The 57671-nt window shown below is 53.2% G+C and carries 59 protein-coding genes and 1 pseudogene (2 of these 60 only partly in view); 42 read left to right on the forward strand and 18 right to left on the reverse strand.

What is annotated here, in order from left to right; all coding sequences use genetic code 11:
- Positions 1 to 370, reverse strand: the 5' portion of a protein-coding gene (locus FPZ45_RS15465; RefSeq protein ID WP_144703542.1) for a bifunctional transcriptional activator/DNA repair enzyme AdaA. It extends 227 nt beyond the left edge of the window; only the first 370 of its 597 coding nucleotides appear in the window; it begins with the start codon at positions 368 to 370; its stop codon lies off the left edge, out of view.
- A gap of 241 nt (positions 371 to 611) precedes the next feature.
- Here FPZ45_RS15465 and FPZ45_RS15470 point away from each other — a divergent pair, with 241 nt between their 5' ends.
- The 8 genes from FPZ45_RS15470 to yunB all read left to right on the forward strand — a co-directional run bounded on the left by FPZ45_RS15470 (position 612) and on the right by yunB (position 13563).
- A complete protein-coding gene (locus FPZ45_RS15470; protein ID WP_144703545.1) occupies positions 612 to 1043 on the forward strand; it encodes a GreA/GreB family elongation factor in 432 nt (143 codons plus the stop codon).
- 145 nt (positions 1044 to 1188) lie between these two features.
- Positions 1189 to 1680, forward strand: a complete 492-nt coding sequence (locus FPZ45_RS15475) for a hypothetical protein (protein ID WP_144703548.1) — start codon at positions 1189 to 1191, stop codon at positions 1678 to 1680.
- Between the two features lie 6 nt (positions 1681 to 1686).
- Entirely contained in the window at positions 1687 to 2619 is a 933-nt protein-coding gene (locus FPZ45_RS15480) for an LLM class flavin-dependent oxidoreductase (RefSeq protein WP_144703551.1), read from the forward strand.
- Between the two features lie 183 nt (positions 2620 to 2802).
- Positions 2803 to 4167 (forward strand): extracellular solute-binding protein, encoded by a 1365-nt coding sequence (locus tag FPZ45_RS15485; protein ID WP_144703554.1) that lies wholly within the window; start codon positions 2803 to 2805, stop codon positions 4165 to 4167.
- Between the two features lie 162 nt (positions 4168 to 4329).
- The gene (locus FPZ45_RS15490) at positions 4330 to 5013 is read left to right on the forward strand and encodes an S-layer homology domain-containing protein (RefSeq protein ID WP_144703557.1); all 684 of its coding nucleotides are present in this window, start codon (positions 4330 to 4332) and stop codon (positions 5011 to 5013) included.
- A 16-nt stretch (positions 5014 to 5029) separates the two neighbouring features.
- A complete protein-coding gene (locus FPZ45_RS15495) occupies positions 5030 to 5950 on the forward strand; it encodes a copper amine oxidase N-terminal domain-containing protein (protein ID WP_144703560.1) in 921 nt (306 codons plus the stop codon).
- A gap of 576 nt (positions 5951 to 6526) precedes the next feature.
- Positions 6527 to 12334: a PKD domain-containing protein gene (locus tag FPZ45_RS15500; protein ID WP_144703563.1), complete on the forward strand. Its 5808-nt coding sequence runs from the start codon at positions 6527 to 6529 to the stop codon at positions 12332 to 12334.
- Positions 12335 to 12513: 179 nt separating this feature from the next.
- Positions 12514 to 13563: a sporulation protein YunB gene (gene yunB, locus FPZ45_RS15505; RefSeq protein ID WP_144703566.1), complete on the forward strand. Its 1050-nt coding sequence runs from the start codon at positions 12514 to 12516 to the stop codon at positions 13561 to 13563.
- On the opposite strand, the gene FPZ45_RS15510 is transcribed toward yunB, so the two are convergent.
- On the reverse strand, positions 13560 to 14183 hold the full coding sequence (locus FPZ45_RS15510; protein ID WP_144703569.1) for a hypothetical protein: 624 nt from the start codon (positions 14181 to 14183) through the stop codon (positions 13560 to 13562). The two genes, yunB and FPZ45_RS15510, sit on opposite strands and share 4 nt — an antisense overlap.
- A 122-nt stretch (positions 14184 to 14305) precedes the next feature.
- Here FPZ45_RS15510 and kduI point away from each other — a divergent pair, with 122 nt between their 5' ends.
- From kduI to kduD, 3 genes are read left to right on the forward strand one after another with little or no spacing between them, the layout of a single operon-like run.
- Positions 14306 to 15139, forward strand: a complete 834-nt coding sequence (gene kduI / locus FPZ45_RS15515; protein ID WP_144703572.1) for a 5-dehydro-4-deoxy-D-glucuronate isomerase — start codon at positions 14306 to 14308, stop codon at positions 15137 to 15139.
- A 31-nt stretch (positions 15140 to 15170) separates the two neighbouring features.
- Positions 15171 to 15944: a DeoR/GlpR family DNA-binding transcription regulator gene (locus FPZ45_RS15520; RefSeq protein ID WP_144703575.1), complete on the forward strand. Its 774-nt coding sequence runs from the start codon at positions 15171 to 15173 to the stop codon at positions 15942 to 15944.
- Positions 15916 to 16686, forward strand: coding sequence for a 2-dehydro-3-deoxy-D-gluconate 5-dehydrogenase KduD (gene kduD, locus FPZ45_RS15525; RefSeq protein ID WP_144703578.1), 771 nt, complete (start codon positions 15916 to 15918; stop codon positions 16684 to 16686). Before FPZ45_RS15520 ends, kduD begins: the two co-directional genes overlap by 29 nt.
- On the opposite strand, the gene FPZ45_RS15530 is transcribed toward kduD, so the two are convergent.
- The gene (locus tag FPZ45_RS15530; protein WP_144703581.1) at positions 16683 to 17762 is read right to left on the reverse strand and encodes a M23 family metallopeptidase; all 1080 of its coding nucleotides are present in this window, start codon (positions 17760 to 17762) and stop codon (positions 16683 to 16685) included. The two genes, kduD and FPZ45_RS15530, sit on opposite strands and share 4 nt — an antisense overlap.
- 23 nt (positions 17763 to 17785) lie before the next feature.
- Between FPZ45_RS15530 and lipA the strand changes: the two genes are divergently transcribed.
- Complete coding sequence (gene lipA / locus FPZ45_RS15535; protein ID WP_342780064.1) at positions 17786 to 18769, forward strand: lipoyl synthase; 984 nt, start codon at positions 17786 to 17788, stop codon at positions 18767 to 18769.
- Positions 18766 to 19665, forward strand: a complete 900-nt coding sequence (locus FPZ45_RS15540) for a YutD-like domain-containing protein (protein WP_144703586.1) — start codon at positions 18766 to 18768, stop codon at positions 19663 to 19665. The genes lipA and FPZ45_RS15540 overlap by 4 nt, the downstream gene beginning before the upstream one ends.
- 68 nt (positions 19666 to 19733) lie before the next feature.
- Here FPZ45_RS15540 and FPZ45_RS15545 read toward each other — a convergent pair whose 3' ends face one another.
- Positions 19734 to 20528 (reverse strand): NAD kinase, encoded by a 795-nt coding sequence (locus FPZ45_RS15545; RefSeq protein ID WP_144703589.1) that lies wholly within the window; start codon positions 20526 to 20528, stop codon positions 19734 to 19736.
- A gap of 108 nt (positions 20529 to 20636) precedes the next feature.
- The gene (locus FPZ45_RS15550) at positions 20637 to 21896 is read right to left on the reverse strand and encodes a nucleoside recognition domain-containing protein (RefSeq protein WP_425457006.1); all 1260 of its coding nucleotides are present in this window, start codon (positions 21894 to 21896) and stop codon (positions 20637 to 20639) included.
- A gap of 494 nt (positions 21897 to 22390) precedes the next feature.
- Between FPZ45_RS15550 and FPZ45_RS15555 the strand changes: the two genes are divergently transcribed.
- Both FPZ45_RS15555 and FPZ45_RS15560 read left to right on the forward strand, forming a co-directional pair.
- Positions 22391 to 22807 carry a globin domain-containing protein gene (locus FPZ45_RS15555; RefSeq protein WP_144703592.1) on the forward strand — a complete coding sequence of 139 codons (417 nt, stop codon included), beginning with the start codon at positions 22391 to 22393 and terminating at the stop codon, positions 22805 to 22807.
- Positions 22808 to 22819: 12 nt separating this feature from the next.
- Positions 22820 to 23515: a DUF2225 domain-containing protein gene (locus FPZ45_RS15560; RefSeq protein ID WP_144703595.1), complete on the forward strand. Its 696-nt coding sequence runs from the start codon at positions 22820 to 22822 to the stop codon at positions 23513 to 23515.
- Positions 23516 to 23535: 20 nt separating this feature from the next.
- Here FPZ45_RS15560 and FPZ45_RS15565 read toward each other — a convergent pair whose 3' ends face one another.
- Positions 23536 to 23769 carry a hypothetical protein gene (locus FPZ45_RS15565; protein WP_144703598.1) on the reverse strand — a complete coding sequence of 78 codons (234 nt, stop codon included), beginning with the start codon at positions 23767 to 23769 and terminating at the stop codon, positions 23536 to 23538.
- 76 nt (positions 23770 to 23845) lie between these two features.
- On the opposite strand from FPZ45_RS15565, the gene FPZ45_RS15570 reads away from it, so the two are divergent.
- Together FPZ45_RS15570 and FPZ45_RS15575 are read left to right on the forward strand one after the other, a co-directional pair.
- Positions 23846 to 25630 carry a M3 family oligoendopeptidase gene (locus FPZ45_RS15570; protein WP_342780060.1) on the forward strand — a complete coding sequence of 595 codons (1785 nt, stop codon included), beginning with the start codon at positions 23846 to 23848 and terminating at the stop codon, positions 25628 to 25630.
- A gap of 176 nt (positions 25631 to 25806) precedes the next feature.
- Positions 25807 to 26205, forward strand: coding sequence for an O-methyltransferase (locus FPZ45_RS15575; protein ID WP_144703604.1), 399 nt, complete (start codon positions 25807 to 25809; stop codon positions 26203 to 26205).
- A gap of 79 nt (positions 26206 to 26284) precedes the next feature.
- Here FPZ45_RS15575 and FPZ45_RS15580 read toward each other — a convergent pair whose 3' ends face one another.
- Positions 26285 to 27274 carry a TIGR03943 family putative permease subunit gene (locus FPZ45_RS15580; protein ID WP_186438414.1) on the reverse strand — a complete coding sequence of 330 codons (990 nt, stop codon included), beginning with the start codon at positions 27272 to 27274 and terminating at the stop codon, positions 26285 to 26287.
- A gap of 18 nt (positions 27275 to 27292) precedes the next feature.
- On the reverse strand, positions 27293 to 28318 hold the full coding sequence (locus tag FPZ45_RS15585; protein WP_144703610.1) for a permease: 1026 nt from the start codon (positions 28316 to 28318) through the stop codon (positions 27293 to 27295).
- Positions 28319 to 28780: 462 nt separating this feature from the next.
- Here FPZ45_RS15585 and trpS point away from each other — a divergent pair, with 462 nt between their 5' ends.
- Positions 28781 to 29779, forward strand: a complete 999-nt coding sequence (gene trpS, locus FPZ45_RS15590) for a tryptophan--tRNA ligase (protein ID WP_144703613.1) — start codon at positions 28781 to 28783, stop codon at positions 29777 to 29779.
- Here the strand turns inward: trpS and FPZ45_RS25370 are convergent.
- A complete protein-coding gene (locus FPZ45_RS25370) occupies positions 29776 to 29949 on the reverse strand; it encodes a DUF5325 family protein (RefSeq protein ID WP_186438415.1) in 174 nt (57 codons plus the stop codon). The genes trpS and FPZ45_RS25370 overlap by 4 nt on opposite strands.
- Before the next feature lie 90 nt (positions 29950 to 30039).
- Between FPZ45_RS25370 and FPZ45_RS15595 the strand changes: the two genes are divergently transcribed.
- Positions 30040 to 30243 carry an alpha/beta-type small acid-soluble spore protein gene (locus FPZ45_RS15595; protein WP_144703616.1) on the forward strand — a complete coding sequence of 68 codons (204 nt, stop codon included), beginning with the start codon at positions 30040 to 30042 and terminating at the stop codon, positions 30241 to 30243.
- A gap of 133 nt (positions 30244 to 30376) precedes the next feature.
- Here the strand turns inward: FPZ45_RS15595 and FPZ45_RS15600 are convergent, their stop codons facing one another.
- Complete coding sequence (locus FPZ45_RS15600; RefSeq protein ID WP_144703619.1) at positions 30377 to 31360, reverse strand: metal-dependent hydrolase; 984 nt, start codon at positions 31358 to 31360, stop codon at positions 30377 to 30379.
- Between the two features lie 66 nt (positions 31361 to 31426).
- Between FPZ45_RS15600 and FPZ45_RS15605 the strand changes: the two genes are divergently transcribed.
- Complete coding sequence (locus tag FPZ45_RS15605) at positions 31427 to 31705, forward strand: hypothetical protein (RefSeq protein ID WP_144703622.1); 279 nt, start codon at positions 31427 to 31429, stop codon at positions 31703 to 31705.
- On the opposite strand, the gene gerQ is transcribed toward FPZ45_RS15605, so the two are convergent.
- Positions 31702 to 32184: a spore coat protein GerQ gene (gene gerQ / locus FPZ45_RS15610; RefSeq protein WP_425457007.1), complete on the reverse strand. Its 483-nt coding sequence runs from the start codon at positions 32182 to 32184 to the stop codon at positions 31702 to 31704. The genes FPZ45_RS15605 and gerQ overlap by 4 nt on opposite strands.
- On the opposite strand from gerQ, the gene FPZ45_RS25375 reads away from it, so the two are divergent.
- On the forward strand, positions 32096 to 32350 hold the full coding sequence (locus FPZ45_RS25375; RefSeq protein ID WP_222430785.1) for a hypothetical protein: 255 nt from the start codon (positions 32096 to 32098) through the stop codon (positions 32348 to 32350). The genes gerQ and FPZ45_RS25375 overlap by 89 nt on opposite strands.
- Before the next feature lie 41 nt (positions 32351 to 32391).
- Here the strand turns inward: FPZ45_RS25375 and FPZ45_RS25770 are convergent.
- Positions 32392 to 32504 (reverse strand): annotated as a pseudogene (locus FPZ45_RS25770) (cell wall hydrolase); the annotation flags it as partial.
- 256 nt (positions 32505 to 32760) lie between these two features.
- Between FPZ45_RS25770 and cyoE the strand changes: the two are divergent.
- On the forward strand, positions 32761 to 33618 hold the full coding sequence (gene cyoE / locus FPZ45_RS15615; RefSeq protein ID WP_144703625.1) for a heme o synthase: 858 nt from the start codon (positions 32761 to 32763) through the stop codon (positions 33616 to 33618).
- Between the two features lie 7 nt (positions 33619 to 33625).
- Positions 33626 to 34351 carry an SCO family protein gene (locus tag FPZ45_RS15620; RefSeq protein WP_144703628.1) on the forward strand — a complete coding sequence of 242 codons (726 nt, stop codon included), beginning with the start codon at positions 33626 to 33628 and terminating at the stop codon, positions 34349 to 34351.
- A 660-nt stretch (positions 34352 to 35011) separates the two neighbouring features.
- Here FPZ45_RS15620 and FPZ45_RS15625 read toward each other — a convergent pair.
- Together FPZ45_RS15625 and FPZ45_RS15635 are read right to left on the reverse strand one after the other, a co-directional pair.
- Positions 35012 to 35362, reverse strand: coding sequence for a DNA primase (locus FPZ45_RS15625; RefSeq protein WP_144703631.1), 351 nt, complete (start codon positions 35360 to 35362; stop codon positions 35012 to 35014).
- A gap of 430 nt (positions 35363 to 35792) precedes the next feature.
- Positions 35793 to 36971 carry an MFS transporter gene (locus FPZ45_RS15635; RefSeq protein ID WP_144703636.1) on the reverse strand — a complete coding sequence of 393 codons (1179 nt, stop codon included), beginning with the start codon at positions 36969 to 36971 and terminating at the stop codon, positions 35793 to 35795.
- Positions 36972 to 37142: 171 nt separating this feature from the next.
- Between FPZ45_RS15635 and FPZ45_RS15640 the strand changes: the two genes are divergently transcribed.
- The 6 genes from FPZ45_RS15640 (at position 37143) to FPZ45_RS15665 (ending at position 43890) form a co-directional block, all read left to right on the forward strand.
- Positions 37143 to 37577, forward strand: coding sequence for a hypothetical protein (locus tag FPZ45_RS15640; RefSeq protein WP_144703639.1), 435 nt, complete (start codon positions 37143 to 37145; stop codon positions 37575 to 37577).
- A 5-nt stretch (positions 37578 to 37582) separates the two neighbouring features.
- Positions 37583 to 38728, forward strand: coding sequence for a transglutaminase domain-containing protein (locus FPZ45_RS15645; protein WP_144703642.1), 1146 nt, complete (start codon positions 37583 to 37585; stop codon positions 38726 to 38728).
- Positions 38725 to 40812 (forward strand): peptidoglycan D,D-transpeptidase FtsI family protein, encoded by a 2088-nt coding sequence (locus FPZ45_RS15650; protein ID WP_246120466.1) that lies wholly within the window; start codon positions 38725 to 38727, stop codon positions 40810 to 40812. The genes FPZ45_RS15645 and FPZ45_RS15650 overlap by 4 nt, the downstream gene beginning before the upstream one ends.
- 174 nt (positions 40813 to 40986) lie before the next feature.
- Positions 40987 to 41742, forward strand: coding sequence for a Cof-type HAD-IIB family hydrolase (locus FPZ45_RS15655; RefSeq protein WP_342780061.1), 756 nt, complete (start codon positions 40987 to 40989; stop codon positions 41740 to 41742).
- Between the two features lie 4 nt (positions 41743 to 41746).
- On the forward strand, positions 41747 to 42232 hold the full coding sequence (locus FPZ45_RS15660) for a DUF456 domain-containing protein (RefSeq protein ID WP_144703645.1): 486 nt from the start codon (positions 41747 to 41749) through the stop codon (positions 42230 to 42232).
- Between the two features lie 32 nt (positions 42233 to 42264).
- Positions 42265 to 43890: a putative polysaccharide biosynthesis protein gene (locus tag FPZ45_RS15665; RefSeq protein WP_144703648.1), complete on the forward strand. Its 1626-nt coding sequence runs from the start codon at positions 42265 to 42267 to the stop codon at positions 43888 to 43890.
- Here FPZ45_RS15665 and FPZ45_RS15670 read toward each other — a convergent pair.
- A complete protein-coding gene (locus FPZ45_RS15670) occupies positions 43821 to 45083 on the reverse strand; it encodes a DUF2515 family protein (protein WP_144703651.1) in 1263 nt (420 codons plus the stop codon). The genes FPZ45_RS15665 and FPZ45_RS15670 overlap by 70 nt on opposite strands.
- A 101-nt stretch (positions 45084 to 45184) precedes the next feature.
- Between FPZ45_RS15670 and FPZ45_RS15675 the strand changes: the two genes are divergently transcribed.
- The 6 genes from FPZ45_RS15675 to FPZ45_RS15700 all read left to right on the forward strand — a co-directional run bounded on the left by FPZ45_RS15675 (position 45185) and on the right by FPZ45_RS15700 (position 51692).
- Positions 45185 to 46735 carry a stalk domain-containing protein gene (locus FPZ45_RS15675; RefSeq protein ID WP_186438416.1) on the forward strand — a complete coding sequence of 517 codons (1551 nt, stop codon included), beginning with the start codon at positions 45185 to 45187 and terminating at the stop codon, positions 46733 to 46735.
- A gap of 39 nt (positions 46736 to 46774) precedes the next feature.
- Positions 46775 to 47122 (forward strand): thioredoxin family protein, encoded by a 348-nt coding sequence (locus FPZ45_RS15680; protein ID WP_144703657.1) that lies wholly within the window; start codon positions 46775 to 46777, stop codon positions 47120 to 47122.
- A gap of 216 nt (positions 47123 to 47338) precedes the next feature.
- Positions 47339 to 48274 carry a COX15/CtaA family protein gene (locus tag FPZ45_RS15685; RefSeq protein ID WP_144703660.1) on the forward strand — a complete coding sequence of 312 codons (936 nt, stop codon included), beginning with the start codon at positions 47339 to 47341 and terminating at the stop codon, positions 48272 to 48274.
- A gap of 18 nt (positions 48275 to 48292) precedes the next feature.
- A complete protein-coding gene (locus FPZ45_RS15690) occupies positions 48293 to 50074 on the forward strand; it encodes a UbiD family decarboxylase (protein WP_144703663.1) in 1782 nt (593 codons plus the stop codon).
- 101 nt (positions 50075 to 50175) lie between these two features.
- A complete protein-coding gene (locus FPZ45_RS15695) occupies positions 50176 to 50886 on the forward strand; it encodes a Cthe_2314 family HEPN domain-containing protein (RefSeq protein WP_144703666.1) in 711 nt (236 codons plus the stop codon).
- A gap of 35 nt (positions 50887 to 50921) precedes the next feature.
- Positions 50922 to 51692: an SDR family oxidoreductase gene (locus FPZ45_RS15700; RefSeq protein ID WP_144703873.1), complete on the forward strand. Its 771-nt coding sequence runs from the start codon at positions 50922 to 50924 to the stop codon at positions 51690 to 51692.
- Between the two features lie 54 nt (positions 51693 to 51746).
- On the opposite strand, the gene FPZ45_RS15705 is transcribed toward FPZ45_RS15700, so the two are convergent.
- Entirely contained in the window at positions 51747 to 51989 is a 243-nt protein-coding gene (locus FPZ45_RS15705) for a NifU family protein (protein ID WP_425457004.1), read from the reverse strand.
- Between the two features lie 99 nt (positions 51990 to 52088).
- Here FPZ45_RS15705 and FPZ45_RS15710 point away from each other — a divergent pair, with 99 nt between their 5' ends.
- On the forward strand, positions 52089 to 52355 hold the full coding sequence (locus tag FPZ45_RS15710; protein ID WP_144703672.1) for a YuzB family protein: 267 nt from the start codon (positions 52089 to 52091) through the stop codon (positions 52353 to 52355).
- Here the strand turns inward: FPZ45_RS15710 and FPZ45_RS15715 are convergent.
- On the reverse strand, positions 52352 to 53410 hold the full coding sequence (locus FPZ45_RS15715; protein WP_144703675.1) for an NAD(P)/FAD-dependent oxidoreductase: 1059 nt from the start codon (positions 53408 to 53410) through the stop codon (positions 52352 to 52354). The genes FPZ45_RS15710 and FPZ45_RS15715 overlap by 4 nt on opposite strands.
- 76 nt (positions 53411 to 53486) lie before the next feature.
- Positions 53487 to 54590 carry an aminofutalosine synthase MqnE gene (gene mqnE / locus FPZ45_RS15720; protein WP_144703678.1) on the reverse strand — a complete coding sequence of 368 codons (1104 nt, stop codon included), beginning with the start codon at positions 54588 to 54590 and terminating at the stop codon, positions 53487 to 53489.
- Between the two features lie 723 nt (positions 54591 to 55313).
- Here mqnE and FPZ45_RS15725 point away from each other — a divergent pair.
- The 6 genes from FPZ45_RS15725 to FPZ45_RS15750 all read left to right on the forward strand — a co-directional run.
- A complete protein-coding gene (locus tag FPZ45_RS15725; protein WP_144703681.1) occupies positions 55314 to 55742 on the forward strand; it encodes a hypothetical protein in 429 nt (142 codons plus the stop codon).
- Between the two features lie 53 nt (positions 55743 to 55795).
- Positions 55796 to 56155 carry an iron-sulfur cluster insertion protein ErpA gene (gene erpA, locus FPZ45_RS15730; RefSeq protein ID WP_144703684.1) on the forward strand — a complete coding sequence of 120 codons (360 nt, stop codon included), beginning with the start codon at positions 55796 to 55798 and terminating at the stop codon, positions 56153 to 56155.
- Positions 56156 to 56331: 176 nt separating this feature from the next.
- The gene (locus FPZ45_RS15735) at positions 56332 to 56526 is read left to right on the forward strand and encodes a hypothetical protein (RefSeq protein WP_144703687.1); all 195 of its coding nucleotides are present in this window, start codon (positions 56332 to 56334) and stop codon (positions 56524 to 56526) included.
- Positions 56523 to 56759, forward strand: coding sequence for a YolD-like family protein (locus tag FPZ45_RS15740; protein WP_144703690.1), 237 nt, complete (start codon positions 56523 to 56525; stop codon positions 56757 to 56759). Before FPZ45_RS15735 ends, FPZ45_RS15740 begins: the two co-directional genes overlap by 4 nt.
- Before the next feature lie 136 nt (positions 56760 to 56895).
- Entirely contained in the window at positions 56896 to 57087 is a 192-nt protein-coding gene (locus tag FPZ45_RS15745) for an aspartyl-phosphate phosphatase Spo0E family protein (protein ID WP_144703693.1), read from the forward strand.
- Between the two features lie 178 nt (positions 57088 to 57265).
- Positions 57266 to 57671, forward strand: partial view of a YheC/YheD family protein gene (locus tag FPZ45_RS15750; protein ID WP_144703697.1) — the 5' portion only. 266 nt of this gene lie beyond the right edge of the window; the window shows 406 of its 672 coding nt (coding positions 1-406); its start codon is at positions 57266 to 57268; the stop codon falls past the right edge of the window.

Here is a 57671-nt window from a genome sequence, read left to right on the forward strand (position 1 = left end):
TAATTCGCTTAAAAGTCCGATGCAGATGGTAAGGGCTGCCGTGGCATACGTCCGCCAGAACGTCAAGCGAGAGACGGTCCTGGTAATGCGCGTCGATATATTCCGTGACCGTCGCCAGCCATTCTTCGTCGGGCAATCGAACGCCGGTCGGCTTGCATCGCTTGCATGGGCGGAAGCCAGCCGACAGGGCTTGATCGGCCGTCCGGAACATCCGAATGTTTTCCTGTTTCGGAGGTTTGGATTTGCAGGACGGCCTGCAAAATATCCCCGTGGTTTTCACCGCATAGAAAAACCGTCCGTCGTACGAAGCATCGTTGCTAATGACGGCTCGCCATTTTTCATCGGTTATCGTGATTTCCCGTTCTTCCATCCTGATACACCTCCCTGAACAGTATACCTCTTCAAGTGAACGTATGTACGTATTTTTGAATGGAAAAGCAAGATATCGAAAATCGGCAATAAACCGATAGACAAAAAAATGGAATCTGCTATGATACCTGTAAGACCCTTCCGAAGGGTCTATTTTCTCATAGGGAGGAATCGGACTGTGAAATTGTTGTTTAATCTGATAACGGAGTATATATCCGCAGGCAAAGAGGGGGAAACTCTGTATGAGCCGTAGTCTGACGGAGACATTTCGCGAACATTTATTGGAACAGCTGGCCTATTTCGAGAAGATGACGTCGGAGCTGCTCCGAAAGGCGTATCCCGATACGGCCAAAAAAGAAGCGATCCAAACTTTGATCTCCCAATATTGCGACCATGTCCATTCCTTTCTGAGCGGGACCATTACCGGCGATTTCGATTCCATGGCTTGGATCGGATCGTACGTGACCGTCGTCGACGACATGGACGGCTCGGAAGAAAAATATAAGCTCGTGCTGCCGCATGAGATCGACGGGGATCTCGGACACATCTCGTTTCTGTCACCGCTCGGCAGCCGGTTGCTTCTCGCATGCAAGGGTGATCGGATCGAGGTCGATTCCCCTTCGGGAAGCTACGGCGTGCTCTTATCCGATGTATCTTATGAACTGTCGGCTTAATTCATCGACATTGGCGAATCCCGGAGGAGACTCCGGGATTTTGCCGTTGTCTGAGGTTGAAACTTATTCCTTCGTATCACGTCTAACCCAGTAGATTAATCGGCGTTTCTTCGTAAGCGAAGCCGAACTTAAGGAGGTCGTTGGCATGCTTTTGTATTTTCGGGATAACTTCTTCAATGCGGGTAAGACGGTTATTTTGAATGAAGACAACGTACCGGTAGGTGAGGTCGATTTGCGGAGCGCGTTCGGTTCGGCGCTCGACGTCTTCGGCCCCGACGGAAGACAGCTGTACGGCGGCAAGTTCCCTATGTTATCCAACAAATGGATCGTGATGGACGGCAGTGGAGGGGAACGCGGATTGTTGAGATACAGAATGTCTTTCTTGTCCAAACGATACGAGTATGAAAGATACGGGTACGGTGTATATGAGATTACTTCCCCGGCGTTCTCCCGCGAATACGAGGTTCTGGACGAGAAAGGAACCCGGGCGGCTTCCTTCGAGAGAGTCAATAGCTGGTACGAATCGTCCGCTTATCGTTTAACCGCCTATGCTGCCGATATCGACCCGTACGAGTGGGTCGCGGTTGTTCTCGGCATGCATGAGATTGAGAAACGGCATCGTCAGTCGGGAGGATGAACGGGAGTGAACCTTAGCGTTCTGGATTTGGTTCCGGTGCTAGACGGCACTGACGCTGCTGCGGCATTGGAACAAGCGGTGGATCTGGCGCGAACGGCGGAGCGGCTGGGATACCGAAGGTACTGGGTAGCCGAACATCATGATATACCGGGACTGGCCTGTTCTGCTCCGGAGATCCTGCTCTCGCATATCGGGGCGAGGACGACAAGCATTCGAATCGGTTCGGGGGCATTGCTATTGCCCCACTACAAGCCGCTGAAGGTCGCTGAGTCTTTTCACATGCTCGCAAGCTTGTACCCCGATCGCGTAGATCTAGGTTTGGGCAGGGCGCCCGGAGGTTCGGGGGAAGCGAGCCTGGCGTTAAGCGGCAACTTTATCGAGAACGTCGGGAAAATGCCGGAGCTGCTTCAAGGGGTTATGGATCTGCTCCAGGGCAAATACGAATTCGATGGACGCCCTGTCACTGCAAGACCGATTCCTCCGCGTCCTCCCGAGCCGTGGCTGCTCGGTACGAACAAGAAAAGCGCTGCATACGCAGCCGAGTATGGAACCGGATACGTCTTCGGCCGGTTCATGAGCGAAACTTCCGGCGAAGAGACGATTCAAGCGTACCGGGAAGCTTTTGTCCCTTCCCCGCTTTGTCCTGAGCCGAAAGTCATCGTGGCGATCGGCATCGTCTGCGCGGAAACCGAGGAAGAGGCGGAACGGCTTGCTTCCGCTGCAATGAGGTCGTTCGGGAGTACGGGAATGGAAGATCAGCCAACCCATCTGCCGGAGCGCAGGCTGCTGATCGGTACTCCCGATCGCGTCGAAAATCAGTTGGAATCGTTAGCTTGTCTGTACGGGGTGGACGAATTCATCGTCATGACGATGGTGCCAGATTATCGGGCGCGTCTGCGTTCTTATGAGCTGCTGGGTGAAATCATGCAACGAAAATAACGAATTGCCGACAGCCTCCATTTTGGATGGTATCGGCGGTTTTTTCTTGCTAGGCTGACACTTTCTTAAGAAATGCTTGGGTTCGTTTAAGGGATAATTAAGGAAAAACAAGGGGTCTGTTAAGTATTCCCAGGTAGACTCAGGAGGTGAAACGTTCATTATGGAAGAGGGAAGGGAACAGAAGTGAGAGATCGATTTCGGAAAATAAAAATCGGATTTGCGCTTGTTCTGCTGGCGGTTCTCCTGGCCGGTTGCAACCCCGGTGCGAAGGAAGACGTGCAGACGAGGACAACCTTGAAAGTGATGTACTACTCAGAGGACGGTTTTTATTATCAATATGGCATGTTGTTTTCCGCGCTTTATCCCGATATCGATCTAAAGGTCGTTTCGACGAATAACGCCAAACCCAAAGAGGGTCAAAATATTAACGACGCTATTTTGGAATTGATCAAGGAACAGAAGCCGGAAGTGTTAATGTTGAATGCCAATCAATACAAGAAGCTATCAAACGAGGGAAGGCTCGCGGATCTCGAAGCATTGGCGGCGAAAGACAAGTTCGATCTCGAAGGCATTGTACCGGGGATATTGGAATACATACGGAATTTAAGCGACGGCAAGCTGTACGGGTTGTCTCCGTCCTTTTACAGCAATGCCGTTTATTATAACAAGGACTTATTCACGAAATACGGGGTGCCTTTCCCCGAGGATCGCATGAGCTGGGAGCAGTTGCTGCAATTGGCATCGCGGTTTCCAACCGACGGAGAGGAAGATCGGGGAGTATACGGCTTGAAGACGGACTACGATAGCGGACTGGACGGTCTTGTAAGATCGATAGGCGGAGCGATGGGGTTGAGTTATTTTAATGCTTCATCGCTGCAGATGACGGTTGACTCGGACTCGTGGAGAAACGTAATCGAGTTGGCGAATCAGGCGCTAAGAGCGGGGTATATTTACGAGCGCGGAGAGCGGAACGGGGCGGATTTGGCCAGTTATGAAGATTATTTGTTCCAGGATCCGTTCATTAACGGCAAGGTCGCCATGAGCGTAGGCGGAAGTGGTCTCGTTAATCAAATCAAGGGCGCTCAGGATGCCAATAAGGAACGAGCTGTGAGGAATTGGGACGTCGTCACGGTGCCTGTCGATCCGAAAAAGCCGAACGTTACCAATACGACCTCGGTCGACCAGATTCTGGCGATCGACGGACAATCCCCGAATGTCTCGGCCGCTTGGAAGTTCATTCGATACGTCAATAGCGATGAATATGCCCGGGTGAAATCGAAAGCGACAATGGGAGGATATCCGGTAAGGACAAAATATATCGCCGACGATGAAGGGCATAATCTGCAAGCTTTCTATGCTCTAACGCCAGTGGAAGAGACCGTCTATAAGGATTACGATAAAATGCCGAACGAGACTTTCGGAAAGATCATGTGGCTAATCTCGGATGAACTGGCTCACGTTTCCGAGGACAAGCAAACGGTCGAAGAAGCGATAAATCGTATCCAGCAAGAGGGGCAGCAGCTTCTGAGCAGCGGGGGACAACAATAGGTATTGACTTATCAGAAATGTTGTTTATATAATTAATTAACCAAAAACAGGATATTGAATCGCGAGGAAGCACCACGCAGACCAGGGGGATTACTCCTTTGTTTGCTGGTGCTTTTTTTATCGGCATTAGAGGTTATGAAACGATAGGAAGGAGGATCGTTGATGAACAAAATAAGCGGCTTGATTCTGGGACTGGCCGTTTCGCTTGGCGTGAGTGGTCACGTCGAGGCTGCTGCTAACGCTCAAGTCTTCAAAGACGTATCCAATCGTCATTGGGCCAAGTCCCGGATCGAGCAGGCGGTGTCGAAAGGGTATGTCGGCGGTTATCCCGACGGCACGTTTCATACAAAACAGGCGGTCACAAGGGCGGAATTCATGAAAATGGTCGTGGACGCGCTTAAGCTTCCTCATTCTCAGGGCGGGTCGCCTTGGTATCAAGGGTACGTTTCCGCTGCGTTGGAGTTTGGTTTGCTGGATGAATCGGATTCTACAGGTTACGAGAAACCGATCAAGCGAATCGAGATGTTGAGCATTTTATCCCAGGTGCTGGCTTTAGAGGAACCTTACCACGAGTATTTTGATATCTTCCGTTCATTGAAGAAGCAGGATTTGCCTTTTGAAGACAGCGAGCTTTTTCAGAAACGAGACTTGCCCTATATTGCGCTGGCATATGGAGCGGGTATTGCTGGAGGTTTTCCGGACGGCACGATGGGGGTGAATAAAACCGTCACGCGCGCGGAGACGGTCGTCATGATGGAGAAGTGGCTGGAGGCTCGCGTTATCGATCCTCTCTTACGGCCGCGGTTAGAGGAGTTGAAGAAAGTTGTTATGCAACGAAACACATAACAAGGGGAGATTGTTCATGAAGAAATTATCGATCTTATTGTTGATTCTGATGGCAGTCGGTTTGTCGATGTTGCCGATTGAGGCGTTTTCCGCCAAAGCGGAGGTTCGTTTGCCTACGATGAAATCTCAGTCTATCGAAGTGTTGGTCGACGCGCGTAAAGTAAAGTTTCCCGATCAGAAGCCGATGCTGGAAAACAACCAAGTGCTTGTGCCGATCCGATTCGTCTCGGACAAGCTTGGGGGAAAGCTTGATCTTGCCGGGGATGAGATTACGATCGTCAAAGGGGACCGCACGGTCAAGCTCGTCATCGGCGCCAAGACGGCGTCCGTTAACGGCAAAACGATCACGCTTGGTCTTGAAGCTAAAGCCGTCAACGGGCGTACATATGTCCCGCTTCGGTTTATTTCCGAAGCGTTGGGGGAGAAAGTCGAATGGGACAAGTTGACGAAGTTCGTCTGGATCGGCAGCAAGGACATTCCGGAGTTGAAGGATATTTTGGAGCCTACGGATATTAAGCCTTATGAGAAGTATTTTGAGGGACAGAAATTTCTTATGGATTCTTGTTATGAAGGGTGTAAGCCTGCTACGAAGGTTTATTTGGTTAGTTATGATGATTTTCCTTTTTCTTTTAATGGAAAATCTTATTATAGACTGGATTTAGCGCAAAACGAAGGAAGGACACTAGTTCGGGCAACAACTACAGATAAAGCTCAAATGGCAAGCAGTTTTGTATTTCTGAATCCTAAAGGTAAGGTGAGGTATGCTCCGGCAGGACATTATGAGGGGGAAAATAACGGTAATTTTCGGTTTCATTATTACCTCGTCTCTAATCCTCTTGATCCGGCAACAAAGAACTTCACCGTAGATCAAGCGGACTACATTCTGATTATGGCTGATTATCCAGGTCTTATATTGGTTCAAAATCCTTTTAAGTGAGGAGGGAGAAGATTGCTCAGGAGTTGGGTAAAAACGGCGTTGCTTCTATCCTTCCTTGTTAGCCTTCTACCGGTTGCGCCCGAGCCTGTAGATGCAGCAGTACTTGGGAGTAATAGTTGGCTCCAGCCATCAGGTTATCCAAAGGGAAATCCCGCGGATACGATGCGGTATGCAGTAGGTTTCATGTATACGGAAATCTGGAGTAAAAATGATGGGACATGGGACTATGACATGAAGACTTATGACCATTACTGGGGACAGAAGCTTCAACTGATGGAGCATCAATACGCGTTTAGCTTTCCGGGTCGAAAAGTGAAAAGCGTGAAGGTGAGGAACTTCAATAGCAGTACGCTAGATATGGAGTACTTCAACAATTCACGACCAGTAAGTGAAGAATTTGTTATATACAAGAACCATATCAGCAAATCCATAGGACTACCTGATGTTATCAATCAATCTGGTATTGGTACTGATCAGATCAGTGTGTATGTCAAGGTGTTTGCAGATCTAGAGTCAAATCTTGAGTATGTTGTAACCGAACAAGATAATAACCCTTACCCCAATGTAAAAGCACCCATGAAAGTCGTCCGAGTCTTTGTCCCAATCGTGTTCGAGATCGAGCTTGAAGGCAAAATCGAAGTACACCATTATACGACTAACGGACAGAATATCGATGCGTTGTTCCCAAATCAGTCAACGGATTTGAAGGCAGGACAAACTTATGCGGTAACTCCAGCGACGAACGTGAATTATGCGTATGTCGGGTACAAGAAGAGTACGGTAAGTCCGCCAACAGGCGGGAACATCATCGAGGCACCGCCGGAGCGTTTTACATATAACGGTTCCTACGATACCTATTATCTCAATTTATACTATAGGCAAGACGGCGGCGCGATTAACGTACGGCAAATGGTGAAGACAGGAACGACTGGAGGGTATGCCAACAAAGGTACTGAGTCAATTGAAGTTAAGAAGTTGCCGGACACCCAGATCATTCAACCGAAAACCAACTATGGGACGGTTGTAGGCAGCAGTATAAGCTATGAAGGAGGATATTCTGACGTCATCGCTTCAGGCAAATCCCAGATCGTAAATCTAACGGAAACGAAGAAAACGGCGTACGTTTCTTTTTTTTACGAAAATTCGGTGAGCGGGGACTTCGATATCCTGCCGTCTCCAAGCATAAAGTGGCGGGACAGCTTCTCTCTTAAGCCGAAAAACTTCATTATCCCAGCATCATGCACGTACTTGTACCATGAGTACTATTTTGAAAAAGACGGTGAGTATTGGACAAGCGCCAAGGTACGGGGAGAAACGGTCGTTTCGACTTTCTCCTACTCCGGCTACCCGAGCATTCTTGGAGTAGGAACGAATTATATTTCCATCAAGGTCACTGCGGATTGCGCGAATTCCGGGTGGGTGAACCAAAAGCCGCTTAATATCGAAAGCCCGCAAAACAACCGTCCGCCCGTATTCTCCGTCGGTTTTTTCAAGGAACCCAACCGTACCGGTACCAGGCCGGATTATGAAGTCGTGATCAACCGGCCCGTGAATCTTCGCATCATTTATGACAAGAATGCGAACCCGCCGGAACCTTACGATCCGGACGGAGATTCCATCTCCTACACGTTTTTGTTCGGCAGCAGTTCCAGTTCATGGATTAGAAGCCTTCCGGGCAATTACGGCTTATGGGAGCATGACGAGGCGTACTACAATTTAAAGGCAACGGAACTTGGTACGCACACGGTCACGGTCATTGCGCGGGATACGTTCGGTGCCGAGTCGAGAAGAACCGCATCGATCAATGTCATTCCGGAAAATCCGATCCCAGTCATTACCGGACCGACGAAGGTCAAAGAAAACCGTCCATTGCCGTCCCCGTTCAGCGGGGAGAAAAGCTACAGTCCCATTGGGAGGACGATCAAGGAATACATTTGGGAGAACAAGAAGGATGTCTATACGACCCCGGGCACGGAAACGATCAGGCTCGATGTCGTGGACAGCGGGGGACTGAAATCTCTCTACTCTGCTTCCCATCAACTGACGGTTATTCCTGATGAACCCCCGATCGGGGTTCTGGAGGTGCCGCCGCTCGGCATCCGTCCAAACGATTTCAACATTTTCAACAAGTCGTACAGCCCGGATGGCGATAAAGTCGTAAGCATTCAATACCGGTACAAGTACGATGCCAACAATGACGGGATTTTCGACGAACCTTGGACGACGATGCCTGGGGGAGATTTGACGAAAATCGCTTTTAGGCCGCCGAAAGTCGGAAAGTATGTATTCGATGCACGGGTGTGCGAGGACTACGGAAAATGCGCATGGGCATCCGATACGCAGCCGGAAAGCTCGCGGATGATGGATGCCGTAAACCTTGCGCCAAGCGTCTCTTTCCTCATTGAGGGCGAGAACGAAATTCCGAAGCCGCCGACCGATAGTTCGATTCCGGCTTCCGAAATTCTAAAAAACTGGAGCTTGTACGAGGTCAACACGACCACGCCATTGGACAACAAACCGTACATGTGGTCCAAGGAAGGCAAAAGCCTGTTGGCGGGGTTAGGAAAGGGTATGGAAAAACAATACGCGTACCCCAACTCCTATGCGTTCCAAGTAGGGCAGAACGTCGCTCAACTGGCCATGCCTCCGATACAAGATAACGGATTCGGGATGAATGGCAAAACGCCGTACAAGGGAATCGTCAGCCGGGATACGAGCAAATCGCAGCCGATTTTGATTCCGTACAAGAACGGCAAGGTTCAAACCGCTCCGAACAGCGACGATTATGACTATCTTGAACCGACAACCTCTTCCGAAATCGCGGTGCGTTCCAATAAAACGTACATTCTGTTCAAACACGAAGATTATATTTTTGCGTATAACAAGAACAAAATTCCGAGGGTTTACACAGATACCGATACAATTGCGGATTATAGTGGCACTTACCCGAATATAAAGTGGTATTTGAGGTATCGATGGGCGGACGGAAATCCGTACGATTACATTCTGGACTTGAAGAATACGAGCGCGCCAAAGCGCATCATTCCGTATTTTACGTACATGGATAGAGAGAGGAATTCCAACGCGGTGTCGCAAGCTTTTGCGGGCAACTATTCCGGTGCATCGGGCTCCGGTCCTTCGCAGGATAATTTGATCGGATACGAAATCACGGGCAGCCGAATCTATCTTTTCTATGAAAGATATACGTTTGCTTATTATTACAAACCGGATGGCGAGCCTAGCGAAACGAGATACAGCGCCGCGACGAACGAGAGGTTTATGGACATACACGTATTTGATGCCTATACGGGACAGTTTCTGGGCAGTTCATACGACAAAGGCGTTCGCATTCCCGTTATGTCCGTCTACCCTTCTTCAACGATAACGAAGGGCGACAATGTGATGATTTTTTCGGATAATACTTATCCCGGTTCGAATCCGACCGCTTATGAGATTGATCGAAACGGAAAACTCGCGTCTCAGAAGTCCATTGCGCTGCCGACGAAAACCGAAATCATAGCCAGGAACGTGCGGAATTTCTTTGGTCAAATCTATACGGAAAATCCGATCGCGTTCACCTGTAAATGGACGACGATTACAACGTACTGGAAGGATGAGAACAGCAACGTATATACATACGGTTATAATGTCTGCGAGGCTGCCAATGGCGCGAAAATCGATGCGAGCAATGCCGACATTAACCCGGGCGCGCCGGCAGGACTTCATCTGGTGAAGTGGAACTCGGATTTATCCTTCGCAGGCTCCTATCGATTGAGCGGAACGGGAACCGGCTCTTATATCACCGGTATGTACGACCCTAACATCGAGCAATATCCGGCCCTAGTGATCAACTCGGAAGCCAACGAGGCAATCACGAAAACGGCGTCCTCCGGGGGCATGTTCAGCAATACGTTCCATTCCAATCGCGTCAATCTGACGACCGGAGACGTAACGAATTGGCCGCTAACGCACCCGAAAGCCTCCAGCGACAACTTTAATCCGGGCTTTCATATCAAGCAGGACGGAAGCTATGGATCAAGCTGGAGAACGCATACCGTTGCGAACGAAGTTCAAAAGAATAACTGGCATGCCGATCAGATGATGAGAAATTACCGCTGGAGCAATTATTACGGCGGGGGTTACGACAATAAAACGCAAACGCTGCGTTTCGGCGAGTACATGGGGGACGGCATTTACCTTTCAATCTATGACGGCCAACAATACGATTTCGTATCGGGGCAATTCTCGCAAGCGTGGGAAACGACCCAGGGCTTTATGTTCCTGGATACGGGGACAACGAGCGCGACTGCACCTTACAAGGGCTTTAAGCTCGGTCAGTTCGTTTCCCCGGAAGCCTATGAGGACGCGGAATATACGTTTACGATCAATATGGATGCGCCAAGGGAAGAAACGTCGTTGGCGGGTATGTCGTTCCGTATGACCAATCCGAAGTATCGCTATGCCGTCGAAACGAGCGGAACCAAGCTGTTCCTGTCCAAGTACGTGAACGGAACGCGTACGGTGCTGGACAGCATTGACGTTCCTTTTCAAGCGCATACGGATTACAGCTTCAAGATCGTGACTCAGCGCGATGAGATTGCGGTATTCATGGACGGGGTGCCTTACTTTGAAGTGAAGGATACGACCTACCAGTCCGGCAAATTCGGCCCGTTCTCGGACAAATCCTACGTCGCGTTCAGCGGGATCGACCGAAAGGACCTTAGCAATCCGGACGTGGAATGGTTGGCAAGCTACGCGATCTGGGACGAGGGGAAAGCGACTGCCAGCGTGCGGTATAGTAACATGATCTATGCCGACCCGGAGGATGATCCGGCAGCGCAGAACAACTTATGGACGATCTCGCATACGCCGAAATTCCTGAACAATCAAGGGCTGTCCGCCTTGCATGGCCAAACTCTGACCAGCCCGGCGCTTACCTTCGACAAAGTAGGCAATTACCGGGTCGCGTTAAAAGCACAGGACGATCCGCATCCCGATTATTTGTATCCCGACACGACGTTCGGGGATTATCGAAAATGGTCCAACGAGTTCTGGCAAGTCATAACGGTGCATCGTCGTCCCGTCGCGAAATTCACCGTATCCGTCATTCCGAACGATCATACGGTTGTTTGGAACGATCAAAGCTATGACCCCGATCGCTGGCTTAGTCCTTCAAACTATAGCACGGAAGCAACCGGCATCGACTATAAAAATACACGCGGCGTACTTGAGTGGCGTTATTACTACATCACTCCGGATGGCGACGTTGTCAATCAGAAGCTGGTCACGCCTCAGATGAGCGGAAAATACCGCGTCGGTATGCAGGTTAAAGACGAGTATAGCGCGTGGAGTTATTGGGCGGAGCAGACGATCGACATTACGACGCCGGTGCTTCCGGACGATCCGCCGATCCCGGGTTTTATCGTCACGCCTTCCACGAATTACAGAAATGAGCCGTTCACGATTCAATCGACGGCATGGGACAAAGAAGACGGTCCGGCTGCTAATCTGAAACACGTCTATTACGTGCGTAACGTCACGGAGAACGGCCTGGAATCACCCCGATCAACCGATCGGGGAACGTGGAGCACGACATTTAGCTCGCTAGGCGTTATCGAGATCCGTCAAGTCGTCACGGACTCCAAGGGACAGTCCGCACAGGCGATCCGGCGCGTTGCGGTCATTAATCGCAAACCGATCGCGGATTTCGACTGGAAGCCAAAGCCGGTATTCGAGGGCGACACGGTTACGCTGGCGAACTTGTCCAGCGATCCGGACGGAGACCCGCTGTCGTACGAGTGGACGATCGTCGCTCCCGACGGATATCGCTTCGCAGGGGCGACGAAGGATATGGCGATACCCGGAAGATTAACGGAAAACAATACGGGTTCTTTTACGGTAACTCTGCGCGTGACGGATAGTTATGGAGCAAGCGATAGCGCAACTAAGCAGATTCCGGTTGCTGAGTTAACCATCGCTGGGCAAGTCGCGCACACGTCGGACTGGGACAAAAACCGCTTAAACTGGAATGCCAAATATCCCGCCAAGTTCCGAGCGGAGAACGTGTTTTGGGCCGGCGAAGCGTTCGTGTTGTCGGCCGAAACGACGGACACCGGATCTTCGGAGACGAAAGCCGTCGCCGTCGAAGCAGCGGCAACGGCGGAATTGAAGAAGACGTTAACTGCGCAGCCGCCGGGAACCATCTCGTGGAGAGGTTTGCTTCGGGAGGCGGATACGAATATCGTATTCGTAGAACTTCCGGACGGCATGTATACGTTCGTGTTTACGGTGACTTACAGCAATGGCGTCAGAAAGACGTCTTCCGTACCCATTGAAATTCGCGGAAAGGTCGATCAATACATGCAAGTGCATCGCATTCAATAAAGAGACATTTTGCCGCGCAAACGATCCGTTCTCCCGGTTTACTAGGGAGAACGTTTTTTTGCGGCCATCCGTCCATGAGATGCTTCATTTCAACCTTCTTTTCGCCCTTTCCCAAGCATAAGCTTGAACCATGATATCCCGAGGACGACCCTCGGGACCCGGGCAAGGGAGGTTTAAGAATGCGAAGAAAATGGGGCAGAGGTTTTCAGTTCAACTTTCCGAAAAACGCAGATTTTCCGAAGGTGCAACTTCCGAAGATGCAACTTCCGAAGCCGCTCCCGCGGCGTTGGGGAAAACGATTCCCGTTCTTCGGCGGCGGGAACGGAGGGTCTCCCATCCGTCCTGTTCCGCGAAAATGGGGGAGCGGGTTTTCGTCGATACGCATCGGCAGCGGAGTCTCACCCCGTCCTGTTCCGCGCAAGTGGGGAACGCGCCGGAGATTTTCGTTTAAGGCTGGCGGGGATTCCGGGCCGGCGAAGCGATGGACGCCCAAGCGGCAGCGATCGAAGATGAAACGAAGGCATGTCTGGTTGATCGCCTTGCTGATTGTGTTGTTTTTGATTATCCAAGGCGCGATTTTCCTCGATCGGGAGCTCCGGCAGCCCCTAATGTTCCTCGCCAAAATCAAAGTCAATCAATTGGCGACGAATGCGATCAACGATGCGATCAAATCCGAACTCGCCCAAGCCTTGGACTCGGACAAATTGATTCGATGGCGAACAAACGCCGATGGCAAAATAACGGGTTTCGAAGTCGACTACAAGCAGCAAATGGCCATTACCGCTAGAACGATCGAAGTCGTCGAACGTTCGTTGCAGGAACACGAGGAAGTTCCGGAACGAATTCCGATTGGTCACGTGCTGAACAGTCCGATCATTTCTTCCATCGGTCCCAGCGTATCGATCAAGTTCCGTCCGGCGAGTGTCGTGAAAGTCGAGGTGGAGACGGAGCAGAAGGAAGCCGGCATCAATAATCTCTTAGTGGAAGTCTACGCTCGCATCCGCACGGAAGTCGCCGTGATCATTCCTTTTGACAGGGAGCCGGAAGTTATCGAGACAAAAATTCCGCTATCGTATGCGCTCGTCGTTGGAGACGTTCCTACGTACTATTACGACGGAAGCGGCACTCCGGTCGGAAGCGGCGCTTCGCAAGCTCCGGCCATCGCGCTGCCCGGCAATCCCCCACCGCAAACGAAACTTCCGGCCGCGAATGAGGGGAAGGGCGATTAACCTGTTGGCGCGGGGTGTGATAGTGCGAACTGGTAGGGCTTACTGTCTGGCAGACCGTAAGCCGACTCACCAAGCACAATTCCGCCCCTGTAACGGTCTGGCAGACCGTAAGACGACTCACCAACCACTATTTCGCCCCTGTAACGGTCTGGCAGGCCGTTAGCCGGCTCACCAAGCACAATTCCGCCCCTGTAACGGTCTGGCAGGCCGTTAGCCGGCTCACCAAGCACTATTCCGCCCCTGTAACGGTCTGGCAGGCCGTAAGCCGTCTCACCAAGCACAATTCCGCCCCTGTAACGGTCTGGCAGACCGTAAGACGACTCACCAACCACTATTTCGCCCCTGTAACGGTCTGGCAGACCGTAAGACAGCTCACCAACCACAATTCCGCCCCTGTAACGGTCTGTCAGACCGTAAGAAGGCTCACCAATCCCTATTCCACTCCTGTAACGGTCTGTCAGACCGTAAGCCGGCTCACCAGCCACAATTCCGCCACTGTAACAGTCTGGCAGGCCGTTAGCCGGTTCACCAAGCACTATTTCGCCCCTGTAACGGTCTGGCAGGCCGTTAGCCGGCTCACCAAGCACTATTCCGCCCCTGTAACGGCCTGTCAGAAGCACGAAGATCTCCAAAGTACCTTGCTTAGTCCGTTTACCTCAGACATGTTCAGAACGGTTCACAAATGTTCGAAAATGTGTGTTATACTCGAATAAACCAAAACGAACATTGGAGGAAAGTTGCAATGGAAATCAGACACTCAACGAACCCGGCCGACGCCAAGCATTATGATACGGCTAGATTGCGCAAGCAATACTTGATCGAAAACCTGTTTCAAGCCGATCAAATCAACATGGTATACGCTCACGACGATCGCCTCGTTATCGGCGGCGCGAATCCGGTCGGCAAGAAGCTGACGTTGGAAGCGGCCGACGTGCTCAAAACCGAATATTTCCTCGAGCGCCGGGAAATCGGCTTTATTCATATCGGCGGCGGGGAAGCCGTAATCGAAACTGACGGAGAACGTCACACGCTGGGCAAGCTCGATACACTGTACGTCGGCAAAGGCACGCGCAGCGTAACGGTTTCCAGCGCGAACCCGTCCGAACCCGCGAAAGTGTATTTCACTTCGGCGCTCGCGCATGCGACTTATCCGACACGCAAAGTGTCCGTGCAGGAAGCGACCACGCTGAATCTAGGCGCGCTTGAGTCGTCGAACGAACGCACGATCCATCAGATCATTCACGAGAACGGCGTGCAGAGCTGCCAGCTCATGCTGGGCGTAACGCTGTTCAAACCCGGAAGCGTATGGAATACGATGCCGGCACACTTGCACGACCGCCGCATGGAAGCTTATTTGTACTTTGACATGAACGCCGATGCGAGAGTATTCCATTTCATGGGCGAACCGAACGAGACCCGCCATCTGGTCGTGTCCAACGAGCAGGCGGTCATTTCTCCGAGTTGGTCGATCCACTCCGGGGCGGGTACGAGCAGCTATGCTTTCGTATGGGCGATGGCCGGCGAGAACTATTCGTTCAAGGACCAAGAATTTATCGCTATGGATGCGTTAAAATAGAAGCATCCGACTATCGGGAGGAAACCCCTGAATGCTTGCCGTAACGCGTCATCAATCCATTCTTGAACTATTGCAATCGCAAGGAACCGTGCAGGTATCCGAACTAAGCGAACGGTTCGACGTCACGTCCAAGACAATCCGCGAGGATTTGGAAAAGTTAGAGGAGAAAGGCTTGCTTAAGAGGATTCACGGTGGGGCGATCGGCCGCAGCGACGAGAACGAGCCGATGCTCCCCTTGCAGATTCCGAATACCCAACGCATCAAGGAAAAGGAAGCGATCGCCCTTCATGCTCTCCGATATATCCGGGAAGACGATATCATCGCCCTCGACGCGGGAAGCACGACGCTCGAGATCGCCAAAAAAATTCCCGATATGCCGCTGACCGTATTGACGAACGATCTGTTCATCATTCGGGAACTGATGCCGAAGGAGAGAATTCGCTTGGTCGTTCCCGGGGGATACCGTCATCGCAACGTGCTGATCGGCAACGACGCTTTGGAATGGCTGACCCGGTTAAACGTCCAGAAAACGTTCCTTTCGGCTACCGGCGTCCACGACAAATTCGGCTTGTCCGTTTTTACCGGAGAAATGCTCGAATTGAAAAAAGCTTACGTCTCCTGCGCGAAAGAAATCTATGCGGTAGCCGACCACGCCAAGTTCGACCGGGCCGCCTTGCAGACATTCGCCGCGATGGAGGATTTGGACCTGCTCATTACGGACGACGGGCTTTCCGAAGAAACCCGGCGCCGTTACGAAGAAGGAGGCAAAGTAAAAATTGAACTCGCATCTACGAAATCGATTTGATCTTACAGGCAAAACCGCAGTCGTCACGGGCGCGGGACGGGGATTGGGACAAGCGATCGCCATCGGGTTGGCGGAAGCGGGAGCAAATCTCGTGCTGGTCACGAACCGGACTTCCGCGGCCGAGACCAAATCCAGCGTCGAGAATCTCGGCAGGAAAGCGCGAATCGTCCAGACCGACGTAGCCGATCGGAGCAAACTTCCCACGATCATCGACGCTGCCGTCGAAACGTTCGGCGGTATCGATATCCTCGTGAACAACGCGGGTATTATTCGCCGAACGCCGGCGATCGAACACGCGTATTCCGATTGGCAGGAAGTGCTAGACGTTAATCTGAATTCCGTGTTCGTTCTCTGTCAACTTGCGGGAGAACTGATGCTTGAACAGGGTTCCGGCAAAATCATCAATATCGCGTCCATGTTATCGTTCCAAGGCGGGATCAACGTTCCCGGTTATACGGCGAGCAAACACGCGGTCGCGGGGCTAACCAAAGCGCTGGCCAACGAGTGGGCATCCAAAGGGGTCCAAGTCAACGCAATCGCGCCGGGATACATGGCGACGGACAATACGGAAGCGCTAAGGAACGATCCGGTGCGCAGCCGTCAAATCCTTGATCGCATTCCGGCAGGCCGCTGGGGGGACAACCAGGATCTAATCGGCCCCGCCATATTCCTCGCGTCCTCCGCTTCCGATTATATGAACGGGCACGTGCTTTGCGTGGACGGCGGCTGGATGAACCGTTAATGGATGGGGGTGCCGCCCGGTTTACGTTTGGGGCTCATCGCTTTGAGCTCCTCGCGTTCCCAGCGGCGCAGCAACGGATACGGATCGAACGCCCATTCCACGAGGCCGCGGTCCCGATAGATGCCGTAATGCAGATGCGGAGGAAACTTCCCTTGCGTTCCGGGGCGCCCGTATCCGGAGCTGCCTACCCAACCGATCACTTGACCGGGACTGACAATGTCCCCGGTCTTTATTTTTTTGTCGAACCCCGACAGATGCGCGTAGTAATGATAAAAGTTATTCAAATCCCGAATTCCGATCCGCCAGCCGCCGTAAGCGTTCCAACCCTTGATTTCGACGACGCCGTAACAGGTGCTGCGGACGGGAACCCCGGAATGCGCGAAAATGTCCGTGCCCTCGTGGATTCTTTTGCCGCCCCAACCGCGACTATTGCCCCAGGTGCTTCGAAACGAGTAATTGCTGCTCGGAGGAAGCGGGAAGGCATGTCCGTTCAAATCCAGGCGATTAAAATGTTTGTACAGCTTGGAGAATTGCATCACACGCTGCACGGCGCGCGTATTGCGGTAATATTCCCATAACCCGATGCTGAAGTCTTCATCGGAGCTGCCACGCTGCAATACTTGAACCGCCACCGAGTAAAGAAGATCTTCGTCTTTGCCGCGATCAGCTTTGCGGTCTCCCGAACCGTCTTTGCCGATGCCGCGAAAAAATTGAATGGACAAGGGATCGGTATCGTCCTTATTCGGGTTCAAATCTCCGCTCCATCTGGAATCGGATATGTACACTCCGGTAACCGCGTCTTGGCGAATCGGTCTCGTTTTTGGGTGGGCTTTCGAAATCGTGCGTTCGTATTGATCGATAGCCGCAATATTATGCCATTCCAAACCGGTACGGAGGCTTACAGCTTCGTAAAGCCGCCGTCTTTGCTCGATTTCGTCGGGCTCGCCGTTCTTCTCTTTGGCCGCGCCACTCGCCGCGAAACCGTGATCGCCTATCCAAAGCAACATCAGAATAACGGTAGCCGCCGTGCCGATTCTCGCGCAGCGCCCCCATCTTCGCCAATCGTAACGCAACATGACTCCTCCCTCGTTTTCGGCGTATAGACGTAGGGTTTACAGATCATTGGTTTTTATCCGAATCATGCTATAATAAGGAGGACAGAAAGAGGGGAATCACAATGTCGACGAAAGTCAAACCGCCCAAACCCGAGTGGCTGAAAATCAGGCTGACGACGGGGGAACCCTACCAAGAACTCAAGCAAGTAATGCGGAGCAAGACGCTTCATACGGTTTGCGAAGAAGCTCGTTGTCCGAATATATATGAATGCTGGGCCAATCGCACGGCTACCTTTATGATCCTTGGGGATATTTGCACCCGGGCATGCCGTTTCTGCGCAGTCAAAACCGGATTGCCGACGGAGCTCGACCTGCAAGAGCCGGAACGGGTCGCGGAAGCCGCCGAACAAATGGGACTCAAGCATTGCGTCGTAACTTCCGTGGCCAGGGACGACTTGAAGGATGGGGGAGCTTCCATCTTCGCGGCGACGATCAAGGCGATCCGCAATCGGCTTCCGTTCTGCAGCGTGGAAGTGCTTATTCCGGATTTTCTGGGCGATGCCGATTCGCTTAAAATCGTGATGGATGCGAAACCGGATATTCTTAACCATAACATCGAGACCGTCGCGCGGCTTTCCGATCGCGTGCGGGCTAAAGCGAAGTACCCGAGATCGCTCGAACTGATCCGACGGGCGAAAGAAATGCAGCCGGATATCCCAACGAAGTCGAGTATCATGTTGGGATTAGGGGAAACTTACGAGGAAATTCTCCAAGCGATGGACGATCTGCGGTCGGTCGACTGCAATATTTTGACGCTGGGACAATACTTGCAGCCTTCCTCTTCCCACCTGAATGTCGTTCGTTACGTTCATCCGGACGAATTCGCGGCGTTAAAAATCGAGGGACTGAACCGGGGATTTTCCCATGTGGAATCCGCTCCGTTCGTCCGAAGCTCTTATCATGCGCATGAGCAAGTCAAATCTGCGGAGGCAAGAACGACCGGTCTTCGGAAGGAGAGCGAAACATGATTTTCATGGCGGGAGGCAATGCATATTCGCTAGTCCATGAGCATAAGAGCGGATGGAATCCCGAAGCCTTCCGGGAGCGGTACAGCGAAGTGCTGGAACGCTTCGATTACATCGTCGGAGATTGGGGCTACAATCAGCTCCGCTTAAGAGGTTTTTATCATGACGGCCATCCTCGTGCGGTCAAAGAATACGCGATTTCGAGTTTTGTCGATTACATTAACGAATATTGCAATTTCGGCTGCGCCCACTTCGTCCTCACCAAGGTAGACGCAAACGCTTTACCTCCGGAAGCGGAGATTTCGCGAGAAGAGTCCCCCGAAGCGAAGATCGCCATGAACGAGACGGGGGAGCAAGCGGCCGAGACGGCAGCAGCCCTAAGCGGGCCGATTATGCGCTGGCCGCTTAAGGAGCGAGCGGGCGGTCCCGTACGCGTTCCTAACGTCACCGTATCCGCCGTGGCCAGAGCCGCCGCGGACGCCGAGCGGCGGAATGCCGCTCAGCAGAACGACAACTCGTCCGGTTCCTCTTCTTTCGGACGCGGAAATTATTCTAGACATGATTCCGGCGGAGGTCCCAATCGGCCCAACCGTTCGAACAATCAATCTTCCGGCGGAGAACGGAGACACCAGTCTCAAAGCCGTGATGCCGGACAAGCGTCGAACAAGCCGAATCCGCGCGGCCCGAGGCCGCAAAATCCGGATCAAAGCAATCGCGTTCCGGCCGAGGCCAGAACTGCCGAATCGGGCAGCGCCCAACCGCGCGGCGAAGGCTCCCGGCCGGACGGCAATCGCTGGCAGGGAAGAAATCGCAGGCGCAAGAGCTTTGGCGGCAAGCCAGGCCCTCGCCCCGAAGGCGCGCCTCGCCAAGATGCCGGTACGCCGAAATCGAGCGAATAATTGCAACATCATTAAAGCCCTGAATCCATCTACAAATCGGATTCAGGGCTTTTTCTGGCCTTTATTTTCTATACGGAGCCGATGAAAGCTTCCCTTACGCGATTCCAAAACGTAAAGGGCCGGTATCTCGCGAACGTCACTTTTCGCTCCGATACTTTGCACATAATGGATTTGACGCCCGACATCTGCATCAGCAAATGATCGACGCCGATGATCAGTTCCTCTTCCGGATCCGGGGGAACGATATCGCAATGATGGTGCTTGGGCAAGATGACGGAAGAGCCTAACGTGCGGTATACGCGGTTGTTGATGGATGCGATCTCCGCGATTTGCAGCGCTTCGAGCGAAGGGTGGATCACCGCGCCGCCAAGGCTTTTGTTATAGCCGGTGCTGCCCGTAGGCGTGGAAACGACGATACCGTCGCCGCGGAACATTTCGAACGGTTCGTCATTAATATGAATCGCCGATACGAGCGTTCCGTCCCCGCTTTTTAACGTAAACTCGTTCAATACCAAATATTCGCATTTCCCGTCGGCTTTCTCGATTTCGACGTGAAGCAGCGGATATTGGATTCTGCGCGGCTCCGATGTTGCCATTCTGTCCAACAATTCGGTCAGCTCGTCCTTCTGCCAATCCGCGTAAAATCCAAGGTGACCGGTGTGAATCCCGATGAACGCCACCTGCTCCAATTGATCTTTGTACCGATGGTAGGCTTGGAGCATCGTGCCGTCCCCGCCTATCGTCACGACGGTATCCGGGTTGTCGTCATCGGCGAGAAGTCCGCGGGCTTTCGCCTGAGCGTGAAACTCCTCCGATAATGCCCGAGATAACCGATCCCCCCGGTCAAGCAATGCATATTTCAAATCTTGGCCGCTCCTTCCGACTGTTCCCCTGTTACTCGACGGCGATCCGACGCCTCGAATCGACATCGCTGCTTTGATCATAAACAATAACGATGTCGAATTCAATCCTCAAGCGCGGGTCTTCCCCGACCCGCGGAGAAATCGGCGAACACCGATCGCTAACGCTCCCAATGCGACGATGGACGAAAGAACGGCGGCAAACAGCAGCGGAAGATAGGCGGCAACCGTCCAGACGGAATGCAATCCCGCTCCTTCGGCGAAAGCGGAAGCCCAGGCCGGCTTGGCCGCCGCCCACTCCGGCAGGAACGCTGCGGACGGGTCGGAGCCAGCTTTCGGATAGAAGATCGGCCATAGAAGGTAGACAAGGAGCATGGCCAGGAAGCCGTGGATCAACCGGGCGCGGGCAAAAAGGCCGTACCGCCATGTCGTTCCGCTCATGAGTCCGGCAACTTGGGCGTGCACCGACAACCCTGCCCAGGAAAGCACGAATGCAGCGGCGGCGACGCGATCCGTAAGCGGGATTCCCGTATCCGCGGCGGCCGCTTTCGCCCCCAGCGTCACTTCGAACGTTCCATCTACGAACGCCGAAGATAAATTCGGAGACAGTCTGGCCAGATCCAGCAATTGAGCCACCGTGTCCTTGAACAGGGACAAGATGCCGCTCTTCACGAGAAGCTCGAGCGTGGCGGAGAAGAATACGACCAAGCCGCCGACGATGACCATGAGGGCCAGGGAGGATTGCAGCGCTTGCTGAAGCAGAATGCCAAGCGGACGGCCGTCCGCCAAACGAGCCCTGTGCATGGCGACGATCGCGGCTCGAAACCGGTTGACCCCGGGCGCCGATGCGGAAGTTGCCGGATGCTCGGTGGCTTGGGCAGCGCTTTTGCCGAAGCGGGATGCCGCTCCGATCAGCAATGCCCCGCTGTAGTGCGCCGCGGCCAATACAGGGGCGGCTTGCAAGCTGCCGAAAAAACCGATGCAGACGGCGCCGATCAAGAATATGGGATCCGATGTCGTCGTCATCGCCACAAGACGTTCGCCCTCGTCCCGCGAAACGAGATTTTGTTCCATCAAGCGGGAAGTGAGACGAGCGCCGATGGGATAACCCGATACGAAACCCATGGCCACGATAAAGCCGCCGACGCCGGGAAGGCGGAACAAAGGCCGCATAAAAGGATCAAGCAGCGTTCCCGCGAAATGAACGATTCCGAAACCGAGCAGCAGCTCCGATAATACGAAAAAAGGAAACAGCGCAGGAAACAGCACTTCCCACCATACCGCGACGCCTCTGAGGGAAGCGTTCAAGGCCGACTGGCTGTCCACCAAAGCCAAGCATCCGATCAGGATAGAAGTCCCGCCTAAAGCCAATATGCTTACTGCAGCCAGCGTGGCGGATCTTTTAACCGGATTTGGACCCGTTGCGCCCACAGTCATTCCCCCGTTCAGTGAATCGGTCTCTTGCCAATATATGAGCGGATGCGGACAATCTTTCCGAACAGTTGGACAACACCCAAAATATTCATGTAATCGTTTACAATTTTCGAGTGTCAAATTCGCACCCATATGATACAATGGAACTAGAAATTCATGTCGAAAGCCGCGCAAGATAAAATCGCTTAAGTCGGAGTGATGAATATGATGGCGGGAATTGTTGCAGGATTAATTGTATGCGCTTTCGTGTATGTCATTCGCGAATCCTTGACGCAGCCGGAAGAAGAGATGTAAAGTTCATAAAGCCTGTTCGGCAGCTTGCCGATTTCGAATCGCCCGCAAGGGCGATTTTTATTTTATGCGAAAATCGTATAACCTGCTTGTGGTATAATAATGAACGGAACCATTACCTGAATCATGAGCCGCGGCCCATGATTTTCGATCGCAGGAGGCCTAAATTGACTAACTTTGAAACGCTATACGAAGCGATTGGAGGAGCGGAAGGCGTGCGGGATCTCGTATCCCGATTCTATCCGAAGGTTCAGGCACATCCTCTGCTGGCTCCTCTGTTTCCGGAAGATATTCATCCCGTCATGGAGAAGCAGTATTTGTTTTTGACTCAATTTCTAGGTGGACCTTCTTTATATTCGGACATGTACGGGCATCCGATGATGCGCGGACGTCACTTGCCGTTTCCGATTACGCCGGAGAGAGCGGAAGCCTGGTTGTCCTGTATGTCCGCGGCTTTGGCCGAGACATCCATACCCGAACCGATTCGCAAGCTCACGATCGAGAGATTGTCCGGACCTGCGCATCATTTTATCAACACCGATTCTTCTGACCGATAAGGAGGCATATAGGTGGAGCCACTCTTTCAAATCAAAGTAAATTGCCTATGTTGCGAACAAAGCTTTCAAACCTCCCGAGTTAGGCCGAGTCTGAAGAAAGCCGTGAAAACGGACACCGATTTCTGCGCTTACTTCAAAACCGTAAACCCCGACTTTTATGTCGTGAGAGTTTGCCCGAACTGCGGGTTCTCCTCTACGGAAAATTTCGCGGAACGAATTAACGATAAGCAAAAGTCGGCCTATCGCGATAAAATCGGGAGCGTCTGGAAGCAACGCGATTATAGCGGGGAAAGAACATTGGCGGATGCCATGGAATGCTATAAATTGAGCTTGCTGACGGCGCAAGCGATCGGCGAGAAAGAACGCGTGATCGCCGCGTTGCTGCATCATATCGCTTGGCTGTACCGTTACGAAGGGAAGAAGGAACAAGAGAACCGATTTATCCGATTTGCACTGGAATCCTATGTGAAGGTGTACGAGACGGAGGATTCCGCTAACAACGCCCGGCTCTTGTACCTGATCGGCGAGTTGAATAAACGGCTAGGCAATTATCACGAAGCAGTAAGATGGTTCGGGCGGGTCATTCAGGACAAAAAGATCATGGACGCCGCCATGATTCGCGCTTCCCGGGAGCAGTGGCAGCATATTCGCGAGGAAATGACCGGACGGGGCATGGATTTACCCGAGGAAATGGAGAACGGAGCATAACGCAGCCTGATCGCCCGGTCTTACCTAATCGGGCGGTCGGCGAGCAGATAATCCCGATCCGCGTCGATGATGCGCACGCTGCCGTGACAGCAGGGAAAAACGATCATTTTTTTGCGCGCACCGCCATACATACTTTGAATATCGTCCGGAGTGATTGGCAGACGGACATGAGAGCTGCGACAGAACGGACATTCGTGAACGATGACGTCTTTCATCAGAATGTCGTAGGGCAAGCTATTGCTTAACGGAATCAAAACAAATCCCCCTTTTTTACGTATTTAAACATACAATAATGGCTTTTATCGCGCAATGACAAGGAGCGAGGAACATTTGAGCAAAAAATATTCGTTAGAGTGGAATCTGGATTCTTTGTTTCAGGGAGGCTCGTCTTCTCCTCGGTTTGCGGCTTTCGTGGAACAATCGGAATCCCTGTGCGCGGCGATATTGCAAGAGCTTCAACAGAGCGGCGATGTTTCGCCGGAAGCATCCCAATTGGCTAACTGGACGGATCGCCTGCAGGATATTCTCGCCCAACTGCGCGAAGCCGACTCGTACGTCGCTTGCCTGACTTCGCAGAATATGCAAGATAGAAGAGCGGTAGCATGGACCGAACGCATCCAGTCGTTAGCTGCCCGTTATAAGCAGGCGGCAGACCTCTACGATGCCAAGCTTGCGATGGTTACGGATTCGGCATGGCGGGAGTGGACGGGTCGTCCGGAGATCGCGGGCATCCTGTTCCCGCTCAATGAAAGGCGCGCATTCGCTCAAGATAAGCTTCCGCCCGCTCTGGAGGCGGTTGCCAGCGAACTCGCGGTAGACGGCTATCATGGCTGGGGCGAGCACTATAATACGATCGTCGGGCGCATCACGATCCCTTGGGAAGAGAATGGAAAGCAGGTTGCGCTATCGGTCGGCCAAGCGGCCAATAAGATGGAAGATGCCGATCCAGCCGTGCGTGACACGATGTTCGCGAAATGGGAAGAAGCATGGGCGGCGCAGGCCGATATGGCGGCCGATACGCTCAACAGGCTGGCGGGCTTCCGACTGAAGCTGTACGGAATGCGGGGCTGGCGGGAGCTGATGAAGGAACCTCTGCTGGTCAACCGCATGAGCCAGGATACGTTGGATGCGATGTGGACGGCCGTCGAAGGCAGCATCGCGCCTCTCAAGCGGTACTTGGCATTAAAAGCCCGCTTGTTGGGTAAGGAACAAATAGGATGGCAGGATATGGATGCGCCGATCGCGGCGGAGCAGCCAAAAATCTCTTATGATGAAGCCGCCGAATTGATTACGAATGCATTCGAGCAGTTTTCGCCGGACATGGCGAAGCTCGCCCGGGTGGCTTTCGAAGAGGGCTGGATCGAAGCGGAAGATCGTGCGGGCAAGCGCCCAGGCGGGTTCTGCACGACTTTCCCCCTCGGCAAGCAAACCCGGATTTTCATGACCTATTCGGGAACGCCCGGCAACGTGTCAACGTTAGCGCACGAACTCGGTCATGCCTATCATGCCGAGATCGTTAAAGATCTGCCGCCGATGGCCCAGGAATACGCGATGAATGTGGCGGAGACCGCTTCTACTTTTGCCGAAGCGCTCGTCAGCGACGCCCTGTTGCGCCGGGCTGCGACGAAAGAGGAAAAATTGGCGCTGCTCGATGAGCGTCTGCAGCGTGCCGTTGCTTTCTTTATGAATATTCGCGCCCGCTTCCTATTCGAGACCCGATTCTACGATCGGAGGGCGAGCGGCATGCTGGAGGCATCGGAACTGAACGAACTCATGCTCCAAGCGCAGAAAGAAGCTTTCGGAGAAGCGCTCGGAAGCTGGCACCCGCATTTCTGGGCGTCCAAGCTGCATTTTTACATCACCGACGTGCCGTTCTATAATTTCCCTTATACGTTCGGATATTTGTTCAGTACCGGCTTAGTCGCCGTCGCGGAGCGGGAAGGCGATTCGTTCCGCAGCCGTTACGACGATCTGCTCCGGGATACGGGGGTGATGACGGTAGAGCAACTAGCGTCGCGCCATCTCGGCGTCGAACTGGATCGGCCCGATTTCTGGGAGGCTGCCGTGGCGAGAGCCGTTGCCGACGTCGAAGCGTTCGCCGAGCTGTGCGAATAGCGGCATGAATAAACGAAGCTCCATCTCTTACGGAGGGATGGAGCTTCGTTTATATCCATTTCAACCAAAATTAGACAAAATCATTGAAATTTTCTAAAAATACAATTATACTGGTTCCAAAGTCGCAATTAGAAATACCTAGTAATTTATCGAATTAAGTATAAAGGAGGAGAATAATGACTTCTAGCCAATTCCCTTTAGTGCGTCAGGTTGACGTGGCTTTGGAGAAATTAGGAGGAGAGCTTAAAGGAATGACCGCAGGTACGATCGTCTTGCAAATCCGGGACGATTCGGTCGGCAGATTCGGCATTCGCCATCTTCCGGTCGATTGCGGCATTCGGGAACAGCGGGCGACGGGAATGAACGCTTCCCAAGTGGATACCCTAAGACGTTTGGCGGTAGAAGCGCTGCGCCATAAGAACGGGTGGACGCACGGCGAGATTTCTTACGATTTCGTATTGAAGAATGGAGAAGTGTCCTTAAGCGTTCAATTCGAATCCAACTACAACATGGCTAACCTAATGTTCCGCTATTCTCCCAAGAACCGCGGCCGCAGGGAAGCATCCAACGAATAACCTCAAATTACATATCGAGCGGCAAGGGACTGTTCCGAAGGGCCATGCGGCCTGCCGAAGCAGTCCCTTTAATGATGTTCTATTCCAATCCGAAATCCAGATCCGGCGAGACGTAAGGATCTTCGGGCGGATCGATTTTCGCGATCTTGCGAACGTTGATCTGAATGATATCGATATCGTTATAACGGGTCGTGCCGAGCTCGCCGGTCACGGCGACCCATGCGTCCGTCTCAAGCGTCTCCGCATGACCGAATTTGGCCATCACGCCGTATGGCGAGGCATCGGCCGAACAGCAGGATATCGCAAATCGGCTGACGCCGAACTGCTGCTGGCCCATCGATTTCTCCCGATAGACGAAACCGCTGATTTCGATCGTTTTGCCGATGAAGGCTTCCCGATACAGATCGATCGTCGTAAGCGTCTCGATGAATCGTTGCGGCGTGACGGTAATGACGTCTTGTTGGACGAGCTTCTTGCCGTATGCGGCGTAGCTTTCCGTAAAGTTGTCGTACGGGAATAAAACGTCAAGTTGTTCCGGCGTGGAATCCGCGGGCTGCTTGTTCTCCTTTGTGTCGGGCTTATCGGTCGGCTTCTCGTTCTCGGCGTTCGTAGGACTTAAGGGGGCGGGAACGACTGGAGCCGGAGTATTCGGAGCCGGGCTGGTCTTAGGCACAACCACCGTCTGCGGAGCGAACTGCACGCCTTTGGCGGCTGCCATGCTGCTTCCGAGCAGACCGTCCGGAACCGCATAGCCGATAATTAGAGGCAGAGCGAACCAGCCGTACAAGAGCAAGCTTTTGCCCCAGGTTTCGGGCATCTCGTGGTCGCAGTCGCAGTCGGGGCCGCTTTGTTCCTTGTCGAAAAAGGAGCGGATCGCCGAATAAAATTGTTGCGCCGCGACCGCGTATAATCCGAGCGCCGACAGTTTGACGATAAACTGCATTCGTTCCGCTATGTATAGATTCAGCTTGCCAGAACGGACAAGATGGACGATAAGGAAAGCGAAGCCAGCGAGCAGGATCGCCCTGACGAGATAATGAACGGCCGTAGCCAACGGTTTACGAATCAATGTGATCTAACCTCCTGTTTAGACAAATCCCAAATGATCGAAGAGAATCGATCCAATAAGCACAAGCGCAGCAATCAACAGACTGAATTTCAGCACGAAGCTTTTGCGGAAAGCGGCAAGCATCATGAGCGTGTTCTTCAGATCGAGCATCGGGCCGAGCACGAGAAAAGACAATAATGCCGCTGGCGGAAACATATTGTTAAAGGAAGCGGCCACGAATGCGTCCGATGTCGAACAGAGCGACAACGCGTAGGCGAATCCCATCATGAAGAGATGGGATAACAATTCATGGTCGGCGACGGCGGCGAACGAGGAGCGCGCGACTAAAGTTTGCAGAAGCGCGGTAATCACCGAGCCGAGAATCAAATATTTCCCCATCTCGAAAAATTCGTCCGCAACGTGGGCAGGCGCCGAAGCCAGCTTCTTAAGAGCCGTATCTCCGTGGGCATGGCCGTGATGAGCATGGTCATGATCATGATGCGAATGATGATGATCTTGTTCCGGTTTTAAGGGACTCTTTTTCATGCGGGCGTACAAAATAAAGCCTAACGCGACGGACACGATAAACGCCAAGTAAAAACGCGAATAAGCGAGGCTCTCGTTCGTGCGGAAAGCTTGCAGGGTCGCGCCGAATACGATCGGATTGATAATCGGGCCAGCTACGATATAGATCATGCCTATGTATGCGGGCATTCCTTTGCGGATCAGCCTCCGCACGATCGGAATCATGCCGCATTCGCAAAGCGGCAGAACGATGCCGAGAAGACTTCCGAAAAGGACGCCGGCCACAGGATTGCGAGGAGTTAGCTTGCGAACGAGCTCGTCCGACAAGAAAGCTTGCAGAAGCGCGGATATAATAACGCCGATCAGAAGAAAAGGCAGCGCTTCGAGAATAATGCTCAGAAAAACGATCTTGAAGTTCTGTATCTTGGTGCTGTCGAACGACCAGCCGGATAAATCCCTGCCGAAGAAAATCAAAGCCAATAAAGCGGCGCAGCCTGCCGAAGCTGCTCCGGTCGCTAGTCGCATCCAACCGTTGGGCATAAAATCACTTCCTTGCCTACAAATAGTAATAATTACGATTTATTATAGGTGAAACTTGTCCGATTTAAAACCGGAACTTTCCAAATTTCCGTTATGCCGACGGTTGACAAAGGAACCAAGCGGGGTATAATGAGTAACAACTAAAGTATATTCGGCGATGAAGAGAACAAGTACGCCTGGATGGAGCGCTCACAGAGAGCCGGTGATTGGCTGGAAGCCGGTACGCTCGCCTATCGGAATGGATCTTGGAGCCGGCAGCGAAACGACGCGGAAGAGGCTTGAACGTGCGGCCGAATCTTCGTCCTATGCTTCCCGACTGTTCCCCGTTATCGGAACGCTAAGGCGTCTCAAGACTAGGCAGCACATGTCCTCTTGCGATGCGAATTAGGGTGGTACCACGGCTTTCTCGTCCCTTGCGGAGGAAGGCTTTTTTTATTTTCCAAAAAGAGGAGTGCGATTCCCATGTCCACGAAAAAACGTGTATTGTCCGGCATTCAATCGAGCGGAATGTTGACGCTCGGCAACTACATCGGAGCGATGAAAAACTTCGTCGCCTTGCAGCACGAATGCGATTGCTATTTCATGGTGGCGGATCTGCATGCCATTACGGTTCATCAAGATCCCGCTGCTCTTCGCGAGCAGAGCGAAGCCGTTGCGGCCCTGTACGTGGCCGCAGGCCTTGATCCGAAGCAAGCGGCGATCTTCATGCAATCCCATGTGCCGGCCCACGCCGAACTGGGATGGATGATGACTACGCTGACCTATATGGGCGAACTCGAGAGAATGACGCAGTTCAAGGACAAGTCTGAAGGCAAGGATGCGGTTGGCGCGGGACTGTTCGTATATCCGCCGCTGATGGCGGCCGACATTCTGCTGTACAATGCCCATCTCGTTCCGGTCGGCGACGATCAGAAGCAGCATTTAGAGCTTACGCGAGATCTGGCAGGCAGATTCAACCAAAGATACGGGGAAACCTTCGTCGTTCCCGAACCATTTATTCCGAAGGTCGGAGCGCGAATCATGTCGCTGGAAGATGGTACGAAGAAGATGAGCAAGAGCAGTCCAAGCGCGGGCAGCTACATTTCTCTGCTCGACGCGCCGGAAATCATTCGCAAAAAAATATCCCGGGCCAAGACGGACTTGGGCCGGGAAGTCATCTACGACGTTCAGAACAAGCCTGAAATCAGCAATCTGTTGTCGATCTATGCACAGTGTACGGGCCAGACAGTAGAGCAAGTTCAGGCGCAGTACGATGGCCAAGGATACGGCGCGTTCAAGAAAGATCTGGCGGAAGTCGTCGTGCAGACGATCGAACCGCTGCAACGCAAATATCATGAGATCCGGACATCCGGGGAAATTCGGGATATTCTGCGGAGCGGGGCGGAACGCGCGAATGCAGCGGCCGAAGCGACGTTAAGCGCCGCGAAGGAAGCGATGGGCTTCCTGCCGAGAGGATACTAAGAATTAGATTTACGCAGCTTCGCCTTGACGACGAAACCGGTGCCGATCATGCCGACCGTTAGAATACTGAACAGAAGCGCGAGCCAGCCGTTGTGACTCAGCGAAAAAGCGGTGGCCAGCATTAGCGCCACCGACATGATGGCAAAAAAGAGTGACAATGTTTTACTCATGGTGCTCACCTCGCATATTTTCTTTCCTTTCTAGCATACTAAGTTGGCAAGCTTGCAAACCAATCATCAAGGCGAAGGGAGAATTTAATCATGGCATCTAACAACCAACTGGTAGTACCACAAGCCAGAGCGGCATTGCAAAGCATGAAAATGGAAGCAGCTCAATCCTTAGGCGTCCAAATTCCTGCCGATGGATATTACGGCAACGTAACGTCCCGCGATGCAGGTTCCCTTGGCGGTTATATCACCAAGAAGCTTGTCCAAATGGCAGAGCAACAAATTTCCGGTCGATAAGGACGAACGGTTCGGACCGAAAGCCCGAGGGTCGCCTCGGGCTTTTCATATTGTGCTCTTATTAGGAACATACGTCAAGCGGGATTCCTTGTTCTACAAGTTATCCCGCTTTTGGTTTGAAGATTCCGGCGGATCAATAGGTATTCATTCGAAGCCTTTTCTCTAGCCGTTCTTCGCTTAACCAGCCCACGTACGATTGCAGCGGTTGAAAGTTAAAGTCCATAAGGACGACGGCCACGAACGGATATTGCTTGCGATAACGATACCGAACATCGACCCAACGTACCTCGTAGCCCCATGTTTGCGGTCTCGCTTGTCCGCAGGGGAACGGCGTTACGCTGAGAAAGGCTTGCACGTCCTGGTGCTGCTTGGAAGCTTCTAGCGCGGGATGTTCGTCGCATTTCATGGAATCGATCCATTTCAGCTTGCCATGATTCCAATCTCCAATGCCGTACGTGCCGTCTTTCGAAGTCCGTACCACGTTCCAACGATATAGGGATACGGTGGGCAGCAAAGTATAGCGGTCTTCGGGACGGCCATCGTCGTCCATGCGGGCGATTCTGCTCGAAAGGTTACGATGGACCCATGTTCGCCAACCGTAATAAATCCCAAGCAAAATGTAGAGGACGGGGAAAATCGCTTGCGGAACGGCGAGACCGGATATCCACAACAGTATAGCGAGAAGATGGGCGGAGAAAATAAAGGGGTCGAAAATATGGATGATATTCCAAGCGACCCATTGTTTGCTTACGGGACGAAACGCTTGCGTGCCATACGAATTGAACAAATCGGACACGACGTGGACGACGACGGCCAGCAGCACCCAACCACCGATATGCCACCAGGGAATGCTTCGGAACATCAGCGCAACCACCAACGTAATGAGAGCGGTCCAACCGATAATGGCAGGAAAGGAATGGGACAGGCCCCGGTGATTTTTGATATAATCGGCATTGCTCTTGAATCGGAGCAATCCGTCAAGATCCGGCGCATTGGATCCGGCGACCGTTCCGATCAATATGGCGACGGGCCCGTAAGCATGAGAAGTAATGACGGGATCGATCATGGCCAATCCTCCGATTCCCAATCCAAACACAAGATGCGTGCCGCTGTCCATACATCAGCCCCCTTTTTGCTTCAGTATGGACGGAATGGCGGCAAAATATGAAGGAGGCCGAACGAGTTGGTGTTGTTCTGCGAGTATGTCATTCCCGAAGGAAACCGCGGATCGTTTACCGCATGGGTAACGGCGAATCCGGATTTATGGCGCGGCGTCGAACTGGCCGAAAATACGGCACAACCGGGCGTCATCGTCGAGATTCGGCGTGCGGCCAATGAAGAAGAAGCCGCGAACATGGAAAAAGAACGCCGCGAAGGGCGTTCCTGGAAAGAGATGACGCAATGGGTCAAAGGGGGGGGCGACGGACTCCGGATCTGGACCTTCCGTCCATTCGGCGGTTAGAACCTGGCTGCTCCCGTCGTACCGAAAGGCAACGTGTAATTCAGCGGTTCGTCGAACGTAATATAGTCCAAGTTCAAAGTAAGCAGCAGATAACGTCTGCCCGTTTTCGGGTCGCTGATAATAATATGGTCGCGACCGGCCGCCTCGAGCACTCCTTTGAATATTTTTGCGTTCCATTCGGAATTGTTTTCGTAAGTCATGTACAACGTCGCAACCTTGCCTAAGTTCATCCGCAGAATATTTTCTACATACGACTCTTCAGTTGCGGGCACGCTTGGCAGCGTAGTTCCGGTGGGGGTTACCGCCGACCCGGTCTGAACCGGGAGCGGAGTTGCCCCGCTCGGCATCGGGGTAGGAGTCGTTGTCGCACCGTGCATCATCATGCCGGGCATGATCATCGGCATCATGGAGGTGTTTTTCTTCCCCGGCGGTATGCTCATAGGTGCCACTGCATTGCCCGGCATGCTCATCGGTGCCATGTTGTTGCTTGGCATGCTCATAGGCGCCATGTTGTTGCTTGGCATGCTCATGGGTGCCATGTTGTTGCTTGGCATGCTCATGGGTGCCATGGCATTGCTTGGCGTGCTCATAGGTGCCATGGCGTTGCTCGGCATGCTCATCGGTGCCATGTTTCCGGGCGCTTGATTCTGTGCTGGCATTTGGTTGTTTAACATTGAATTTCCTCCCTAGAAATAATAAACACTTGGACAATCTTCGGGGATGGAGTGTAAAAGCAATGGGCTTTGTATTTTCCGGTAAGCGTCTGATCCCACCAGGTGCCCGGACAGGCGCCGGCTGGTCAAATCACCCTTTCTTCCAAGTCGCCCTTCCGTTCGATTAGGCATTAGGCGATTGTCGCTATACAGTGTATTTAGGCGGCCCGTTTTGTGTGACTGATCGCGCGCTAAATAATAAGATGACGTTCGCACCTTGTTCACAGGGCGGTGGCGATTTGATGAACTCGGGTAGGCGAACATTGTCAATGCTTGAGGATTTGCGGTATCATTGAACAAACATCAGGTTATGCCGCTTTGTATGCATAAAGGAGGAGCACCGTGCTTAAAGATTTAGTGGCATTAACGAAGCCGCGAATTATTCGTTTGAATTTGATCGCGGCTTTCGGCGGTTATTGGGTCGCTTCCAAATGGAATCTTGACATATGGCCGTTAATTTGGATGCTCGTCGGTTCGACTTTTACGATGGCGTCTTCTTGCGTGATTAACAATTACTGGGACCGGGACATGGATAAGAAAATGGAAAGAACCCGCGACCGCGCCCTCCCGCAGGGCCGAATGAAACCCGGATTCGTTCTCGGTTACGGCATCGCCTTAGGCATCGCGGGATTAGCCGTGTTGTTCCTGCTCGTGAATCCGCTGACCGGTTGGCTGGGATTGCTCGGAATGTTCGTGTACATCGTCATCTATACGATGTGGCTGAAACGCAGCTCCACCTGGAGTACGTCGGTCGGAGGGGTCTCCGGCGCGATGCCTCCGGTCATCGGATATTGCGCGGTTACGAACGATGTCGACGCGGGTGCTTGGATTTTGTTCGCTTTGCTGTTCCTGTGGCAACCTGCCCACTTCTGGTCGCTTGCGATCCGGCGCAAAGACGAATACAAAGCCGCAGGATTTCCGTTATTGCCGGTCGTTAAAGGAGTTACCCGTACGAAATGGCAGATGCTGCCTTATATTTTACTGCTCATTCCTGCCGCTATTTTAATGAATTACTACAACTATGCGGGCATATATTTCTTGATCCTTTCCGTCGGAATTGCCGCCGTCTGGTTTATTCACGCGGTATCGGGGCTTCGGGCGAAGAACGACGAAAAATGGGCGAAAGCCGATTTTATGATTTCCATCAATTACTTGATGATTATGTTTCTGGCGATGATATTGGATACGAACGGGGTGTAGGAAAGACATGGATCAATCCAAAGGGGATAACATACAGAACCAAGAGCAAACGGCGGGAACCGGTTCGCAGGCGGACGTTGTCGTCGAGCCGATCAAACAGCCAAGGCAGAGTTCTTTTCTCAAACGGTACGGATTTTCGTTGATCGTGCTTTGTTTATGCCTGGTCATGGGCTATTTTATCTTGCAGCAGCAGAACAATAAGGATAGTCTGCCCGTGCAAGGGCAAGGGGCGGAATTCTCCTATCTCGATACGAACGGCGAGAACGTCACGCTCTCCGGCACGAACGGCAAAGCGCGGCTGCTGTACTTTTTCTTCGCGAATTGTCCGGACGTATGCCCGCCGACCACTTTCCTGATGTCCCAAGTCCAGGACGAGTTGAAGGAAGAAGGCTTGTTCGGATCGCAGGTCGAGTTCCTGTCGGTTACGATCGACCCGACTCGCGATACGCCGGAGGCGCTCAAGGAATATGCGAAGCGCTTCGACGCCGATCCGAACGGTTGGAAGTTCCTGCACGGCGACGAGCAAGAGACGGCCGATCTGGCGAAAGCATATCAAATCTACGTCGCTAAAGACGATGATGGCAACTTCGGTCACATGAACCTGATCGTGCTGCTCGACAAAAAAGGGCAAATCCGCGACTGGATTTCGGCTAACGACTACATCGACCTTGGAGAAGGCGATAAGAAGCTGAGTCCGAGCGATATGGTCAAAAAAATCAAAAGTGTGTTGTAATGACGAAAGGGGCTTTCCCATAACTGATGTTATGGGAAAGCCCCTTTTTTTTCTGCCGAACTCCCGCCCACGTACGCTGTAACGGTCCCGCAGACCCTTACAAGGCGCCAAAAGTCCGCTCACATGCGCTGTAACGTTCCCGCAGACCCTTACAGGCGCCCAAACCCCGCTCACGTATGCTGTAACGTTCTCGTAGACCCTTACAGGCGCCAAAACCCCAATCGCGTACGCTGTAACGGTCTCGCAGACCCTTACAGACGCCAAAACCCCGCACACGTATGCTGTAACGGTCTCGCAGACCCTTACAGGCGCCCAAACCCCGCTCGCATGCGCTGTAACGGTCCCGCAGACCCTTACAGACGCCAAAACCCCGCTCGCGTGCGCTGTAACGGTCCCGCAGACCCTTACAGGCGCCCAAACCCCGCTCGCATGCGCTGTAACGGTCCCGCAGACCCTTACAGACGCCAAAACCCCGCTCGCGTGCGCTGTAACGTTCCCGCAGACCCTTACAGGCGTCAAAACCCCGCACGCATGCGCTGTAGCGGTCCCGCAGACCCTTACAGACGCCAAAACCCAATCGCGTACGCTGTAACGGTCTCGCAGACCCTTACAGCCGCCGAACCCTCGTCCGCGTGCAACATAACGTTCCCGCAGACCGCCTTATAACAGCTCCCCTGGCTCGGGGTAAATAATGTACTCCTCCAGGCCGGCTTTTTCCAACTGTTGGATCAGATATTCCTCCGGCGTACCTTCGACGCCCATGTAACCTCTGCGCGTATAAATGTGATCGGCATCCGGAAAGACGTCGCGGAGGATGCCCCTAATTCGGCGCCCGGACGAATCGTGATCGGTGAATAGATAGACGTGACGGTCGCCGACCGCTTTGCGCAGCGATTCGATGCGATCGCCGTTTAACGTTCCAAATGTGCAAAGGATGGGAACTTCCGCGGAGAGAACGCGGGATAGGCGGCTTTTGTCGTTTTTTCCTTCGACGATAATGGCGATATCCATGGCTGTCACCCCTGTTGAATAGGATCGGCGGTAATTGTTCATATTGTACCACTTCAATAGGGATATATAGAATGCGACGGCCGAACGGCTTGTCCCGTTCGTTCCCGGACAGTCGAGGAAGGGCCTCGGATTAGGAGGGGAGGGCGCCTTCTCGATCGGTCCGCCGATGGCCGTGTTAACAAGAACGCAGCACAATGACGAGCAAAATGAACAAAACAAGCACGAAAGTCGTTGTTATAGATGTACCGCCTGCATATTGCGACATGAGCGTCACCCCTCTCCTCGGAGCGCAAGACTCCATTCGATTCCGGCCGCTTTGCCGGCTTGTGGGCATAGGCTACATGACATGATATGCTTGCGTTCTCGGATTGACATGTGCGAGTACCCAGAAAACTAGGCAATTATTCCGGCTGTCGCATCGCCTGCGAGATCAGGTTCCGGAAGCGGGAGGAAGCGCAGCGCCCGGATTCCAGTTGGTTTTGAAGGACGGACGCGGGAAAAGCAAGGTCAGCGCGAGCATCATCGCGATAAAAGCCAGGAAATACGGCGAGAAATGATCCCTGACCGCCCCCGCCAGCACGGGTCCGAGAAAAGCGCCGATCGACAAGGAGATGGATAAAGTGGAGAACGTTCGCCCGTACCGGGACGCCCCGCTGAGCTGTAACAGAAAAGAGGTCATCGCAGGGAAAATGACTCCTTTCGCCATTCCGAGGATAAACAGCATCAGGAGCAGGGAAACCGGCCATTCGGATGCCATGCCGTAATAACAAGTTGCGAGCAGAAGCGCGCCGACGATCGTCCTGTTATACGGCAAATATCGGTTGAGAAAGAGCAGGCCAAGCGTGACGAGCGAACCGAGGCTGATGATCGAGAACAAAATGCCCGTGTTCATGATCGTCGCGGTGTCCGTACCTCTCAGCGGTAATTCGAAAGCAAGAATGCCCTGAGCGCAGGACAAACCGATCGGCAACGCGAAGACCGACCAAGGGAATCCCGTTCGAGGCTCGACGCTCGGCTGAAGTTCCTTCGGCGGAGGTGCAACGGGAGCGGGAGCGGAGGCCAAAGCGGGTTCTTTAACGAACCAGAGGGACAAGATCCCCGTGACCAGCAAGGCCCAGCCCAGCAGCTCGAAGGAACGGCTGAAGCCGAACGCCGCGGCCATGTAAGCACCGGCCGCCGGCGAAACGACGGATGCGACCGTATGGACAAGACCGTTGCCCGCCATCAGCTTCCCTTGTTGGAAATGGTTTTTCGCGAGTCTCGCGAGTAAGGACATGCAGGCTGGAGACAGAAAAGCCAGAACGAATCCGCTGATAGAGCGAATATAGAGCAATTGCCAGGGATCGGTCACCCGCGACTGGAACAGCAGCAGAATGCCCGCGCCGATCAAGCTCAAGGAGATGAAGAACCGGCTTCCGTAACGGTCCACCGCGAAGCCGGCGATCAGGTTGCCGGGCAGGTGGGTCAGGGAATACAGCCCCATGACCAATCCGATGAACGAAGGAGCGGCGCCCAACGAGACGGCAAAAGGCGTAAGCATCGGGTACTGGGCGTGCAAATCGAAAAAGGCGATAAACAGAAACAAATAAAGCCAAACGGCGGTTTTCATCCCGCGACCTCCTTCTGTTGGGGGCGAAGCTCCCCCTTGTCCGCAAAGGCGGCTTATCCTACTTGTACGTCTCTCCCTCCGAGGATATGACGGTCGTTTACTGAGGGCAAGCCGTTACGGTATAATGGGAGAGATGCGGTTTAGATCGATTTAGGCGACGGAGGAGATGGAATGAATTTGGATATCGATACTTGGCTGACTTTTGCGCAAGACAATTGGATCGTCATCGTGGTTGCGATAGCGGCGATTTTGATCGTGATGAAAGTCGTCAAGACGGTATTGAAATGGGTGCTGGTTGCCGCGATCGTGATCGGAATCGTCACTTACGGCGGCTTGACCATCGACGATATCAAGGAAGTCGGCACGAAAGTGTCCGAGGAAGCCAAAGATCAAGCGATCAAAGCGATGGCGGGCGAAGCAAGCGATGCGACCTACACCATGAACGCGGACGGATCCTATACCATCACTACGAAAAATTTGGAGCTTAACGGCGTTCCGAATTCGGGTGAAGTCAGCGTCAAGCTTAAAGGAATATCGCTAGGCACCTGGAAAATGGAAGGCGAAGTACGCGACTTTGTCTCTAAGGCGCGGGCTGCGGCGAAGTAAAAGCGATGAGCGGCGACTGGTTTATCGCGGACGCCAACGCGGTCACTTGGATATTGATCGCCATCGTGGCATTTTCCTTGTTCCAAGGAATCAGAAGAGGAGCCTCGGGTTCTTTCAGGCAGCTTTTGTTTTTCTTGGCGAGCACCGCGGCGACAGTCGTCTCCGTGGTGCTCGCGGCGGTTGCCGCCGTCGCGGCATCACCCTATTTGCAAAGCCGACTTGCGGAACGTGAGCTGGCGAGACCCGCGTCGGATGTTTCTTTTCTGGGGCAATTCGGCTATACCGCGCTTTCCGGCTTGAGGGATTTGCCGTTGCTGCGGATTGCCGTTTTGTTTCTAGTCTTCCATACGCTGATCCGGTTGGTCATGGGGATCGCAGCAAATCTATTGTCGTCCGCTTCTCCGCTTGCCGTCTCCGGAGTTCCTTCGGGAGGCGCGGTGAGCCGTTTGGTCGGCGGAGCGGTCGGAGCAGCGCTTGGAGCAGTAAGGGCTTTGCTGCTGACGGCCGTCTTATTCGCTTATTGCGCGCTGTTCCCGCAAGGGCCGATGACGGACTACATTCAGCATTCCGGATTGTATCGGGAGGCCGCCTCGCAAGTCATTAAACCGGCAACGGGCAATCTTCTGGAAGATCATCTTCCCGTTTTCGCCCAGGCGATGTCGAGCGAGCTTGATCAATTGTGGCAGAAGCGCTACGACATTATCGACGCCGAGATGCCGGACGATATCGCGCAAGCGGCGGCCGACGTTACGGCCGGGAAAACCGGCGACGCCGCCAAAGCCCGGGCATTGTACGATTGGGTGGGCAGCAGAATCTCATACGATAACGAGAAAGTGCGGGTCTACGAGAAATACGGGGAATGGCGAGAGCAGAACCCCGAGCAAACCTTCGCAACCCGCAAAGGCGTTTGCATAGATTACTCAAGGTTATACGCTTCGATGGCCCGAGCCGTCGGTTTGGACGTTAGGGTCGTGACTGGATTAGGTTACGACGGACGGGGCGGGTACGGAGCGCACGCATGGAACGAGGTATTCGATTCAGGAGAGGACCGCTGGATACCGCTGGATTCCACATGGGCCAGCACCGGGAATTGGTTCGATCCCTCGGGCTTTGCCGATACGCATATACGGAAGGGAGGATTGACCGGGTGAGCAATAACTTGACGGAAGACGAACAGAAGCGGGAGAATCGCAACCGCAGACATTTCAGCTTCCGGTTGAACGTCTTTTTCTTTATCACTTTTTTCGCATTTTCTATACTGATTGTCAGACTGGCCTATTTGCAATTCGTGGAAGGGGACAACCTCAGGGAAAAGGAGCACCAAATCGGTTCGAAATCGTTACCGGTTCCTCCGATTCGGGGCAACATACTCGATTCCGAAGGCCGGGAGATCGCTTATTCGATCTCCACGCAATCATTGTATTATACGCTGGACGTAAAAATGAAAAAGGACGCTGGCATGGAATTTGCCGCCAAACTCGTCGAAGTGTTCGACCGACTGGGGGACAAGAACGGCAAGAAGCTTTCGGTTGAGGACGTATTCGAAAAAATGGACTTAACCGGTAGGATGAACTCGTCCTTCCAGCCGCGCAGAATCAAGACCGGACTGACGAAAGAGGAAATCGCCTACTTCTCCGAGCACCAGCAGGAGTTCAAAGGGATCGAAGTCTTCGAGGAGAGCATTCGCCAGTACAGCGAGGACCGGGTGGCTGTTCAGCTCGTCGGCTACTTGAAGAAGCTGAGCGGGGCCAAGGATTTGAAGAAATACAACGACATCAACGCCGGTCAGACCGATAAAGCGCTGAAATATATCGAAACCGAGGAAGTCGGTTACGACGGACTCGAATTGATGTACCAGGATGAACTGAGAGGCAGCAACGGGATCAAGGAATATCCGGTAAACAACCAAGGCGAGATTATCGGGCCGATGAAGCTGACGAAGCCGGTCAAAGGCGAAAATCTGGTGCTGACGATCAACAAGGATATTCAACAGGTTACGCAGAAGGCGATCATGGACCAGATTCACTTCGTTCAGACGGCCAAGGGCAGGCAATACGAGAACGCCCACCCGACGACCGGCTATGCCGTGGCGATGGAGGTCGATACGGGGAAAGTAGTGGCGATGGCGAGCATGCCGGATTACGACCCGAGCGTATGGCAGGGAGGGATCAGCCAGAAAGATCTGGACGCCGTGCAATTTTTCCAATACAACGGTACGATCAAGGAAGTCCAGCCGCCTTATGAGAAATACGAGGAACGGAAGAACCACCCTTCCTCGCTTGTCTATCTCGGTTCGACGCAGAAACCGTTGTCCGTGCTTGTAGGCCTTAACGAGAAGCTGTTCACCACAAACTCGACGTTTAACGATCCCGGCTATTTCGAATTCGGCAAAGAGGGACATAAAGTACGGGTATGGAACGCGAGCAAGGCGGCGAACGGTTCGCTTTCTCCGACGAGAGCGATCGCCAAGTCTTCGAACGCGTTTATGTCGGCCATGGTCGGCAACCGGCTGTATATGCAATATAAAGGCCGCGATGGGGTAGACGTATGGGACGGCTACATGAAGCAGTTCGGGCTTGGCGTCACGACGGGCAGCGGTCTGCCGAGCGAATCCGCCGGCGTTATCGACTACTACCACGAGGCCGATAAAGCCAGTTCGCAATCGGCGCTTATCCGGGCATCATGGGGCCAACAGGGTCGATATACGACATTGCAGCTGGCCCAGTACGCCGCGATGCTTGCCAATCACGGGAAGCGGATGAAGCCGCAATTCGTACAGGAAATCCGCGACGTCAACGGGAACGTGACGCAATCCTATCAATCGGAAGTGCTGAACTCGGTTGACTATCCGGATCAATACTGGAAAACGATCGAAGACGGAATGGCGCAAGTTCCGGTTCAAGGATTCGAAGGCGTTAACTACACGTTTTTGCGCAAGACGGGAACGTCTCAGCAGGACGTTGGCAAACGTTCCCGGGTAGAGAACGCCGTGTTCATTGCTTACGCGCCTGCAGACAAACCAAAGCTAGCCGTGGCCGTCGTCGTTCCGGACGGCGGATACGGCGGATGGGGAGCCGCCCCGATCGCCCGCAAAATCTTCGACGCATACGACGAGAAAGTCGGGCTGCATGGAACTCCGCGCAAGCCCCAGCCTCCGGCGGATACCGAGAATGATTCCCCGGACTCCGCCGACGCGGCCGGTCACGGCGGCAATGCCGCTGCGAACGGGCAATAGGAATCTCGAGGAAAGCCGCCCGATTGGGCGGCTTTCGCGTTGGCGATCGATGATGAGCGACGATCCGTCACCCCGTTCCTGCCGGGCGCATTTTCGTCAAAACTTCGATTCGAGGCCCGAAATGTGATAAAATGACGTTAAAATCACAGAGAAAAGTCGGGAGCGAGAGAACAATTGGCATACGAGATGAAGCAATATCGGCTGTTGGCATTGGATCTGGATGGAACGCTTCTAAACGATCGTAGCGAGATCAGCGAGACGAACGCACAGTGGGTCAGACATGCCGTTGAAGCGGGCGTAACGGTCTGCGTTTCTACGGGACGAGGCTTTCAGGGCGCGCTGCCGATCGTCGAGCAATTGGGGTTGGACTCGCCGATGATAACGGTCAATGGGGGCGAGATCTGGACGAAGCCTCACTCCTTGCATCGGCAAACGTTGTTGGACGTTGAGAAAGTGATGAAGCTTCATGCGCTGGCGGAACGTCATCCGGATGTATGGTTCTGGGCGTATTCGACGGAAGGCATATACAACAAGGAAAAATGGGCCGGGGACGCGACGGCGTTCCGCTGGCTGAAGTTCGGCTACTATACCGAGGACGTTCCCGTTTTGAATGAGATTTTGCGGGAAATCCGTGACTGGGAAGGGCTGGAGATCAGCAACTCTTCACCATATAATATCGAAATCAATCCGGTCGGAGTATCGAAAGCGACGGCGCTGATGGAACTATGCCGGATGAAAGGCTTCGACATGTCCGAGGTCGTGTCGGTAGGCGATAGTTTAAACGATATCGCCGCGATTCGGGCTTCCGGGCTAGGCGTGGCGATGGGCAACGCACAGGATGAAGTGAAGCTGGCGGCGAATGCCGTAACGGCGACCAATCAAGAGGACGGAGTAGCCCAGGTCATTCGAAATTACGTACTAAGGACGTGATGGCTTGGACGTAATAGGTTGGATTCTCATCGTTGCCTTATTCGCGACGGGAATGGCCGGGGCGGTCGTACCGATATTGCCCGGATCTTTGGCGATCTACGCGGCATTTTTCGTGTATGGCTGGTTTTTCTCGTTCGAGCCGTTCGGTTGGTGGTTCTGGAGTTTCCAGACGATTATCGTTATCGTATTGTTCGTGGCCGACTATGCGGTCAGCGCCTGGGGAGTCAAGAAATACGGCGGGTCCAAAGCTTCCGTCGTCGGAAGCACGATCGGCATTATGATCGGCCCGTTCGTCATCCCGGCTTTCGGCTTGATCATAGGGCCGTTCGCCGGCGCCGTGCTCGGGGAATTGATCCATGGTTCGGATGTCGTCCGCGCGCTTAAAGTCGGTTGGGGCTCGCTTGTGGGCCTGTTCACGAGCACAGTCGTGAAAATATTGCTGCAAGGCGCGATGATCGTCATCTTCATCGTCTGGCTGATCGCGCACTAGCTATAACTAATCCATAACATTTAGAGGTCCCCTTGAAAAAAGATACCCTTCTCAAAAGCACGCTCATTCTCGCGGCGGCGGCTCTCGTCGCCCGCGCGCTGGGCATTTTCCAACGAGTGCCGCTCGATTATCTGATGGATGATCTCGGCAACATCTACTACAACAACGCGAACTCCATTTACCTGCTGCTGCTGATCGTAGCGACAGCGGGCATTCCGAGCGCCGTTAGCAAGATGGTGTCCGGTCGTTACGCTGTCGGCCGCGTAAAGGAAGCGCAGCAGGTCTACCGCGCCGCGCTGCTGTTCGGCGCAGTCGCCGGGGTCGTCATTACCGTCGGGTTATGGCTGATCGCACCGGTGATCGCCACGTCGATTCTGAAGGAGCCGGAAGCGGCGTCCGCGATCAGAGCGATCGCGCCTTCTTTGTTGCTCTTCCCGATGATCGCGATGATGCGCGGGTATTTCCAAGGCCGCCAGTTCGTGACCGCTGGGGGCATCTCTCAGATCATCGAACAGATTTTGCGCGTGCTCGCCGCCGTGATTATCGCTTACGCGGTATATTCGGTCAACCCGATGAACGAGGAAGGCATCGCTTCGGGCGCTTCGCTAGGGAGCGTGTTCGGCAGCGTTGGTGCCTTTGCCGTCATGCTCTATTACGCTCGGAAGCTAAAGGCAAGCGACCGTCTCGAGCCGCAGACGCAGCGCGACACGTCCAGATCCTTGCGGCTTCGGGCGATCTACAAAGAGCTTTTCAATCTGTCGATTCCGGTCGTCATGACCGGGATTACGGTGCAGTTGCTTTACACGTTGGACAACTTCATGATCAAATCGCTGACGGTCGGACATTTCGAGCAAGCGACGATCAACCACTGGGCGGCGGTATACGGAATGAACGCACAATCGATCGCGGGCATTCCGATCATTCTGGCCGTAGCGCTAAGTCAATCGATTATCCCGCACATTTCGTCGGCGCACGCGTTGAAAGACGGCGAACGCGTCGGGAACCAAGCATCGCTTGCGGTTAGAATCGCGCTGTTCAGCGGGATGCCGGTTGTGCTGCTGCTTGGCGTTGGGGCTTACAGCGTCAACGGATTGCTCTTCGAGAAACCGACGGGCAGCCAGATCGTCGCGATGCTGACCTTAGGGACGATTTTCCAGATCGGCATGATGGTGACGAACTCGATACTGCTGGGCATTAGTGAGCCTAAAAAAGCCACGATGCACGCGCTGACCGGCGTGCTGCTCAAAGTTGTTCTCAGCTTCGCCCTGGCTCCGTTCTTCGGAGTGTACGGGATTATCGCCGCGACGACGGTCTGCTTCATCTGGGCGCTCGCTTTTAATCTGCTCAGCTTGCGCAAGAGATCGAGGTTTAAGCTTCTGGGCAAACGTTGGGTTCCTTTTCTGCTTACGGTCGGGATTGCCGCGGCCGTACTCGCATTGGTCGAATGGGCCGTGCTTGCCGTATGTTCGGGATTGCCGGCCAAGGTGGCGTTTTTCTTGTCCTGCGGAGTGATGGGCGGCGCGCTGCTCGTGCTCTACCCGGCCTTGCTTGTTTACCTGGGCGTAGTGACCGCGGAGGAAATCTCGACTTACCCTAAGCCGGTTCGCCGTTTATTGGCGCCGTTTATGAAGCTGCGCTCCAGAAGGGCCGCCGACTGAAGCTTGTATTGACAGAATAGATGCTCATGGGTCATATCGATGACAAGAGGCGGACGGATTGGACGCAGAAAACTTAATGCTTCTTCTGGATCGCCAAACCAATCCCGTTCCCGTGACGTAGGCAGCTTGCGATCCGGCCAAGCTTCCGTTAATGCGGGGCTTAGCCATAACGAAGATCGCGAACCGACGGCGGCGATATCCGATTCAGCGGATGTCCCGCCGTTTTTGGAAGGCGCGAAGCGATGAGGCCAATAGTCCGCCCGCGATCCCGTGTGAGGAACGTGCCGAGCGAACGCGGCCGCGGCCCGAAGCACTCGCGGATACGAGAAGAGGAGCCTGTACAGACTTTTGCCGAATTCGATTCGCTCCCGCAAATCCTCGAATCGTTCCAGCACTCTTCCGGCCAGTCTCATCGGGACCGCGGAACCCGCGTACCCTTTTCTCCAGAGCGGAATTATCGCCTGATTGCTCTGCAAGTAAGGCTGGATCCGATACGGCAAGGAATCGATCACGGATTTTCGGAAACCGTCATTCTCAATCACCCGGGATTGAATATAATGCTGCTCGTTGACGATAAGCGCTTCGGTAAGCGGGACCGGGTTTCGATCCACCCAGAAACGGTTCCAGAACGGGGCCATAAACGAGGAAACGCCGAACCGGGGGAGAAGCGCGAACAAGTTGCGGCCGGTTCGTTTGCTCTCGGCATACAGCATGAGTTGCGGGTACGCGTCTCCGAAAATAAACGAGTTGCTAGCCTCGAGAAAATCAAAACTCGCGACGATTAGATTTTCGTCCATAAGCTGCGGGAGCCATTGCCCCCTCAGATCGGTCATGTTCCATCCGCCGTTGCGCGATACCAGATGGGCGAGGAATGCCCAATGAAGCTCCGGGCAGGATCGATACATGCTCCAGTAAGCCGCGGTACGGGTTACGTTGTTCCGGTTGCAGGCTGCCGTATCCCGGCGAATCGTTTCGCAGATCCGTTCGTCGTCCGTCGTCGTAGGTAATCTCGGGAGGGCATGTATCGCCTTATGTAGGTTCCCAGCCAGATCGCCCGCCGGATCGGCGTCGCAACCGAGCGTGATTCGCCCGCGAGTCAGCCGGTAAGAATGCCATAAACCGTCGGCTTTGCCCCTCAAGCCCCGAAGCAGATTCGTTATCGTTCCGATCGTGAAGCACCTCCTCCAAATCATTTTGCGGCAGGACTTTCCAATCCGTTCGTCGAATTTATTAAGATTAGGTACACCACATCATTCCGCGTTTCGTTCGAAAACAAATGGGGGGGAATTCATACATGGGCAAAAGAAGTTTTAAAAAATTGGGAATCTTAGTATGTGCATTATTGTTGGCTGTTATCGTCGGTTGCCAATCGGTCGGAGGCGTTAACCTGAACGATATGCTTCTGAAGCAGTTGGACGTCTCGAAGCAAGAGCAATCCCAGTCGTTCGAGTTAACGTTCGACGTGAACGAAGAGCTTCTCGCGGAAGAAGGACCGGATATCGTCAAGGCCGTCAACGCGTTCAAAAAAGTAGCCTTGAACATCACGGAGTCCAAAGTCGACGAGAAGGGCAATCAATGGATGACGGGCGTGTTCACGTTCGGCAAAGGAACGATTCCGTTTACGCTGCATATCGACGCCAAAGCGGTCAGAATCGATGTCGGCGGGGCCAAGCGTTCGCTTGTTTTTGAACTTCCCGATATGGAGCAAGCGTTCAGTTTGGAAGGCAAGGATGCGGGCGAGTCGCGCCAAGCGATCGTCGAATCCGTGCGCGAACTGATGAAAAAAGTAGCCTCTTACTTCGTTAAAGGCTTGCCGAATCCGCCCGTCATTTCAGTAGATCGAGTCACCCAGCCCATTCACGGCGAGTCCACCGCTTTGACGAAGGTACATGCCGAATTAAACGGAGAACAATTCGGGGAACTGATTGGCGTATACTTGGATAATCTGGTGAAGGATCGAGAAGGGTTCAAAGCGGCCGTAAAAAACGTCTATCTGTGGATGGCCGACATGCCGCAGGAAATGAAAGAAGCGTTCGGTGTATCGGACCTATTCGACGGAGATGCGGATTTGGACGAAATGACCGATACGGTAACGGTGTTGCTTTTCCCGAAGCTAAAGGAAGCTCAGAAAGAGTATAAGGAGTTCCGGGGCACAGATGATTGGAAGGAAGCATTCGATAAAGGCATTACGATGAAAGCGGACATGTACGTGGACGACTCGCTTCATCTGCGCAAGTGGGCCATGGATATCAACATCGCTCCGGCTGCTTTAACGGTAGAAGATAGTCCGATCCGCAGTATCAAACTTGCCGCCAGCGGCGAGATATGGAACGTAAACGGAAAAGTGGAAGTTCCGGCCGTGCAAGTTCCGCGGAACGCTTTAAGCGTAGAGGAACTGAGCGACATGCAGTCTTTCCAGATCGTACGGCTGTTCGAAGAAGATTCGGCCATGTACGATTTGCTTAAAAATGAACTTCATGTGGGCGACCAAAGCTTCCAATTAAGCAGCGAGTGGGGCGTTCCTTTCTACGTCGATTCCAAAGGGGTCGCTTACGTTCCGATTCGGTCGACGCTGAAGGAGTTCGGTATACGTTTAAGCGTTCCGAAAGCCGCGGGAGAGATCCGATTCTACGACGAAGCGACGGGGCAGTCGTTCGTGTTACGCAAAGGGTCGGCAAAAGCGACGGTCAACGGAAAATCCGTGACATTGGCCCATAAAATTACGGCGGATGCGAACTTCACTTACGTATCGGCAGACGATCTGTTCGGGCTGCTCGGAGCCGAGTACGAGATTACGGAGTACGAAGACGGAGAGCTCGTCATGGACGTGACTCGGGAACTGTAAAACGTCAGCTTAGACATTCATAACATGGGGTGAACTTACATGCAAAAAATAAACAACGAACAAAAGTTTCGCGAACTTATCGCCGAGGACAGCTTGACGGTAGCCGTATTCAAGACGACCTGGTGCAAGGACTGCCATTTCATGGAACCGTTCATCGGGGACGTCGAAGCGGCATATGCGGACCGTTTAACGATGGTGGAAATCGATCGCGACGATCTGCCGGATCTGTGCAGCGAATTGAATATTCTCGGCATTCCCAGCTTTATCGCTTTCCGGAAAGGACAGGAGCTTGTGCGGTTCGTCAGCAAACTCCGTAAGACACGCGAGGAAATCGAGCAGTTCCTGGATCGGGCTGTAGAGGTTTCAAAAGCGTTGGCAGGCAAATAATCGATACGCCAGAAGCAGCCCTTTATCCGCGAACCGGGTAAGGGGCTGTATTCTGTTTGTATCCCGCGCAATGCCGTTCCGATAAAAAAGGCAATAATATGGCATATCCCGCCGGAGCGGGATTGTTCACTTTTTGAACATGGCTTTGCTAGACGGGGTTCGGTATAATGAGAACTGGCACCTTGAGCCAACTTTCACAAGAAATCGGGGATAGGTATGACTTTACAAAGATATCGTTTGTTGACTTTGCTGACATGCATCGGCATGTTTCTGGTTTTGATCGCGGGAGTGCTTGTCACGAATACGGATTCCGGCCGCGGCTGCGGCACGGACTGGCCGCTGTGCAACGGTAAATTCGTGCCGGCCTATACAGTGGAATCCATGGTTGAATATAGTCATCGGATGATCAGCGGGATCGTCGGCCTGCTTGTTGGCGCGACCTATCTCGTCACCCATTTCTGGAAACCAGCCCGCAGCAAGGAAAGACTATTGTATGCCGGAGGCGCTCTGCTCTTCACCGTCATGCAAGCCGTCCTTGGCGCGATGGCCGTCGTCTGGGAGCAATCGTCCGTCGTGCTCGCGCTCCATTTCGGAATATCCTTGTTCGCTTTCACTTGCACTTGGCTATTATATAAACTCGTTAAAAGGCAAACGACGACGGGCGAAGCGGACGCCGGCGACCGCCAAACGACATCCGTTGGAGTGCCGGCGGCCCTGTACCGCAGCCTGATCGCTATCATCGTATATTGTTACGGAGTCGTTTATTTGGGAGCGTACATCCGGCATACGAGCTCCGGCGGAGCTTGCGAAGGGTGGCCGCTGTGCAACGGGCAGATCGTACCCGAGCTGTCCGGGACTACGGGTATCGCTTTTGCGCATAGACTGGCCGCGTTTATTTTGTTTATTTTCATCGCGATACTTGTCATTTACGTCCGCAAGACGTTCGGCAACAGTTCCGAGCTTACGGCGATCGGGAACAGAACGCTTGTGCTCGTCATTCTGCAAATTTTAAGCGGGGGATTGCTCTCGTTCACGCTCAGCAACGAGAACGCGTATGTATTCACGGGTCTGCTGCACACGATTATCATTTCGGCATTGTTCAGTATGCTGGTGCTGCTCGCGATTCGAATGAAGCAATCGGTTCGCAAGTAGCCATTCGGAGGTTTGGACATGATTTTTAATTCGTTGAGGCCGTTTATCGAAGCACTTCGTCAAAATAACGAGCTGGCGATTATCGAAGCGCCGGTAGATCCGGTTCTGGAAATCGCGGAAATCCATCGCCGCGTCATCGATCGGGAAGGTCCCGCCTTGCTGTTCACGAACGTGAAAGGGAGTTCATTCCCGGTGTTGACGAACATGTTCGGAACCCAGAAGCGCGTCGATCTCGCGTTCGGACCGCGCCCGGAACAATTGGTCAAGCAGTTGATCGGATCGGTCGATTCGCTGCTGCCGCCTTCTTTCTCCGCGCTGTGGGGACAGCGGAATATGTTTAAGGATCTGATGAAAGTCGGTTTTAAGAAAGTGCCCGGAGACGGCGCTCCCGTATTGCAAGTGTCGCGCAGGGAGCGACCGCTTGCGGGCATTCCGGCGATTACGAGTTGGCAGGAGGACGGAGGACCTTTCGTAACGCTTCCTCTCGTCTATACCGAGCATCCGAACAATCGCAAAAACCATAATCTGGGTATGTACCGGATGCAGATTTTCGACGATCAAACGACGGGAATGCACTGGCAAATCCATAAAGGCGGCGGCTTCCATTACCATGAAGCGGAGAAACGCGGGGAGGCTCTGCCTGTTACCGTATTTCTGGGGGGGCCGCCGGCGTTGATCGCTTCGGCGATCGCTCCGATGCCGGAGAATATGCCCGAGCTGATGCTCGCTTCGCTCATTATGGGCGGTAAGCTGCCGATGGCCGACAACCCGCTGGGCGGACACCGAATCCCGGCGGAAGCGGAGTTCGCTATCGTCGGCCGCGTGCTTCCCCACGAACGGCGTCCGGAAGGACCGTTCGGGGACCATTTCGGATATTATTCGCTTACTCACGATTTTCCGGTATTTCATGTGGACCATGTCTGGCATCGCAAAGACGCGATCTATCCGGCAACGATCGTCGGCAAGCCGAAGCAGGAGGATTATTTCCTCGGGGAATATTTGCAACGGCTGTTGTCTCCCGCTTTTCCGATGGTCATGCCGGGTGTCCGCAGCTTGTGGGCTTACGCGGAGACGGGCGTTCATGCGCTTGCCGCCGCCGTCGTGCGCGAGAGCTATTCCCGGGAAGCGCTCGGGACGGCGTTCCGGATTCTCGGAGAAGGCCAGCTCTCTTTGACGAAATTTCTAATTCTGACGGACAAGCCGATGGATCTGGCCGATTTTCCGTTGCTGCTGGAGACGGTCTTGGAAAGATTCGATCCGTTCAAAGATTTGTTCGTATTCGACCAGACTTCCCACGATACGCTCGATTACACAGGCCCGCGGTTAAACCACGGCAGCAAAGCGGTTCTGCTGGGCGTAGGGGATCCGGTGCGCGAGCTGCCGGGGACGTACGAAGGAGGCCCGATCCCGGGCATCCGCAAAGCAAAGCCTTATTGCAAAGGCTGCCTTGTCGTCGAAGGCGGATCTTATTCCGAAGATCCGGAGCTTGGCTCGAGGCTGGCGGAGCGGCTTTCCGAAGAAGGCTGTCCGTGGCCGCTTATCGTGATCGCGGACGACGCCGATATCGCGGACGGACAAACGGCGTTCCTATGGGCGACGTTCACCCGGTTTAATCCGGCGGCGGATATCTACGCGGTGAGCGATGCGGGAAGGCATCATATCGGCTACCGCTTGCCGATCGTAATCGATGCGCGCATGAAGCCGGGTTACCCGGACGAGCTGTTCCCGAGAGAGGATATCGTAGAGCTCGTGGATCGCAGGTGGAAGGAATATTTCCAAACGACGAATTGGAAAGATTAAGGCAAGAGACGGCGAGTGCCCGACCGAATCGGTTGAGCGCGCCGTCTCTTTTGCGTTACAATGAAGGTTGACGGTCCAACTGAAGGCTAGGAGGAGCTTGTTTGCTGAGAATATTGTTCGGAGAACAGCCGCGGGAATGGACGGGGGCGGCGCTCGAAACGGTTCAATCCATCGTGAGCTTTGCCGCACTTTCCTCCTCGCTTGCCGAGCGGCGTCCGGAGATGGCGAAGAAATACCGCACTTTCGCGATCGGAGCCGAAGGCTTGCTTCGTTCTATGGACGAATTCGAGCAGAGTTGCTACGCGGCCAGACGGTATGCGTCTCAAATTAATCACTCTAACGTACGGGAGCTTTCGCAAGGGGAGAGGCTAAGTTACGATCGGCACGTTTATTTCGACAAAAACGCTTATATCCGCGTATTCGCTTTGTTGGATAAGTTAGGAACGCTGCTAAATCAGTTGCTAGATCTGCGAACGGAGCGGTTTAAGGTCCATTATTCCTTTTATACGATGCTTAGGAACATGCGCGAGAACGGGCTGTTTCCCGAACTGATGAATCCTCTGAACCAGCTTAAGGAACGCCACCAGGGTGCGATGAATCGGCTTCGCAACCGAAGGAATGTCGAAATCCACCAGATGAACGCGGAACTGAAGGACGATCTGCATCAGAGTCTGACTGGCAATGGAGCGCGTACGACTCTTGAAAATTTGGAAGCCAACTTGGCCGACTTGGATCAAGGCTGGGAGATGATTCAAGGATCGCTCTTCCATGCTTTTCGATTCGGCTGCAAATATTTACGCAAGATGAAATAAGCGGATTATGGGGACGGAGGGGAAACCGCATGAAGCTGACGGGCAAAATTGCGCTGATTACGGGCAGCGCCAAAGGATTGGGACGCCGTACGGCGCTGGAGCTTGCGTCTCATGGCTGCGACGTAGCCATTAATTACGTGACGAGCCGCGACGAGGCGGAAAGGCTTGTCGACGAGATTGCGGCTTTGGGTCGCAAATCTTATGCGATACAAGCCGACATCGCTCGAGCCGACGACGCCGAACGGCTCGTGTCCGAAGTGGAGAAACGATTCGGCGGCATCGATATCCTGATCAACAACGCCGGTCCTTTCATACGAGAACGCCGGTTGTTCGCGGATTACAAGGCGGAGGACATTCACTATCTCATGAACGGCAATCTCGTCGGCACGATGCTGATGGACCACCGGGTGCTGCCGGGGATGAGAGCGAGGCAATGGGGCCGGATTATCCATTTCGGATTCGGGCATGCCGCGGAGGCACGTTCTTGGCCGCATCGCGCCGTATATGCCGCAGCGAAAGTCGGGTTGGTTTCTTTTACCAAGACGCTGGCGGTAGAGGAAGCGGCAAGCGGCATCACGGTGAATATGATTTGTCCCGGCGATATTCGCGGAGACTACAAGGAGAAAAGCATCGCGGACGTCGCAGGCATCATGGACGACGAGTCGCCTAGGGGACGACCGGGAACAGGAGAGGACGTCGCCAGAATGATCGCTTTCCTCTGTATGCCGGAATCGGATTTCATTACCGGCAACATGATCGACGTCTCCGGCGGGTTGGACCCGATTCGCACGATCTTAAAGCCATGACAAAAGGCCCTGCCGGAATCGGCAGGACCTTCAACCTTCTTGAATGAAAGGAAATTAGAACACTTGAACGACTTCTTGGATGCCTTCGACTTCTTCAAGCAATGCGCGCTCGATACCGGCTTTGAGCGTGATTGTGGAGCTCGGGCAGCTGCCGCAAGCGCCCATCAGACGCAACTTGACGATGCCATCTTCAATATCGACGAGTTCAACGTCTCCTCCGTCGCGTTGCAAGAACGGACGCAATTTATCGAGAACGTCAACGACTTCATCGTACTGGCTTGGAGCATTCGTACTCATGATCATCCACTCCTTTCATACTGTCTATTATAGTACAAAAAGCCGTTTTTTCAAACAGACCATGTTACCGTTCCGCATAAAGAAAGGAAATGAAAAACGATGAACATCGTAGAGTTTTGCGTGAGCAACATGCATCACGGCACCGATACGGTTCTGGAAAAGCTGGAGCAACTTCCCGACGTCGAAGTGATCGAATACGGCTGCCTGGGCAATTGCGGCGAATGTTACCTTTCTCCGTATGCCCTCGTCAATGGCGAGAGCGTCGTCGCTGAAACGGCGGAGCAGCTCTACGGACTGATCCTGGAAGCAATTCGGACGCAGGAAGAGCAACGCAGCGCTCTGGACAAGCTGTTAGATGATCTTTAACCGAAATGGCGCTTGCTTTTCCAGAGTACGCCGCTTTTTAACATCCGCGGAATTCGGCCGAGCAGAGGGGTAGCCCCCATCAGGCCGAAGCCCGCTTTTTTTCCCAAGGATCCGAGCACACCCTTCAGTTTGATGCGGGAGAGCTTCGGATCTTTGTTGTCCCAACGGGCGCGGATCACTTCCGCTACCTGCTTGCCTTGTGCTCCCGCAAGCTGTGCGCTAGGGGAGAAGGGCTGGCTGGAGCAATCCCCGATCACGTATACGTGCGGGGCGTCCGGAAGCTCGTGCCATTCGTTGACGATTAACCGTCCTTGAGGATCTTTCGGAAGCGTCAGGCGTTGGACGAGCTCGACGGGTTGAATGCCGGCCGTCCATACGGTGACGTCCGTCAAAATCTGCTCGTCGCCGTTGTGAATGACGCCTTGTTCTAGCGAAGTAATGCTGATGTGCGATCTCATCTCTACGTCGTGCTGGCGGAACCAATCCGCGACGTAAGTTTGCAGTTTTCCCGGGAATGCCGACATGACGCTGCCGCCGCGATCGAGAATGCGGATGTTCACGTCCGCGCGGCTTTCTCTAAGTTCGGCCGCGATCTCGACGCCGCTGAGTCCGCCGCCAACGATGGTCAGTTGGCCGTATGGACGGATATCGTTAATTTGCTGGAACGTGCGCCGCGTCGCCGATAACGACTGAATGCTGCAGGCGTACTCGGAAGCACCGGTTATGCCGTGGTAATTGTCCGTGCAACCGAGTGCGATGACGAGGGAATCGTATGATAGCGGCTCTTGCTCGTTGATGTGAATCACTTTATTTTCCAGATCGATGTCTGTAACGTTGCCATAAACCATTTGCAATTGCGGATGAACGGGAAAGTTCACGCGGATTTCCAAGTCCGACACCGTTCCCGCCGCGAGTGCGTAATACTCCGTTTTCAGTCCTTGATAAGGCATTCGGTCGACGAGCACCAATTGGGCCTCCGAAGGAAGATGCTCCAACAATTCCTGAACGACCGTCAAACCGCCGTACCCTCCGCCTAAAATTACGACCTTGCTCATAAAAGATCTCCTTTGAAGTCGGTTGCCTTTAGTATGACACAGAAGAGTCCCCGTCTACCCGACGGGGAACTCCGAATTACTCGTATATTTTTACTTCGTTATAGAACGTATCGCGTTCGACCGGAATGCGTCCAGCTCCTTTGATCAGCCAGACCAGATCCTCGCGGGTAATTCCCGCCGGTGTCAGCGCGCCGGCCGCGTGGCTGATTCTCTCGCGGACGATCGTACCGTGGGCGTCGGATGCGCCCATCGTTAGCGCCACCTGGGTGAGTTGAGTGCCGATGTTGATGAAATAAGCCTTGATGTGCTGAATGTTGTCCAGCATCAATCGGCTAATCGCGATCGCCTTCAGATCGTCGTATGCGGAATTTCTGCGGCGAATGCTTGCTTTCGGGCTAATCGGCTGCATCGACAACGGAATGAACACTTGGAAGCCGTTCGTCTCGTCTTGCAGATCGCGAATATGAATCATATGCTGCACGCGTTCTTCCAGCGATTCTACAGAGCCGTACAGCATCGTCGTGTGCGTTCGCAAACCGAGCTTGTGAGCCGTCCGATGAACTTCCAAATACTGATCGATGTTGGCCTTCGTGACGCGCATTTTTTTCCGATATTGATCGGACAAGATTTCCGCTCCGCCGCCGGTTAGTGTCTCTAGGCCAGCTTCGATGAGGCGTTCCAGTACCTGCTTATATTCGAGGCCAGAAATTCGCGAGAAGAAATCGATCTCCGCCGCCGTGTAGGCTTTCATCGTAACTTCCGGATATTTCTGCTTGAGCGCACGAATGGATTCCACGTAATACTCGAACGGAACGTTAGGGTTATGCCCTCCGACGATATGAAACTCGCGAACACCCGGATGAATGTGCTGCTCGACGTAATCGATCATTTCTTGTGGCGAGAGCGTATATGCACCTTCTTGTCCCTCGTCCTTGCGGAAGTTGCAGAACGCGCAATGCGCTTCGCATACGTTCGTAAAATAAAGGCTCATGTTCTCGATAAAATAAACCTTTTTGCCGTTTTTCCTTAAATTTACCTCGTTGGCCAATTGCCCGATCGTAAGCAAGTCGTCGGAACGATATAGAAATACGCCGTCTTCCAAAGATAGGCGTTCTCCGTTCCGAACTTTGTCGGCGATCTCCGCCATCTGGCGATCGGGATGCGTTGTAACGAGAGTCATGACATGCGCCTCCTGTAGCCTTGATCTGTTAAAACGATAAGTGCGAATGTTGGAATGTTAGCTTGTGAAAAAAATAACTTTCCAATATATCAAACAAATTCGCGGGTGAACAACTGTAAACATTATAAACCTGAACCTCATCCTCGGCAACTAGTAGATTGCGCCGGCGGGTATGTGTGGGGGTTTTGTGCACGCGGTTGGGCTTTTGGCGGCTGCTACGGTCTGCGGAGCCGTTAGAGTGTGCGTGGATGGGGTTTTGGTGGCTGTATCGGTCTGTGGGACCGTAAGAGTGTGTGCGGACGGGGTTTTGGTGGCTGCAACGGTCTGTGGGACCGTTAGAGTGCGCACGGACGGGGATGGGCGGATGCGGATGAGTATAGAGGTGCTTGTGGCGGTACTAAATTGCAAGAGAGTGTGGTGGATGAGTAAATAGGTGCGTGCGGCGGTACTAAATTGCAGGAACGTGGGGCGGATGAGGGATTCGGTGGCTGTAACGGTCTGCGGGACCGTTAGAGAGTGCGCGGATGGGGATTTGGCGGCTGTAAGGGTCTGGGAGACCGTTAGAGTGTGTGCGGACGTGGATTAATTGCTAGCATTTAAATAGAAAAAGCGAAAGAGTTGGAAATTTAGGGTATCATATTGAATAATAAGGAAATTATGGTTATTGTAATATTAAAATCTTGAACGAGGCGGTGTATTCGACTGAAACCGGAAATTTTGCCCTTGAGTGAATTGGAGAAGCTGGACGAGTCCGAGAAAATCCAGACGCTGCAAAGGTATCGGGCGGCGTATACGATTAAAGATTTAAGTCACGCGTGGCAGCTAACGAATCCGATTCAATATTACATGTGGTTGAAAAAACAACGCATTTACGAGCAAATTGTGCGGAAATCGGATAAGTTCGAACCTTCCAAGGAATGGAAGAGGTTGCAAGACATCGATCTGCGCGATACGGAGCGTGCCAAAGTTCGGGGCTTATCCGCGGATCAGTTCCGCTATGCGCTGGATAAGGAGTCGTCGGGTCAAGAGCTGGCGTACGTGTTCCGTCGTCTGGCCGATTTCCTGCTGAACGATTCGGGTCAATTCCGCTGCCGTATCGAACTGAAAGCGATCGCTCACCAAACTGTAGACGACAGCTCTCTTGAGGCTTGACGTTCTCTGGAGTATACTGAGGGGAGAACGACAGTACTGAGGAGGGAAACGACATGGTGAATATCAGCGAACCGGCAACGGAGAAAATTCAGGAAATGCTCGCCGCGGAAGAAATTCCGAACTTGTTCCTGCGCATTGGAGTCCAGGAGGGCGGATGCAGCGGTTTCTCATATGGAATGGGTTTTGACGACGAGATTCACGAGGGCGACAGCGAAATGGAAGTTGGCGGAGTCAAAGTCGTCGTCGACGGAGATAGCATGAAATATTTGCGCGGCCTCGAGATCGATTGGAAGGAATCCGCCATGGGTGGAGGCTTTACGATCCAAAATCCGAACGCCACTGCTACTTGTGGTTGCGGCTCTTCGTTCCGTACGGCGACGGAAGCGGGCAACCCTGCGGCTGAGCCTTGCTAAGGAACAAGAAAATAAGCAACAAAACGGACACTCAACGCTCATCGCGGGCGCGGGTGTCCGTTTTTTTTATGTGCGTGCGGTTCCGGAATTTGTTGAGTTCATAATTTGACCGCTTGAATAAGAACCCATGTTCCCGTTATAATAGGAACATAAGTTCTTATTCGGAGGGGTTTCGTGTGGATATCAAAAAGTGCATCGGACATAAAGTCGATCTTATTTACGTGGATACGAGCGGCAAGTTTACGCAACGTCGTGTCAATTTATTCGCGATCCGCAACGGGAAAGCACGCGTATATGATATGAACAAGCGTGGCTTCCGAACGCTTGTTGTCGATCGTATCCTCGCGGTTCAGGCGGTGAGTGTGCGATGAATTCGGAATCCCGTCCAGAGCTTGACCCGCAAGAATGGGAAGGAATCTTGCGCGTACTACTGGAGTCGTTCGGTATGCAGACGGTCGCGCAGTTCCGCCTATATGATCCGTATGAAGATTGCGCGGCGATAGGTGTTGTAGAGCGAGTTGATCCTTATACCCGAACATTTACAATCGACGGTGAGCGGTTTAAGATGTCGGATATTATCGGGGCGGAAGCGTTAGAAAAATGACGATGCCGGCCACGGTGAACAAGTTGGCGGTTGCCTGACATCCGCCCTAACATTTTCCTAATAATTCCCAACGAACTTTCCACAAACTTTCGGATTACGATAGAATGGAAGATCAAATCCGAAAGGCGGACGAGAGATGGGTTACGGGCCGAGCAAACTTACGGAGATTAAAGCGCGAATCGAGTGTCTTCGCCAAGAAATGAACCGCACGTTCGTCGTGAACGGCGGAGATCCTGGGAATCTGCAAGTGTTAAAGCTTTCCCAACTGTTGGATGAGCAATTGAACTGTTACGAGGGCTGCAAACAGTACGAAGCAGTAATAGTCTAATCGCTAACAGATAAAATCCGATCATGAACGCTAAACCGACACCGTCGGTTTATTTGTCGTTGCGCCCCCGTTCATCCATATTTATCCCAAAATCAAGGCGAATCTCCGGCGACATTTATCCAAGAACCTGTCCGGCCCGATGAGTATGTATAATCATACCCTCAGGAAAGGAGCCTCGATGATGGCCTCCATTAACCGGCAATTGGCCAACAAGTGGCTGAAAACGAACGCTTTGCTCTCCAATTCCTACATTGCAAGACATATTCCGCCTTCGCGGCTGCTCGACCGGACCAATCTTCGCGACATGCTCTCGCGATACGGCGTGGTCGTCGTAAAACCGGTTCGGGGCGGCGGCGGAATCGGAGTGATCAAAATCGAAAAGAGCGGCTCATCGTATAGACTAACCCATCAATTCAGAAGCCGTACCTTCTCGACATTCAGCGGATTAATGCACGGATTGGACCGCGCTCGATTAAACCGGCAATATTTGATACAAAAAGGCATTCGATTGGCGACGATTGAGGGAAGGCCGATTGATTACCGCGTCAAGCACGTGAAGGAAAGAGGAAGATGGATTTACCGCG

It is taken from the genome of Cohnella terricola (assembly GCF_007786475.1).
GTDB classification, from domain to species: Bacteria; Bacillota; Bacilli; order Paenibacillales; family Paenibacillaceae; genus Cohnella; species Cohnella terricola.

Coding starts and splice junctions, on each gene's coding strand:
- FPZ45_RS15470 (WP_144703545.1), top strand. CDS start 612: ATGAGCCGTAGTCTGACGGAGACATTTCGCGAACATTTATTGGAACAG.
- FPZ45_RS15690 (WP_144703663.1), top strand. CDS start 48,293: ATGATTTTTAATTCGTTGAGGCCGTTTATCGAAGCACTTCGTCAAAAT.
- FPZ45_RS15575 (WP_144703604.1), top strand. CDS start 25,807: ATGACTTCTAGCCAATTCCCTTTAGTGCGTCAGGTTGACGTGGCTTTG.
- erpA (WP_144703684.1), top strand. CDS start 55,796: ATGGTGAATATCAGCGAACCGGCAACGGAGAAAATTCAGGAAATGCTC.
- FPZ45_RS15675 (WP_186438416.1), top strand. CDS start 45,185: ATGGGCAAAAGAAGTTTTAAAAAATTGGGAATCTTAGTATGTGCATTA.
- FPZ45_RS15635 (WP_144703636.1), bottom strand. CDS start 36,971: ATGAAAACCGCCGTTTGGCTTTATTTGTTTCTGTTTATCGCCTTTTTC.
- mqnE (WP_144703678.1), bottom strand. CDS start 54,590: ATGACTCTCGTTACAACGCATCCCGATCGCCAGATGGCGGAGATCGCC.
- FPZ45_RS15475 (WP_144703548.1), top strand. CDS start 1,189: ATGCTTTTGTATTTTCGGGATAACTTCTTCAATGCGGGTAAGACGGTT.
- FPZ45_RS15495 (WP_144703560.1), top strand. CDS start 5,030: ATGAAGAAATTATCGATCTTATTGTTGATTCTGATGGCAGTCGGTTTG.
- gerQ (WP_425457007.1), bottom strand. CDS start 32,184: ATGGCACCGATGAGCATGCCGGGCAATGCAGTGGCACCTATGAGCATA.
- FPZ45_RS15520 (WP_144703575.1), top strand. CDS start 15,171: ATGCTTGCCGTAACGCGTCATCAATCCATTCTTGAACTATTGCAATCG.
- FPZ45_RS15645 (WP_144703642.1), top strand. CDS start 37,583: ATGAGCGGCGACTGGTTTATCGCGGACGCCAACGCGGTCACTTGGATA.
- FPZ45_RS15685 (WP_144703660.1), top strand. CDS start 47,339: ATGACTTTACAAAGATATCGTTTGTTGACTTTGCTGACATGCATCGGC.
- FPZ45_RS15490 (WP_144703557.1), top strand. CDS start 4,330: ATGAACAAAATAAGCGGCTTGATTCTGGGACTGGCCGTTTCGCTTGGC.
- FPZ45_RS15620 (WP_144703628.1), top strand. CDS start 33,626: ATGGATCAATCCAAAGGGGATAACATACAGAACCAAGAGCAAACGGCG.
- FPZ45_RS15625 (WP_144703631.1), bottom strand. CDS start 35,362: ATGGATATCGCCATTATCGTCGAAGGAAAAAACGACAAAAGCCGCCTA.
- FPZ45_RS15705 (WP_425457004.1), bottom strand. CDS start 51,989: ATGAGTACGAATGCTCCAAGCCAGTACGATGAAGTCGTTGACGTTCTC.
- FPZ45_RS15595 (WP_144703616.1), top strand. CDS start 30,040: ATGGCATCTAACAACCAACTGGTAGTACCACAAGCCAGAGCGGCATTG.
- FPZ45_RS15500 (WP_144703563.1), top strand. CDS start 6,527: ATGAAAGTCGTCCGAGTCTTTGTCCCAATCGTGTTCGAGATCGAGCTT.
- FPZ45_RS15600 (WP_144703619.1), bottom strand. CDS start 31,360: ATGGACAGCGGCACGCATCTTGTGTTTGGATTGGGAATCGGAGGATTG.
- FPZ45_RS25370 (WP_186438415.1), bottom strand. CDS start 29,949: ATGAGTAAAACATTGTCACTCTTTTTTGCCATCATGTCGGTGGCGCTA.
- FPZ45_RS15745 (WP_144703693.1), top strand. CDS start 56,896: ATGGGTTACGGGCCGAGCAAACTTACGGAGATTAAAGCGCGAATCGAG.
- FPZ45_RS25375 (WP_222430785.1), top strand. CDS start 32,096: ATGATCATCGGCATCATGGAGGTGTTTTTCTTCCCCGGCGGTATGCTC.
- kduI (WP_144703572.1), top strand. CDS start 14,306: ATGGAAATCAGACACTCAACGAACCCGGCCGACGCCAAGCATTATGAT.
- FPZ45_RS15640 (WP_144703639.1), top strand. CDS start 37,143: ATGAATTTGGATATCGATACTTGGCTGACTTTTGCGCAAGACAATTGG.
- FPZ45_RS15585 (WP_144703610.1), bottom strand. CDS start 28,318: ATGCCCAACGGTTGGATGCGACTAGCGACCGGAGCAGCTTCGGCAGGC.
- FPZ45_RS15540 (WP_144703586.1), top strand. CDS start 18,766: ATGATTTTCATGGCGGGAGGCAATGCATATTCGCTAGTCCATGAGCAT.
- FPZ45_RS15555 (WP_144703592.1), top strand. CDS start 22,391: ATGATTTTCGATCGCAGGAGGCCTAAATTGACTAACTTTGAAACGCTA.
- FPZ45_RS15670 (WP_144703651.1), bottom strand. CDS start 45,083: ATGATTTGGAGGAGGTGCTTCACGATCGGAACGATAACGAATCTGCTT.
- trpS (WP_144703613.1), top strand. CDS start 28,781: ATGTCCACGAAAAAACGTGTATTGTCCGGCATTCAATCGAGCGGAATG.
- FPZ45_RS15530 (WP_144703581.1), bottom strand. CDS start 17,762: ATGTTGCGTTACGATTGGCGAAGATGGGGGCGCTGCGCGAGAATCGGC.
- FPZ45_RS15680 (WP_144703657.1), top strand. CDS start 46,775: ATGCAAAAAATAAACAACGAACAAAAGTTTCGCGAACTTATCGCCGAG.
- FPZ45_RS15715 (WP_144703675.1), bottom strand. CDS start 53,410: ATGAGCAAGGTCGTAATTTTAGGCGGAGGGTACGGCGGTTTGACGGTC.
- FPZ45_RS15710 (WP_144703672.1), top strand. CDS start 52,089: ATGAACATCGTAGAGTTTTGCGTGAGCAACATGCATCACGGCACCGAT.
- FPZ45_RS15740 (WP_144703690.1), top strand. CDS start 56,523: ATGAATTCGGAATCCCGTCCAGAGCTTGACCCGCAAGAATGGGAAGGA.
- yunB (WP_144703566.1), top strand. CDS start 12,514: ATGCGAAGAAAATGGGGCAGAGGTTTTCAGTTCAACTTTCCGAAAAAC.